This window comes from Calorimonas adulescens, from assembly GCF_008274215.1.
Lineage (GTDB): Bacteria > Bacillota > Thermoanaerobacteria > Thermoanaerobacterales > UBA4877 > Calorimonas > Calorimonas adulescens.
In genome coordinates this window covers 1-57671 of sequence record NZ_VTPS01000006.1, presented here as the reverse complement: position 1 = coordinate 57671, position 57671 = coordinate 1, and the positions used below count along the sequence as shown (strand labels likewise).

At 43.0% G+C, this 57671-nt stretch carries 49 protein-coding genes and 1 pseudogene (1 of these 50 running past the window's edge); 5 read left to right on the top strand and 45 right to left on the bottom strand.

Going from position 1 to position 57671, the window contains the following annotated elements; translation table 11 throughout:
* Positions 1-345 carry the 5' portion of a cyclase family protein gene (locus tag FWJ32_RS05240; protein WP_149544924.1) on the bottom strand. Its footprint begins 273 nt before the window's first position, so only the first 345 of its 618 coding nucleotides appear in the window; the start codon lies at positions 343-345; its stop codon lies off the left edge, out of view.
* 277 nt (positions 346-622) lie between these two features.
* Here FWJ32_RS05240 and FWJ32_RS05235 point away from each other — a divergent pair, with 277 nt between their 5' ends.
* The 3 genes from FWJ32_RS05235 (at position 623) to FWJ32_RS05225 (ending at position 3311) form a co-directional block, all read left to right on the top strand.
* Entirely contained in the window at positions 623-1882 is a 1260-nt protein-coding gene (locus tag FWJ32_RS05235) for a dihydroorotase (protein WP_149544923.1), read from the top strand.
* A gap of 96 nt (positions 1883-1978) precedes the next feature.
* Complete coding sequence (locus FWJ32_RS05230) at positions 1979-2401, top strand: hypothetical protein (protein WP_203227587.1); 423 nt, start codon at positions 1979-1981, stop codon at positions 2399-2401.
* A gap of 4 nt (positions 2402-2405) precedes the next feature.
* Positions 2406-3311, top strand: a complete 906-nt coding sequence (locus FWJ32_RS05225; protein WP_149544922.1) for a dihydroorotate dehydrogenase — start codon at positions 2406-2408, stop codon at positions 3309-3311.
* 245 nt (positions 3312-3556) lie between these two features.
* Here FWJ32_RS05225 and FWJ32_RS13300 read toward each other — a convergent pair whose 3' ends face one another.
* The 24 genes and pseudogenes from FWJ32_RS13300 to brxF all read right to left on the bottom strand — a co-directional run bounded on the left by FWJ32_RS13300 (position 3557) and on the right by brxF (position 37487).
* Positions 3557-3706, bottom strand: coding sequence for a PIN domain-containing protein (locus FWJ32_RS13300; protein ID WP_162523519.1), 150 nt, complete (start codon positions 3704-3706; stop codon positions 3557-3559).
* Positions 3707-3775: 69 nt separating this feature from the next.
* Entirely contained in the window at positions 3776-3856 is an 81-nt protein-coding gene (locus FWJ32_RS13580; RefSeq protein WP_238988800.1) for a hypothetical protein, read from the bottom strand.
* A gap of 469 nt (positions 3857-4325) precedes the next feature.
* Complete coding sequence (locus FWJ32_RS05215; protein ID WP_149544921.1) at positions 4326-5000, bottom strand: Crp/Fnr family transcriptional regulator; 675 nt, start codon at positions 4998-5000, stop codon at positions 4326-4328.
* Positions 5001-5444: 444 nt separating this feature from the next.
* A complete protein-coding gene (locus FWJ32_RS05210) occupies positions 5445-7088 on the bottom strand; it encodes a peptide ABC transporter substrate-binding protein (RefSeq protein WP_149544920.1) in 1644 nt (547 codons plus the stop codon).
* A 77-nt stretch (positions 7089-7165) separates the two neighbouring features.
* Entirely contained in the window at positions 7166-10357 is a 3192-nt protein-coding gene (locus FWJ32_RS05205; RefSeq protein ID WP_149544919.1) for a M14 family metallopeptidase, read from the bottom strand.
* 168 nt (positions 10358-10525) lie between these two features.
* Positions 10526-11461, bottom strand: coding sequence for a 5-oxoprolinase subunit C family protein (locus FWJ32_RS05200; RefSeq protein ID WP_149544918.1), 936 nt, complete (start codon positions 11459-11461; stop codon positions 10526-10528).
* Complete coding sequence (gene pxpB, locus FWJ32_RS05195) at positions 11458-12192, bottom strand: 5-oxoprolinase subunit PxpB (protein ID WP_149544917.1); 735 nt, start codon at positions 12190-12192, stop codon at positions 11458-11460. Before pxpB ends, FWJ32_RS05200 begins: the two co-directional genes overlap by 4 nt.
* Positions 12193-12225: 33 nt before the next feature.
* Positions 12226-12999, bottom strand: coding sequence for a LamB/YcsF family protein (locus FWJ32_RS05190; protein WP_149544916.1), 774 nt, complete (start codon positions 12997-12999; stop codon positions 12226-12228).
* Positions 13000-13079: 80 nt separating this feature from the next.
* On the bottom strand, positions 13080-13703 hold the full coding sequence (gene pcp / locus FWJ32_RS05185; RefSeq protein ID WP_149544915.1) for a pyroglutamyl-peptidase I: 624 nt from the start codon (positions 13701-13703) through the stop codon (positions 13080-13082).
* Between the two features lie 21 nt (positions 13704-13724).
* The gene (locus FWJ32_RS05180; RefSeq protein ID WP_149544914.1) at positions 13725-14651 is read right to left on the bottom strand and encodes a DUF979 domain-containing protein; all 927 of its coding nucleotides are present in this window, start codon (positions 14649-14651) and stop codon (positions 13725-13727) included.
* Complete coding sequence (locus tag FWJ32_RS05175) at positions 14626-15330, bottom strand: DUF969 domain-containing protein (RefSeq protein WP_149544913.1); 705 nt, start codon at positions 15328-15330, stop codon at positions 14626-14628. Before FWJ32_RS05175 ends, FWJ32_RS05180 begins: the two co-directional genes overlap by 26 nt.
* Positions 15331-15512: 182 nt before the next feature.
* Entirely contained in the window at positions 15513-15677 is a 165-nt protein-coding gene (locus FWJ32_RS13295; protein WP_162523518.1) for a hypothetical protein, read from the bottom strand.
* A 167-nt stretch (positions 15678-15844) separates the two neighbouring features.
* The gene (gene phnD, locus FWJ32_RS05170) at positions 15845-17803 is read right to left on the bottom strand and encodes a phosphate/phosphite/phosphonate ABC transporter substrate-binding protein (RefSeq protein ID WP_149544912.1); all 1959 of its coding nucleotides are present in this window, start codon (positions 17801-17803) and stop codon (positions 15845-15847) included.
* A gap of 325 nt (positions 17804-18128) precedes the next feature.
* Entirely contained in the window at positions 18129-19247 is a 1119-nt protein-coding gene (locus FWJ32_RS05165; RefSeq protein WP_149544911.1) for a radical SAM protein, read from the bottom strand.
* A 4-nt stretch (positions 19248-19251) separates the two neighbouring features.
* Complete coding sequence (gene aroH / locus FWJ32_RS05160; RefSeq protein ID WP_203227586.1) at positions 19252-19611, bottom strand: chorismate mutase; 360 nt, start codon at positions 19609-19611, stop codon at positions 19252-19254.
* A gap of 35 nt (positions 19612-19646) precedes the next feature.
* Positions 19647-20570, bottom strand: coding sequence for a DNA-methyltransferase (locus FWJ32_RS05155; RefSeq protein WP_149544909.1), 924 nt, complete (start codon positions 20568-20570; stop codon positions 19647-19649).
* 153 nt (positions 20571-20723) lie between these two features.
* Positions 20724-21593 (bottom strand): annotated as a pseudogene (locus FWJ32_RS05150) (ISLre2 family transposase).
* 210 nt (positions 21594-21803) lie between these two features.
* Positions 21804-22517, bottom strand: coding sequence for a hypothetical protein (locus FWJ32_RS05145; protein WP_149544908.1), 714 nt, complete (start codon positions 22515-22517; stop codon positions 21804-21806).
* Positions 22518-22519: 2 nt separating this feature from the next.
* Positions 22520-24373 carry a BREX-3 system phosphatase PglZ gene (pglZ, locus tag FWJ32_RS05140; protein ID WP_162523517.1) on the bottom strand — a complete coding sequence of 618 codons (1854 nt, stop codon included), beginning with the start codon at positions 24371-24373 and terminating at the stop codon, positions 22520-22522.
* Positions 24374-24378: 5 nt separating this feature from the next.
* On the bottom strand, positions 24379-27129 hold the full coding sequence (locus tag FWJ32_RS05135) for a DEAD/DEAH box helicase (RefSeq protein ID WP_162523516.1): 2751 nt from the start codon (positions 27127-27129) through the stop codon (positions 24379-24381).
* A 13-nt stretch (positions 27130-27142) separates the two neighbouring features.
* Positions 27143-30751: a DUF6079 family protein gene (locus FWJ32_RS05130; RefSeq protein WP_149544905.1), complete on the bottom strand. Its 3609-nt coding sequence runs from the start codon at positions 30749-30751 to the stop codon at positions 27143-27145.
* An 18-nt stretch (positions 30752-30769) separates the two neighbouring features.
* Positions 30770-33337: a DNA methyltransferase gene (locus FWJ32_RS05125; protein ID WP_149544904.1), complete on the bottom strand. Its 2568-nt coding sequence runs from the start codon at positions 33335-33337 to the stop codon at positions 30770-30772.
* Between the two features lie 14 nt (positions 33338-33351).
* Entirely contained in the window at positions 33352-37011 is a 3660-nt protein-coding gene (locus FWJ32_RS05120) for a DUF6079 family protein (RefSeq protein WP_149544903.1), read from the bottom strand.
* Positions 37008-37487 (bottom strand): BREX-3 system P-loop-containing protein BrxF, encoded by a 480-nt coding sequence (gene brxF, locus FWJ32_RS05115; RefSeq protein WP_149544902.1) that lies wholly within the window; start codon positions 37485-37487, stop codon positions 37008-37010. The genes FWJ32_RS05120 and brxF overlap by 4 nt, the downstream gene beginning before the upstream one ends.
* A 322-nt stretch (positions 37488-37809) precedes the next feature.
* On the opposite strand from brxF, the gene FWJ32_RS05110 reads away from it, so the two are divergent.
* The gene (locus FWJ32_RS05110) at positions 37810-38217 is read left to right on the top strand and encodes a hypothetical protein (protein WP_149544901.1); all 408 of its coding nucleotides are present in this window, start codon (positions 37810-37812) and stop codon (positions 38215-38217) included.
* Here the strand turns inward: FWJ32_RS05110 and FWJ32_RS05105 are convergent.
* The 4 genes from FWJ32_RS05105 to FWJ32_RS05090 form a co-directional block, all read right to left on the bottom strand.
* Positions 38214-38483: a DUF2442 domain-containing protein gene (locus FWJ32_RS05105; RefSeq protein WP_149544900.1), complete on the bottom strand. Its 270-nt coding sequence runs from the start codon at positions 38481-38483 to the stop codon at positions 38214-38216. The two genes, FWJ32_RS05110 and FWJ32_RS05105, sit on opposite strands and share 4 nt — an antisense overlap.
* Positions 38467-38700, bottom strand: a complete 234-nt coding sequence (locus tag FWJ32_RS05100; RefSeq protein ID WP_149544899.1) for a DUF4160 domain-containing protein — start codon at positions 38698-38700, stop codon at positions 38467-38469. Before FWJ32_RS05100 ends, FWJ32_RS05105 begins: the two co-directional genes overlap by 17 nt.
* Positions 38701-39140: 440 nt before the next feature.
* Positions 39141-39557: an RAMP superfamily CRISPR-associated protein gene (locus tag FWJ32_RS05095; RefSeq protein WP_149544898.1), complete on the bottom strand. Its 417-nt coding sequence runs from the start codon at positions 39555-39557 to the stop codon at positions 39141-39143.
* Positions 39558-39563: 6 nt separating this feature from the next.
* Positions 39564-39797 (bottom strand): RAMP superfamily CRISPR-associated protein, encoded by a 234-nt coding sequence (locus FWJ32_RS05090; RefSeq protein WP_162523515.1) that lies wholly within the window; start codon positions 39795-39797, stop codon positions 39564-39566.
* 212 nt (positions 39798-40009) lie between these two features.
* Between FWJ32_RS05090 and FWJ32_RS05085 the strand changes: the two genes are divergently transcribed.
* Entirely contained in the window at positions 40010-40954 is a 945-nt protein-coding gene (locus FWJ32_RS05085; RefSeq protein WP_149544896.1) for a DNA adenine methylase, read from the top strand.
* Between the two features lie 46 nt (positions 40955-41000).
* Here the strand turns inward: FWJ32_RS05085 and FWJ32_RS05080 are convergent, their stop codons facing one another.
* The 16 genes from FWJ32_RS05080 to FWJ32_RS05010 all read right to left on the bottom strand — a co-directional run.
* On the bottom strand, positions 41001-43280 hold the full coding sequence (locus FWJ32_RS05080; RefSeq protein WP_149544895.1) for a glycoside hydrolase family 31 protein: 2280 nt from the start codon (positions 43278-43280) through the stop codon (positions 41001-41003).
* Between the two features lie 17 nt (positions 43281-43297).
* Positions 43298-44338, bottom strand: coding sequence for a LacI family DNA-binding transcriptional regulator (locus tag FWJ32_RS05075; protein WP_162523514.1), 1041 nt, complete (start codon positions 44336-44338; stop codon positions 43298-43300).
* A 76-nt stretch (positions 44339-44414) separates the two neighbouring features.
* Positions 44415-44627, bottom strand: a complete 213-nt coding sequence (locus tag FWJ32_RS05070) for a hypothetical protein (protein ID WP_149544893.1) — start codon at positions 44625-44627, stop codon at positions 44415-44417.
* Complete coding sequence (locus FWJ32_RS05065; protein WP_203227585.1) at positions 44606-44767, bottom strand: alpha-amylase family glycosyl hydrolase; 162 nt, start codon at positions 44765-44767, stop codon at positions 44606-44608. Before FWJ32_RS05065 ends, FWJ32_RS05070 begins: the two co-directional genes overlap by 22 nt.
* 116 nt (positions 44768-44883) lie before the next feature.
* Positions 44884-46635 (bottom strand): alpha-glycosidase, encoded by a 1752-nt coding sequence (locus FWJ32_RS05060; protein WP_149544891.1) that lies wholly within the window; start codon positions 46633-46635, stop codon positions 44884-44886.
* Between the two features lie 10 nt (positions 46636-46645).
* Complete coding sequence (locus FWJ32_RS05055; RefSeq protein ID WP_149544890.1) at positions 46646-47527, bottom strand: sugar ABC transporter permease; 882 nt, start codon at positions 47525-47527, stop codon at positions 46646-46648.
* Positions 47528-48445 (bottom strand): carbohydrate ABC transporter permease, encoded by a 918-nt coding sequence (locus FWJ32_RS05050; RefSeq protein WP_149544982.1) that lies wholly within the window; start codon positions 48443-48445, stop codon positions 47528-47530.
* A 21-nt stretch (positions 48446-48466) separates the two neighbouring features.
* Entirely contained in the window at positions 48467-49708 is a 1242-nt protein-coding gene (locus tag FWJ32_RS05045) for a sugar ABC transporter substrate-binding protein (protein WP_149544889.1), read from the bottom strand.
* A gap of 317 nt (positions 49709-50025) precedes the next feature.
* Positions 50026-50121 (bottom strand): hypothetical protein, encoded by a 96-nt coding sequence (locus tag FWJ32_RS05040; RefSeq protein WP_149544981.1) that lies wholly within the window; start codon positions 50119-50121, stop codon positions 50026-50028.
* A gap of 125 nt (positions 50122-50246) precedes the next feature.
* Positions 50247-51455 carry an MFS transporter gene (locus tag FWJ32_RS05035; protein ID WP_420837938.1) on the bottom strand — a complete coding sequence of 403 codons (1209 nt, stop codon included), beginning with the start codon at positions 51453-51455 and terminating at the stop codon, positions 50247-50249.
* 296 nt (positions 51456-51751) lie between these two features.
* A complete protein-coding gene (locus FWJ32_RS05030) occupies positions 51752-53404 on the bottom strand; it encodes a peptide ABC transporter substrate-binding protein (RefSeq protein WP_149544887.1) in 1653 nt (550 codons plus the stop codon).
* A gap of 216 nt (positions 53405-53620) precedes the next feature.
* The gene (locus tag FWJ32_RS13290) at positions 53621-53779 is read right to left on the bottom strand and encodes a hypothetical protein (RefSeq protein ID WP_162523513.1); all 159 of its coding nucleotides are present in this window, start codon (positions 53777-53779) and stop codon (positions 53621-53623) included.
* A gap of 12 nt (positions 53780-53791) precedes the next feature.
* Positions 53792-54757: an ABC transporter ATP-binding protein gene (locus FWJ32_RS05025; protein ID WP_149544886.1), complete on the bottom strand. Its 966-nt coding sequence runs from the start codon at positions 54755-54757 to the stop codon at positions 53792-53794.
* Positions 54757-55731 (bottom strand): ABC transporter ATP-binding protein, encoded by a 975-nt coding sequence (locus FWJ32_RS05020; protein ID WP_149544885.1) that lies wholly within the window; start codon positions 55729-55731, stop codon positions 54757-54759. The genes FWJ32_RS05025 and FWJ32_RS05020 overlap by 1 nt, the downstream gene beginning before the upstream one ends.
* 12 nt (positions 55732-55743) lie before the next feature.
* On the bottom strand, positions 55744-56661 hold the full coding sequence (gene opp4C, locus FWJ32_RS05015) for an oligopeptide ABC transporter permease (RefSeq protein ID WP_149544884.1): 918 nt from the start codon (positions 56659-56661) through the stop codon (positions 55744-55746).
* Between the two features lie 18 nt (positions 56662-56679).
* On the bottom strand, positions 56680-57671 hold a 992-nt coding region (locus tag FWJ32_RS05010), incomplete at its 5' end, for an ABC transporter permease subunit (protein ID WP_338028691.1).

The window sequence follows — 57671 nt, the reverse complement described above, 5'->3', positions numbered from 1 at the left end:
TTCATTAAAAGAGTTTTTGGTCTTCAGGAGTATAAACTCACCACCTTTGATGTCCTTATCGACAAGGTCCACCCTCTTTACAGAATCATCGAGATAGGTAAGGTCTACAACCCTGCACTCTGTCACAACCTGATAAAGGTCCAGCTTGTCTATGCTCTCCCCGCCTTCTATCATGTGCATGGGGGCATCCACGTGGGTACCTGTATGCATCTCTAAGTGTATCTTGGACTCCCTGGCCCCCTCCGGATAATCCCTGGTGACCTCCAGAGCAGGCCTTTTTTCTTCCTTATCCTTGTAGACCATCATATCATGATGTATCGGCATTGAAATATCATGTATCTTCATATCTCATCCCTCCGCCTCTATTATCTCATTTGTAACTCCATTGAGCAAATAAAATAGACTTGTATACTTAACATAAACCCTGTATATTTATATGCAGGGGTTATATCATAGGGGTGAGAAGGTATGATAACCGTAAGTAATGCCATGAATCTAAGTGGTCTAATAAGGCTAAGGTGGTAACCGGAGAGGGCAGCTTATAAAATGCACTGGTCTTTGCCTCAGAGTTTGTCTCGCTCCATGGGTAATATACATGTTTTTTTTTAAGGGAGGAATTCTTATGCTATTAATAAAGGGTGGCAGATTAATAGACCCGCTCTCCGGCACTGATGATGTCCTGGATATACTTATAGATGGGGAAAATGTGGTCAAGATAGATAAGGGAATCGAAGGGGATTGTCAGGTCATTGACGCCAATGGGCTCATAGTCTCCCCGGGCTTTATGGACATACACAGCCACTTTAGAGACCCCGGCCAGACACACAAGGAGGACATATATACCGGTGCAAAGGCAGCGGCAGCAGGCGGTTATACCACTGTGATATGCATGGCAAATACCAGTCCAGTTGTGGATAATGTAGATACACTGAACCGTATTGTTGATAGAGCTAAAAGTGCTGATATTGAGGTAATGCAGGTGGCAGCCATAACTAAAGGCCTTAGAGGAGAAGAACTTACTGATTTTAAGGCGCTTATAGAGGCTGGTGCGGTAGGCTTTTCTGATGATGGAAGGGGAATATTGAACCCCAGGATAGCCTTAGAAGCTATGGAGGCAGCTAAAGACCTGAATGTTGTCCTCTCATTTCATGAGGAAGATATCAGGCTTATAGAAAATCCAGGTGTTAACTACGGACCTGCTGCAGAAAAGCTTGGACTCAAGGGGGCAAGGAGAGAAGCTGAGGAGGTACTTGTAGCCAGGGATGCTATACTCGCTTTAAATACAGGGGCAAGGATACACATACAGCATGTAAGCTCCGCCCTTTCTGTAGATATAATAAGGTGGGCCAAAGGTATGGGGGCACATATCACCGCAGAGGCTACCCCACATCACTTTAGCCTTACTGAAGATGCTGTGGGAGAACTTTGCACATATGCCAAGATGAACCCTCCCTTGAGGACAGAAAATGACAGGCTCGCTATAATAGGCGGCTTAAAAGACGGTACAATAGATGCCATAGCCACAGACCATGCCCCGCATACCACGGAGGAGAAGGATGCTCCTTTTGCCACGGCCCCCAGCGGTATTATAGGGCTGGAGACTGCATTGGCCGTTGGAATGACATACCTGGTAAGGCCAGGCCGCCTTTCTATAAATGAACTGCTGTCAAGGCTTACAATAGGCCCGGCCAGGATTTACTCCTTAGACAGAGGGTATATAAAAGAGGGCCACAGGGCGGATATAGCCATATTTGACCCAGATGAGGTGTGGCAGGTAAATGGCTTTCATTCCAGGTCTGCCAACTCCCCCTTTACTGGTGCCAGTCTTGTCGGTAAAGTAAAAACGACAATATACAAAGGGAAGATTATATATGAAGGCTGATATCTTATATAACAAACATGCAGCCAATGGCTATAATCTGACTGGACTAATGGTTTACAATACAGATGAGTATATATAGATTCTTATGTTGCACCGATGCAGAACAAATTCAAAAAGAACATTGATAGTTTAACCGCTCAAAAACTAGCTGAAAGAGCATTGAATGCAGTTGAAAGAATGATATTCGGAAATGCAAAGCAAGTATGTTTTAAAAAATATGGTGAAGATATTTCACTGGAAGGCAAGACAAACACCTCTGGAATAAGATACAAAGACGGATATATAGAATGGAATAATCTTAAAATACCAGTTGTTATAAAACCAAATGATGAATATGCGCAGATAGCAATTCAAAGTAAAGTTAAATATTGCAGGATATTTCGTCAATATGTCAAGAATAAATACAAGAATTATGTACAACTAATTTTAGAAGGCATGCCTTATCTGTCCTGTAAAGACCAGATCAGGCTACAAAAGGGTATGCACAAAGACGGGCCATGCTTTGATGTAAGGAGGTGATAATATGAACACATCGGTTGAAATTTCAGGTATGAGGCTCAAAAATCCTGTAATGAATGCATCGGGCACATTTAACCCTGCTGACTATGAAGAATATATAGACATAGGAAGGCTGGGTGCTGTGGTAGCCAAAAGTGTTACTCTAAACCCAAGGCATGGCAACCCACCTCCCAGGATAGTGGAGACAGCCTGCGGGGCCATAAACTCCGTAGGCATACAGAATGACGGGGCAGAAAACTTCATAGCAGAAAAGCTCCCCTCTATGAGAAAATTTAATGTCCCATTAATAGCCAGCATAGCCGGCCTTACAGTGGAGGAATACGGTCTTGTAACAGATATAATGGAAAATGGTGAGGGAATAGCGGGGTATGAGGTAAATATATCCTGTCCTAACATCGAGGCCGGCGGGAAGGCTTTTGGCATGTTTGAGGAATATACCTACAAGGTTACAAGGACAGTCAAGGATAGAGCCACAAGGCCCGTAATAGTAAAGCTCTCTCCCAATGTTGCAGATATTGTAAAAATTGCAAAGGCCGCAACAGATGGTGGAGCCGATGCCCTGACCATAGCCAATACTTATCTCGCCTTAGCCGTTGACATAGACACCGGCAAACCTCTCCTGGGGAATGTCTTGGGTGGGCTCTCTGGCCCGGCTATAAAACCCATAACATTGAGACTTGTATATGAGGTAAGGAAAGCCTTAGATATACCAATAATAGCCTCAGGCGGCATAGCTACATACAGGGATGCCCTTGAATACCTTATGGTCGGTGCAGATGCTGTGCAGGTAGGCCTTATGAACTTCAATAAGCCTGACATAATGATAGACATAATCGATGGCATAGAAAAGTTTCTTGAGGCAAAGAGGATAGAAGACATAAATGATTTTATCGGAAGCCTTGAGGTTTAAAGGGTTTCTTTTATGTGTGAGCTATTCACAGCTTAAAGAATGAGTGTATGAACAGAGACAGTAGAACTTGCTACCAGAACCATTGGCATAGAGCCTGGCCGAGTAGCTAAGACACTATCCTTTAAAATATAAGGATAGATGCATACTCGATCCAGGCCATCTAATGCAAAAATCTCATTTATGTTGGTTCTATATTTCAATCTCCTTGATATTTTAAAAGTCCCTCTATAGAATCAAAATGTTTATCAAGAGTAAAGACATAAAGATGGCCCTATTATAACTGCTCTGTCTTCATCAATTAGCCGGTCCACCTCTTCGGCAATATTACCTTTACCCCTAAAATATTCTATCCATATGGACGAGTCTATCAATACCCTACCGTCCAAATCTTTCATCATCCAAACCCCTCATTTTTTCTATATCTCCAAGATCAATATCAAATTTGATTTTACCTTTAAGGCTCTTTAACCGTGCGATTTTTTAAACCTTACTGCATTCTTCAAAGCTTCTTCCACTGCTTTTGACCTGTTTTTTATAGAATAAATGCTCTCAACTTCTTTAATAACATCGTCAGAAATGCTTAATGTGGTTCTCAGGTTGCATCACTCCTTTTATATTTATTCTGCATCATCTTTTGATGAATATCAATCATATGCTATTTTGCCACAGATAAAGATAAAATATTTTTTTGGGATAATAATAACTCCCGATGCACATTGTATAGCCATCAAGAGATATCACAATTAACTTATCCTTTTATATGTTATTTTTAATCTAACATGGCCGGCCAGCACAATAATACTGGCTGCACCCATAGCAGTTGGCATGTCTGCAATAAACTCTATGATAGTTGTATCCACTCTGTTATTCAGGCTTCCTGTAGGCGTTCTTCATAAATCTTATCCTCATTACTATGCTAATATCCATGATTACAGAAAGACCAAATGAAGTAAAAATTGATAAGATATTCGACTGTCTTGAAAAAACAGATCAAGGGCCTCAAATGTTAGGCCCTTAGTCTATAAGTTTTTCTACTGTAAGATTGGCCCAGCTTTTTAACTGCTCCGGGCTCTTTATTGTTATCATTTTGTTTTTTACCTCCAGTATGCCAAGACGGCTAAACTCCTCCATAACCTTTGTCACACTGACCCTGCTTGCTCCTACCATCCTGGATATGTCATTCTGGCTTAATTTTATACCTATTGTTATGCCCCTATCATCTTTTTCTCCATACCTGTCCATAAGCATAAGAAGATACGTTGCAACCCGGCCGTAGACGTTCTCAAAGCTTAGGTCGATGATGTCCATTATAAGCCAGCGAAACTTTTGGGAAAGCAGCTTTATTACAGCGAGGTACAGCCCGTTATCCCTGTTCAAAAGCTCTGCAAACTCAGCTTTTGGTATCTTCTTTATCACAGAATCATCCATAGTCTCGCTGATGACAAGGTTTTGCTTCTCTTCAAACAGAGTTACCTCGCCGAATATGTCCCCATCATCCATTATCAATATTACCCTTTCTTTACCGGTGTTGTCATGAATGATATGGGCAACCTTTCCCTTGATAATAAAGTATATATATTCGCCAGGTTCTTCGTCCATATGTATTATTTCGCCCTTTTTATAGACCCTGTCCCACCCTGCTGTCTTAAATGCTTCCCTAAAATAATCCTTGGGATTTATATCAAACATAGGAACCTCCAATGAATAACCTGTAATCTATGATATTAATAAGAAACATATGCAGTTACCTTATATATATTTTAGCATATTTTCTTCTAATTTTTCTTTTTTATTTATTAAAATTAAACTGGTTGTTCCCTCTGTCTCATTAATTACTACCTATAAGAGTTCGTAGAGACTCTATTTAGAGCATATCCAGTGATATTATTCTTTGATTGTATTTTGCTGGGAAATAAAAAGAATTATACATAATCCTCAATAATGTGTCATTAAAAAAGTATGATATGGTCTACCCCGCTGCTGGGTCAAAAAACTCCATGATAAAAATATCCCCCGATGAACTCCAAAAAATCACCGGGGGAATATGGGTAGATGTATGTGAATAGGCCAGCTTTGAGATAATAACATCCCCTGATGAGCATTGTATTGCTATCAGGGGATGTTACAATTAACTTATTCCTTGTAGGCTCGCTTCAGTATTACATAACCTGCTAAAGGTGTAATCTGGAAGTCCTTCAGGTTTGGCTGATAGGCAACCGTCTTTGTATAGAAATATATGGGCGCCACCGGCATCTCGCTCATCAGTATATCCTCAGCCTTATGGAGAGCCTCCATTCTAGCCTTCTGGTCTGCTGTGGACTTTGCAACCTTTATCAGTTCATCAAACTCCTTATTGCTCCATTTTGCATCATTGTTAACACTGCCAGTGGTAAAGAGCTCAAGCATAGCTATTGGATCCCTGTATTCCGACATCCATCCAGCCCTCGCCATATCATAGTTGCCCTGCTGTCTGTCGTCGAGATAGACACTCCATTCCTCATTGACCAATTCAACGTCAACTCCAAGGCCCTCTTTCCACATATTTTGCAGTGCCTCACCTATCTGTTTATGTGCCTCAGATGTATTGTACAGATATTTCACCTTAGGGAATCCCTTGCCATCCGGATATCCAGCCTCTGCAAGAAGCTTCCTGGCCTCCTCAAGATTTGCTTTTTCAGTGTCATAGTAGTTTCCGCCCACTTCTCTAAAGTCCTTCGTCGGGTCAGCGTCAGGATAGCCAAAGGGTGCGAATGCACCTGCCGGTATCTGTCCGCCCTTTGCAACATTATTAATTATTGAGCTTCTGTCTATGGCCAAGCTGAAGGCTTTCCTCACCCTTGGATCGTCAAAGGGTGGTTTCTTCGTGTTGAAAAGCACATAATAGGTACCTATGGTTGGATATATCTTCAGTTTGCCCTCACTCTGCAGTCTATTTATCTCCTGTGTAGGAACAAGGTCTGCTATATCCAGTTCACCTGATTCAAATGAAGAAAGAACAGTATTAGCATCAACCATAAGGGTAAATACCAGCTTAGATGGTTTAACCGATGCTGCATCCCAATAGTTTTCATTCTTTTCAAAGGTATATGAGTCATTCATAGTCCACCCTGTCATTTTAAATGGGCCATTGCCTATATACAGTTCGGGTTTTGTAGACCAGCCCTCAGGGTCCTGTTCAACCATATCTTTTCTCTGCGGCACAAACTGAGGCAGTGAAAGCAGTGTGATAAAGTATGGTGTCGGATTCTCCAAGGTTACAACCAGTGTCTTGTCATCTTGTGCCTTAACGCCTACGTCGTCAGCACTTGCCTTTCCTTCGTTGTATGCCCTGCCATTTTTAATGTAGTAGAGGTCATAGGCAAAGGGCGCACCTGTGGCGGGGTCCAATACCCTCTTCCATGCATACTCAAAATCTCCAGCGGTTACAGGTTTACCGTCAGACCATTTTGCATCCCTCAAATGGAATGTCCAGGTAAGCCCGTCATCTGAAACATCCCACTTTTCTGCTATTCCAGGTTCAGGGTTGGAGTCCTTATCCAGTCTTACAAGTCCTTCAAATACGTTGTAGATGACATTAAATCCAACAACCTCATTGCATTTTGCAGGGTCTATGCTGCCGGGCTGTGCACCAAGGTTATAGGTTATGGTCTGACCCTCTGCAGGTGTCTCCTGTGCAGTCTTCTGCGTTTCTTCACCCTTCTTTGTGGGTGTAGTACCGCACCCGGCCACTGCAGAGAGGCTCAGGATGAGTACCAGTAATAATGCAATTTTTTTCATCAGATTTTCCCCCTTCAATTGTTGGTTTAGGTGTAAGAAGGCACGGTTCTTACAGTGGATTAACTATTTATTTTATTTTACATCCTTACAGACTGTATATGACCTCTCCCCCACCCCCTTTCAATGAGTTCATTCATACAAGCTACAACAGCATTGAATGTGGCAAGGTGGACCATGATACAATTCTCCAGGTGTTCACCCTGTGCCACCTCATCTATGACCTCGGAGGTCATGTCTATATATGTGATGTATGGAAAGACCTCGCCTATGTGGGTCATGGAGTTAACGGGTATCTCAAAGAAGAGCCCATCTTCCGGGTCCTGTCCAACTATATCCCTCATCCATTCCCCCATATATCTGTTGTATGTCTTTAAGAGGTCTTCATTCCTTAATTTAATCCATGGAATATCAAGCAGAGATTCCTTTATATGCCTTTTAATGTTTTCTTTTATATATCTGTCCTTTTTATCGCAGGATGCCGGCACCCAGAAGTAATAGTATATAAAGCTGCGCGGTAACCAAAACCCCCTGAATGCCGGCGGCACATAACCTGAGAATGGCTGATCCCACTCATGGCTTGGCACCCCGTGGGCATCCAAAAACAGTACTGGCAGCGTCTTTTCAACTACATGGGGCAGGGCACGGGCCTCGCTTTCAGGGCACTTCCAGTACTTATGTCCAAACTCTACGCCACGGGCGTTGTATCTTGCCGGATGGTGCTTCCATTTTGGATGCTCGGATATAAGCCCATTCAGGAATGCAGAGCCATCCACATTCTCTTCAGGTATTATAGCCAGGTTTATATTCCTCAGCTTGTCCATTTCCTTTAAAGTGTTTTCTATCAGCATAAATGCGGCATTGGTGCTGGAGACCTCATTGGCATGGTGCCTGCAGTTTATGAGCAGGGTGGGTTTTATGAAAAACCATTTGTTCTCAGAGACAATTTCAGTTGAGAGCGGGGAATGCATATATACCGCATATACGCACCTGCCCATCAATGATGTAGCAGCAAGCTCTGTCCTCAGGCCAGGCCCCTGCAGGTTTAACACCATCGCTACATATTCGTCATACCCTATGACCCCATCATTCAGACGGGATGCATGGAGCAGTATTTTTTTTGGCAGATTTGCAATTCCATTTCCATTAGCAGATAAAACCTCTACATCTGTACCTCTCTCCCTTACCTTTATCTCAAAGCCATCACCGTCATACCCTTTAATCCTCAGGTTTATAAATCCTACGGATGGTTCTATCCCAATAATCGACATACTGCTGTCCTTAGCATCATTTCCCTGGAGTATCCTGTAGGAAACTGTAAATTCAGGCGAGCCATAGCCTGAGTGTATAATCGGCCTTATGAGGCCGGGTATTATTCTTTTCCCCGTTCTGCCCTCAGCCATCCTCATGAAGTCCAGCGTAACAAAATACAGGTCTTCTTCCAAAGCCTCCAGTGTGGATATTCTATCCTCGTCAAAGGGCAGGTTTTCATCAATGTCGCTCATGCGGACATCAAAATCAATCCCGTCAAATCTCACCCCATCGCTGTCATCTTTTTCTATGACATCCAGCATCTCACTGAGAAACTCCTGGTAATGCTCCCATACCCTCAGGCTGTCAGGCATAATTTCTATTGAAATGGCCGCCTTCCCGTTTATAGCCACCTTTAAAAAGCCTGTTTCAGGGGCTACCATGGGAGTGTCAGGGAAACACCCCATGTACCTCATCTGATGGACTGCAGCATCATAGGAATCAGACATTATGATGTTTGAGTCCATGTCATATATGCAAATACCATAGGTGTGTTCGCTATCCGGTTGAAAACAGATAGCATCCCTTGATATGGAAAGTTCAGAAGCAATGAGTTTATCCACCGGGTAGAGTTCAAGGAGCCATCTTATGGGTAGTTCCATGAAGCTTATACTGCCCTTTGATAGAATGTTCATGTCAGGCACCCTGGAGTCATTCTTTAAAAGCTCATTTTCCTCCATCTTGAATGTTATCACCACCCTGGAGATCTGGCCCCTGTACTTTAATGCGGCAGGTATCACCTTCTCCTTTATCCAGTAATACCCCTGCTTATATGAGGAGAGTATATCCACATTTATCTGCCCGGCCTTCGGTGATAGCAGCCCTGTTATTTCGTCTTTCAGCCTCTCCCTTACCACCTCCTCCTCACTTAGGGCACAGAGCACATTTACCCTGTCGCCCCTATTGAGAACGGGAATCACCTTTTCCCTCATTATCCTCCTTACCTCATCCACTTCCCACTCAAGCTTCTTCGAGACACAGCCCTCGGATTTTATCGCATCATCCCTTGCAGCATACCTCTCTGCCATGTCCTTTATGCTTGCAAGAGAATATATCCTTTTCTCGTCGATATATGGGTAGGTATTGAGAAAATAATCTGCTGCTGCCTTAAGGTCATGACGGTTTACATATATAAAGCCAAACCCTGAATCATCCAAAACAAGGCTTATTCCCCTCTCACTGCCGTTATACAGCTTTGAAGGACCTATGACAATGGGACAGTGATAGTCCGTAAGGCTCAAGGCCTGGCCTTCATATATGCACAGTGGAAATACCATCTCTACGCTCTCTATTCCTATTTTAAGGGCAATCTTTCCTATCTCCTCTATTTCTGAATCCATGATATCCTGAGGAATGATAATGGTAGCAGCTGTTTGAGGTAAATAACCCCCTCTCATGCGTTGGTACATACCATTAAAGCTGAAAAGGTCCGAGAGATCTATTGGCTTGGCTCTTTTCTCTCTACGGGGCGCTTTGACATTTAAGTCATCTACTGGAATATAGACCCTGTTATCGCTTCCGCTTAGTGTAACCTCCATGGCCCTGTCGTAAAATATAATGCCTGTGATATCCCTGCAGCAGGAAACCTTCAAGTTTCCTGTACCCATGTCTCCGGGTATGTAAGGAAACTTCTGGAAGATATATCTTTCAAGCAGACCTCCACCCTTTTCCCCGACGATTATCCTCACAGCATCCCCTTCTAAGAAAATACCTGACCTTCCACCATCTTCTATGATAAAGCCCCTCTTCGGCCCTCCATCGTATATCCTGATAATTGGGTCTCTGTCATATCCAAGGGACTCCCTGCCTATCATGGCGGCAAGATTTACAGCTATGAGTTTTCCTGCACCGCTCAATCCCTCTTTTATCCAGATGTTCCCATCAAAGGTATCCCTTACACCATCGCCATCGTTATCAAGCATCAATCCTAACACTTCAAATATTTCAATGAGGCTTCGCATAGAAAGTTCCCTTCATTTCATTGATTCATCTGGCTAAACTTATAATGTGCCTTATTATAGCACAGTCAGCATGCCTTGTCTGCAAAGTACTTTACACTTTGAGTAAATATTCATGGACAATATCTAAATTTTGTCCATGGTAGAAATACAGCGATATTATGCTGTCACTTAGCTATGTTCCACATACCATCTTATTATTTCAAACTGTTCCTTGTAGTGCCTGTATGTCCAATAGGCATCCCCTAAAGAAATGCTTTTAAAATGTATGACATCGCCCGGCCTGGCCTGCGCCACCCTGGGTATATCTGCAGTGATGACCGTAGCTATCTTTGTATATCCCCCTGTTGTCTGTCTATCCACAAGCATTATTATAGGTTGGCCATCTCCCGGAACCTGTACCGCCCCTAATGGCACACCGTCAGATACCACATCGGCCCCTTTAGCATGCTCTATTGGTTTCCCCTTAAGCCTGTAGCCCATCCTGTCCGAGCTTTGCGTCACCTCATAGGGGCTATTTAAGAAGGTATATATACCTTCCTTCGTAAAATAGTCATCCTGAGGCCCCATTACCACTCTCACTGTCACATCTCTTTCATAACGTGGTATATATATGCGCTCAAGCTGTCTGCCATATGCAAAAAGGTTTCCTTCACCTGTCTTTAAGGTGTCTCCATCCTTCAGATTTCTCCCCTCAAGGCCGCCTATTTTCCCCTTTATATAGGTTGACCTGCTGCCCATGACAGGCGACACGTCTATGCCACCGCTGAAGGATATATAACCAAAGCAGCCTGATATAACGCCGCCCAGCTCGAGTATATCACCCGGCCTGGCCCTGTATGAGTGCCAGTTGTAAATCTTCACTCCATTTAAGGTGGTATTAAAATATCCCCCTGTAATGGCAAATACCGTATCCTCTTCAAACTCAATGGTGGGACCCATAAGCATACACTCTAATGAGGCCTCTACATCGTCATTTCCTACCAGTATATTGCCAATCCTGTAAGAATACTGGTCACATGCCCCAGAGGTTGGCATACCGTAAGCCTGATACCCAAACCTGCCCATGTCTTGTACGGATGTGATTCCGGCTTTTAGGATCTTCATCCTGCCCCACCTCTTAATACCTCAGGATAATAGGTGCCACTTTCCACACCCTTCTTTATCTCGTCAAACTCCTCCACTGTTACCGGCCTGAACCTTATGTAGTCACCTATCCTGAGGATCACTGGTATATCCCTATGTGGGTCATACAGCTTAACCGGTGTAAGGCCTATAACCCTCCAGCCACCAGGGCTATCTACTGTATATATGCCGGTCTGTCTGCCTGCTATGCCTACCGAGCCTGCTGGAATCCACTCCCGTGGCGTCTCAAGTCTCGGCACCTGTATCCGTTCATCTATCCCTCCAAGATAAGGAAAGCCAGGCGCAAATCCAAGCATATATATAAGATAATCCATGGATGTGTGTATATCTATGACCTCTTCTTCAGTCAGACCCGTGTACCTGGCTACAAATTGCAGGTCGGGCCCCACCTCGCCGCCATAGAGCACAGGTATTATAACTGTGTCCCCTTTTTCTACACTTTTTATATCAAGTCTGCCATATATCTTTTTAAGCCTGTCTACTGTCTCATTGAAGTCTGTCACGAAAGGGTCGTAATATATAAGTATAGACCTGTAGCTGGGTATTGTCTCGATAATGCCTTTAACTCCCACTTCCTCAATGAGCTCTATCATGCCTTTTATACAGGCATTACATCCTTCCTCTATATCGTCGCCCAGTTCCATAAGCAGAGCCTGGTCTCCTACAGGCATAAACCTGGGTTCATTATACATGCTCTCCCCCCTATGAACAACATGTTTCCCTTTTTATAGATGCAATCGGGAGAGCGGCACAACATTAATGCCATTTTTCTCCAGCCCTTCCCGGATTTTTTTTACCAATCTCAGAGCCTTTGGGTTATCCCCATGGACACATATGGAATCAACCTTAAGGCTTATACTCCTTCCGGTTATGGTCTCTACCCTGCCCTCTTCTACCGCTTCTATGACCCTCTCTAATGCCAGCTCTTCATCCTCTATGGTTGAGCCCGGTATGCCTCTTGATACAAGAGTGCCGTCATCATTGTATGCCCTGTCGGCAAAAAACTCACTTGCGGCCTTAATGCCAGCATCTCTTGCGGCTTCTATCATCTGGCTGCCTGCCATGGCAAGAATTATGAGGTCTTTATCTACCTCCGATATTGCCTCTGCTATTGCTTTGGCCAGGCCATAGTCAGTGACTGCCATGTTGTACATAGCACCATGGGCCTTCACATGCTGCAGCTTTACACCTTTAGAAACAGCAAAGGCATAGAGTGCCCCTATCTGATACTTGACGTAGGCCTTTACCTCCTCCGGTGTTACATTCAATTCTCTCCTGCCAAAGCCCATGATATCAGGATAACCGGGATGGGCACCTATGGCTACCATATTTTTTACAGCCATTTCTACAGTCTTTTCCATTACCAGCGGATCACCTGCATGGTACCCACAGGCAATGTTGGCAGATGTGACATAATTTAATACCTCACGGTCCATGCCTATCCTATATACCCCAAAGCTCTCACCAACATCGCTGTTTAGATCTACAGAAAACGTCACAGTAACCACCCACCGTCAGTATAAATATATGGTATGGGGAGGACATACCGATACAGTATACCCCCACCGGGATCGTAACCTTATTGTCTGATGTATTCAGCAACTGTATCTATAGCTATCTCAAGCCCCTTTACTATAGTGTCTAAAGACATGCTCGGCCTTGGAGGCTTTGCCCCTGCAGCCTGTTCCAGTATAAAGGGGATGTGGATAAATCCATTCAATATCTTGAGGTTATTGGTATGGATATAGCTGGATACGCCATAGAAGACCTCGTTGCAGCAGTATGTACCCGCCGTATATGATACAGACGACGGCACTACGTTTTCCACCATATTGTCAACAATTTTTTCTACAGGAATTGTAGCAAAATATGCCGCCGGCCCGTCTTCTACAACAGGCGCATACCTTAGCTGATTGCCCTCATTGTCAGGTATCCTGTAGTCTTTGACATTTATGGCAACCTTCTCTACGCTTATTTCCATCCTGCCTCCGGCCTGGCCGACATTTATGACAGCCACCGGAGAGTACTCCTCAATGAGTTTTACTGTTTCGTCAATGCACTTTTTTGTCACAACAGGTATAACCCCTGTAACCACCTCCAGTCCACTGATTGTTTTACCTGCAAGCTCTTTCACAGCCAGCTCTGATGGGTTTACCTTCTCTCCCCCAAACGGCTCAAAACCTGTCAATAAAATCTTAGACATATAAATAATCCCCCTTAAACTTTAAAACAGCACAATGTATCCAAATATGAGTATGCTAATCCACATCAAAACTGCTACAGGAATCTGTTTTTTAATAACACCAAACGTATCCTTCATATTTAAAAGGGCAACCGGGACAATGTTAAAATTGGCCGCCATGGGTGTAACCAGAGTGCCGCAATACCCCGCCAGCATACCCAGGACACCCAGTATGGCCGGGTCAGCACTGTGCATCTGCACCACCAGTGGTATCCCTATACCAGTAGTTATTACGGCAAAGGCAGCAAAGGCGTTGCCCATAATTATGGTAAAAATAGACATGCCAAGGAAATACGCAATTAACGTGGCAAGTGGAATGTTTACAGGGATAACAGATGAGATGAGTCCTGCCACCACTGTGCCTACGCCTGCAGCATTAAATACAGCGCCCAGAGCAGCCAGCAGCTGTGGAAGTGTTGCAGCTGTACTTATAGAGTCTACCAGCCTTCTTGACTCCTCCATGGTGCCGGAAAAGCCTTCTCGAAGCATAATCATAGCCACAATAATGGCAGCTATTGAGGCTAAGGCCAGGCCTACCAGTGCCCCCAGTTTTGTAAACTGAGCAACCACAAAGGTTACAATCGGGATGATTAATATCGGCATAAAGAGAGAATTTCCTCTTCTCTCCGCTTCTTTTTCTCTCTCATGAGGAGTAGGCTCTTTATAAGAACCAAGCCTGACCATCTTTCCGCCAGAGAGAACAGCCATTACAATCAGGAAAATACCAACGATAAAATTGGGCAGGTGAACTATGGGTGCCATAAATGTGAGCCCAAAAAGTGTCCAAAAGAGAGCTGTGGTATATCTTGCCGGGTTATTTTTGTCCATGCAGGTATATATGGATATGACTATCAGCAGCAGCCCCGTTAAAAAGTACATATAATCAAGATTTAGAAGGTTTTGCAGCATTTCCCTTCACCCCTTCCATCCTCTTTTCTATTTTCTTGTCAAAGAAATAATACTGGATAACACCATATATTACAGCCATTATGCCTACCGGTATCGCATATCTGGACATGACCATAAGGTCAACAGAAATGCCTGCCTCTTTAAAAACACCCTGGATAAGCAAAAGCCCACTGGCTGCAATAAATATATTCTGTCCATAGAAATTACCGTAGTTCTCTGAAGACGCCGCAAGACCCATCACATCTTCATATAAGTCCTCAGGCAGCTCATCTACACCGTACTTAGCTTTAATAGCCCCTTCAGCCATCGGTGCTATTAAAGGACGAATAAACTGCGGGTGTCCGCCCAGTCTCAGTCCCAATCCTGCAATTATTGTCCTTAAAACAAGATATATAGACATTACTCGCCCTGCCGTAGCCGCCCTGATGGAGCCAATAAGCCTTGCAGCTTGTTCCTTCAGGCCGTGCTTTTCGGCCAGGCCTATTGCTGGTAAAGTCAACACAAAGAGAGACATCGACCTGTTGTCCACAAAAGCTTTTCCCATTGTATCCAGTATAGACATTATATCCATTCCAGATATGAGTCCCGTTAGAATACCTGCAACCAGCACTGTAAGCAGTGTATCTACCCTGAATATAAAACCAACTATGATGATTAAGATGCCGATGAGTTTAATCATTTATACACACTCCCTTCCTAATTATAAATTGCTGATATTATAAACAATAAATAATTTTGCTTCTATAAAGTATTAATCATAAAAAATGATAAATAGTTTACAAAAAAGGCCGACCGACACAAGTAAAATGCCATTGCGTCGTCAGCCAGTATAAACATCATAAAAACATCGGCACATCAGTTTTATAAGTACACAGCAGGCCTTCTGTCCTTAAAGACAGTTATATCCCTTCTCACCTTATCCACCAGACCTATGTCTATATCCACAGTCTTGATGTCCTCAGCCTCACCAAGCTCACAGACAATCTCGCCCCATGGGCTTACCTCGGGCTGTACCTTTATTACCACTAGATTGGAAGTTACTCCCGGATTGTTCTTGAAATAGGGTATGCCGGGTAATTATTATACCATAGCTGGTTGCCAGTGCAAAAAGTACTTTACATCATTACCATATCTATAACCACTGCTACAAGCAGGGAACGCAATCGGTAGTGTAACCACAGTGCAAGCCACCCTCATGCTATAGCTCTTATTACATCATATGTGCTGTCATTGCTTTCTACAAATCCCTGTACCGGACTTTCAATTCCACTGAAATCATTAAATCCTACAAAGGCCTTTTGCAACTTTAATACAGTATCCTCAGGCATATTCGGGCTTACTGCTATGGCGTCTTTAGGTATATCCTCGGTCTGTGCAATTATCTCAAGTTCATTTACAGGCAAGCCATTGGCAGCAGCCATATCTATAGCTTCATTGTATGTAGCTCCTGCGTCTATTTCACCCGAAAGGACAGCTTTAATTACATTATCATGGCTTCCCATAAAAGAGGTTTTGCTGAAAATCGTATCTGGATCAATGCCATTTGTTTTAAGTATATGTCTTGCGTATATATACCCTGATGCACTCTCAGGATCTACATAACCAAAGTGCTTATTTTTTAAATCAGCAATTGAGTGTATACCGCTTGACTTTTTAGCTATTATATAGCCATTATATGCAAACCTGCCATTTACCTTAGGCGTAACTATAGGTTTTACGCCGCTTTTTTCGTGTGCATTTACATATGCAAAGGGTGAAAACCATCCAATATCTATAACGCCCCTCTTTATTCCATCATTTAATGCATCATAATCTTTAACTATTATGGTCCTGGCCTTGTAACCCACACCCATACAGACCCTTTCAAGTATTGGCACATACATCCTCTTTATATTTTCGGGAGATGTGAAAGGATTGATCCCAAAAATAATTTCTTTGTCTGTCTTCAGCATTGCAATCATAGTTTGCAGGGTTGAAGCTGTATCGCACAGTTTGTTACTAAACTTCAGCATCTCATCATTTTTGCTGCTTTGAACATCAACCTTTTTAATTAAATTCATTGTTATATTATAGGTGTCTTCGACAGCTTTCGCTATAGCCTCAGCAGCCTGTTCTATTTCAGTGGCTGCGTTCATCTGTGTAAGAGACATCTCTGTAAGGTCCGTAAGAGAATTTGTAATATTTTCTACTACGTTTTCTATCTGTATGATAACATCTGTAGACACTGAGGCAGCCGATTCGACGTCTTTGAGCTTCTCCATACATGTCTTCATTGCGTCATTTGAATTTGTTATTTTCTCAGATATTTCATCAGTAATTTCTTCTATCTCAAAAATAGATTTTTTTGTCTCATCAGCAAGTTTTTTAATCTCCTGTGCCACTACCGCAAAACCTTTTCCAGCCTCTCCAACCCTTGCCGCCTCAATAGATGCATTCAGCGCTAATAAGTTTGTCTGTTTTGATATGGTATCTATATATTCCACAATCTTATATATCTTTTGGGAAGAATTCTGGAGCTCTAAATTGTTGTCCGAGGCATCCTTTATGACGCGGGTGAGGTCCATTAAGAGGCCACCTATACTGTCTAATGTCTTTTTATCCTGCTTTAACATGCTTGTGGATTCGGATGATTGACCCTCAATCTTTAAAATCCCATTTTTCAATCTTTCTGATATTGTAACGAGCTCACTGATGTTCGCAGTTATCTCCTCAGTACTTGCTGCATTCTGTTGGCTGAATTCTTCTATGTCATAGAAAATCTTTGCTATCTGTTCAAACATCTTTATATTGTCTTTAGACAGCCATGCGAGCTGCTGTGTGTCAAATCCCATTGTCTCAGAGATAGAAAGCAGACTCTCGTAAACGTTTTCATCAAGCCTTGATGTAAGCCTTCTTGAAGCGTTTTGGTTTGATTTAGTGGTTATATCCTCTGCTGGTAGTGACCTTGAATATGTATCCATTGCCTTATTGCTGCCATCATATCCATTTAAGTTGACCTTGAAATAATTTCTTATTAGTAGATAGAAGATCAATGAGTTTCCTATTGTAGACAGGATAGTAAAAAGTATCCTGCTGACAGGAAGAAAAAACAAAATTACCTGCCACAATATTACACTGCAAAGGCCTATTATAAATAATTTTTTAAGCGTCACTTTATTTCCCCCATTCCCAATATTGTTGTTCCAGTGTAAAGTCTCAGGTATATCATAAATTCACGCAAAAGAATAATAAATCTGAATAAATATATAACTTAGACCTTTTATGCTTCTTTAATTATAAGTCCGCTGCGGGAGCGACGTCAATATGGTCATATTTCCCAAGGTCTTCAGTAAAAATGTAGAAATTTAGTGGTTATTATTGCGGCTATTTTGCGAAAGATGTGTGGGATGTGGTAAAGATATTTATATTTTACAGATGCAGTTACTTGGTTTAACTATATCTAATAAGATACAACTGAAGGCTCTCTGAAGACGGCGCCTATATAAAGGACAATTGTTTGGGTTTATTCTCTTCTGTGAAACTTTTGCCATTTATAGTTATAAACGGCCTGGCCCTTTTTAAAACTGTCCCGGTACCTTTAAGTTCATCTATGCTATGATATGGATCTTTTACCCTGCGTTCTAATATCCTCTTCGCTGATACAGGTCCAATCCCCGGCACCAACAAAAGCAGATTATAGTCTGCCGTGTTTATCTCCACAGGATAGATCTCAGGATGATTTAAAGCAAAGACATACTTCGGGTCTTTATCCATGGGCAGGTTTCCGTCTTTCTCATAGCTCAGGTCTTCTGGCTTAAACCCATACTGGCTGAAGAGGAAATCCACCTGGTACAATCTGTACTCTCTCATAAGTGGGGTAGGCTCTTTCCCTTCCATAGGCGTGCCCTCTACAGGGCGAAATGCACTAAAATATACCCTGGCAAGGTTGAATTCCCTCTTTAGTCTGTATGCCTCGTCTACTATCTCCCTGTCGCTCTCTCCTGCGGCCCCCACAATGAACTGGGTAGTCTGCGATACACGAATTCCCTTATCTTTAAGCCTTTTAATCTCACTCATGCCGTTTAATATCTCCCCAAACCTCTTGGCCCTTGTCAGTCTTTCCATATATCTTTCCGATGGCACCTCTATATTCAGGGAGAGACGATTTGCCACCTTTGAAGCCTCCTCTATGGCAGCTCGGGAAGCGCCCGGCATGACCTTCATGTGTATATAGCCTTTGAAGTTATATCTTGTCCTCAATATCTTTGCAGTATCTATAAGTGAGGACATGTCGCTGTCAGGATTTTTATCAATAGCAGAGCTTAAAAACAGGCCTTGAATGGAGTGCCTTCTCCTCACCTCCATAAACACCTTTGCCAGTTCCTCCGGGGTAAAGGATGTCCTCTCCGTGTTATTTTCAAACCGGTTTACACAGTAGGCACAGTCTCTATGACATTTATTTGTAAGCAGCACCTTAAATATGGAGCATATGCCATCTGGCGTATGCACCCTGTATATACCATTCTTTATGTAGTCGTCCTCATTTGGCCTACCGCAGCCGCACATGTCGTACTTGGAGGCCTGGCCAAGTATCTTCAGTTTTTCAAAGGAATCCATTCTATCACTTCCCCACCTTATCCGGCCTTAAAGCTTCAGCCTCTCTCAGATATACAAATCTCATCTCATCCTGCCTTTTATCAGTATTAACCAGCATAAGCGCCCTTATGCAGTGGTGTAGGTCACCGGGCTTTGCCATCTCCTGCACATCTAAGAGGGCCACATTATTAAGGCCAAGTTTCCTGGCGCAGGAAGCAGGAAAGACAGCATCAATGTCTGAAGTTACCGAGTATATTATGCACGCAACATCTTCCGGGGCAACATCGTTTTCTTCCATCATGGCTGATGTGAGCTCCATTACAGCCTCCTCTATGGAAGCGGCTGTATTCTCACAGGTAGTCGCACCGCGGATACCTCTGACCATACGCTCATCTCCCATTAACCTCATTCAGCAAACTATTATAAAGTATGCTGACTATTTTCAAAAGAAATTTGTTTATAGTATGCATTAATCCTTTTATTGGCCAGTTCAACATACTCTGGGACTATCTCATATCCTATGTACTTTCTCCCATCTCTTAAAGCAGCCAGACATGTAGTACCGCTACCACAAAATGGGTCTAAGACAACATCACCTTTAAATGTATAGAGTTGTATTAATCTATGTGGCAATTCTTCAGGAAATGGAGCCGGATGTCCAATACTTTTGGCAGACACTGCAGGAAAAGTCCATACACTTTTGGTCCACTCTAAAAAATCTTCTTTGCTTATTGTGCTTTCTTTACCACTACTTTTTCTTGAAAAAGATTCTTTTGAAAAAACTAAGATATATTCGTGAATATCTCTCAAAACAGGATTTGCTGCAGAAAGCCAGCTCCCCCACGCTGTTGAAGGGCTTGCACTTGATGCCTTATTCCATATTATTTCGCCTCTCATAAAAAAGCCAATGTCAATCATATCTTCAATTATAAAAGAGTGTAATGGGATATAGGGTTTCCTGCCTAAGTTTGCAATGTTAATGCATGCTCTTCCGCCGGTGACTAATTTTTTATAAGTTTCCTTAAAAACTTTCTTTAATAATTCTCTGTATTCTTTTAGTAATAAATCTTCATCATATTCTTTTTTTACATTATATGGTGGCGATGTAACCATTAAATGCACACTGCTGTCGGGAATATCATCCATTATTTCACTTGATTTACAGTATATCTTATTTACTTTGTCTGTTGGAATAGTATTTTCTATATATTTAACTTTGTCAGGGAGTTTTAATTCACTATATAAGTTGCTGTTGTAAAATTCTGACGAATCATGATTAATTCTTCCTGGTGTTCCGAAAGAACTTGTTCGGGTTCCGCTTCTATTATATTTTCGATTATCCATTCTCTTACTTCCTTACTAAATCTAAAAATCTTTCAGCCTTTTTTCGTATGTAGGTTCTCTAAATCTCTCATTAACAGTTGCCCCTTAAAACGTTATAGAGGGCTTTCTTGGAAATGGTTATACCTTATGTATCTAATATACATATTAATATCATTACTCATTATTGTAAAGCTTGTAACCTAACTTTGTCCGTGTCTGCAAGTGATAGGGATCCAGTCTATATTCTGCTCCCGAAAAGTATTCTAATCCTCCTTTTGGCCATTCTGCTCCGTCCCCTCCTATATACACTTTCCCTATTTTGTCTAATTTCTATTTGTTACCTACTTTCGCGTATACTTCTTCCCACATGCTCCCTCCTTCTGCTAAACCGCTTACTACTAGTTTGTTCTTTAGTCTATATCTTCCCTGCGACTCTTCTTCTTTCCCTTCATAGATTACAAAGTGCTTTATTTCTCCTTTCTTCTTATCTGACCTCTGCAGTCTTATTACTACCTCGTCTCTTTCTATATAAAGCTTTGCCGTTTCTTCTTTTCCCTCTGCTATCTCTCCATATTCAAACACAGCTTCTTTCTCTTCTTCGCTTTCCTTCTTTATTTCATCTCCCACTTCTTGCACTGCCTTCCATATTGTCATTGCGCTAATGTGAGGGAAAAGATAGCTTAATATTTCTGCTGTCTTCCCAAAAGTCATTTCTGTAGCTAGTTTTGTCGCTATTTCCCTTATCCCCGGTGTTATTCTGGCTCCTGTCGGAATCCCTAATAGTTCATCTAAAAGAAATTTCATCTCACCTGTCTCTTTGTTCCTGTATAATCTTCTCCTATATGTGAATTCCCCAAAAATGCTTATTACCTGCTTCGCTCTAAATCCTATTACTTCCCACACTCTTTTGTCTCGGTTCTCCATTAACTTTCTGTCCATCTCTTCTGCTGCCCACTCAAGAAGTTGTCTTGATACTTTTTGTGTAAGTTCATGTATCCCTCTCTCCAGCTCATAAAAGTCTTTACTCTCCCTTATTATTTTCATTAAACCTTGAGCAAAAAGCAGGATTATACCCACTATGTGTCGAATATCTAATAAAATATCAGACCTCACCTTCCTTTGTTTTGATTTTTGGTTTTTCCCCGGTGAGGTCTTTTTTCTACATTCATACCTCATTTTCCTGCTTCGTTACCTACTGAAATTTTACACTATCAAAATTTTTTTAGAAACAATTTGAGCGCCCCATCTGGAGCGCTACTTCATTACAACAAATGTCTGATTGTCGAACCTGTTTAGCGTCAAAACGTTTGAACCGTTTATCTCATGGGTGGCCAGATTCATTTTAAATGGGAAGAGTGGATATTGTTCTTCTATGGTATCATACTGCAGTGTCTTCCTATTGGTGGCAAGCATATAAGAGTTGATAAGAAACAGTTTATGTTCCGGGTTGTCAACTACAATGCACTTCCCTCTTTTATATTCGCCGGCCTTTTTATCACGGGATATTACCCCAAAATCTGACATTGTAACCAGAGAATATCTTACTACACGCTCCACAGTGCTTCTTTCGCCCCATAGTTCGTATATCCTCTTTTTTACTGATGATGCGTTAAAACTATCATGTAAGTAAAGAAACCTGCCAATAGTTGAGGATATGTCGGTAAAAATAGGAAAAGCTACCATTAAAGCTCCCCAGTGTAATATTATTTTTTGCTCTGAATCTGAACCGTCATATAATTCAATTCCCTTATTTATAAACGATCTATATTCATCAGGGACATCAACCCATGTATCCATCAACATACCGGTACATTTTGAGAGAGATACTCTTCCCTTTATCTTATAAGTAAGATACTCCTTAACTAATTTACGTGTGGTTTCTAAATCTTTGGTATTCTCATATATCTCCACAGTAGAATTTAACCATTCTAATTTCAAAGCCCTGCTAAAACCCACTTTTTTAATCATATTCAAGCATCCTTTCTCAAGTGCACAAATGGTACAATTACTTCTTCAATGGATATTCCTCCATGTCCAACAACAGGTTGATCACTCCGTGCATATGCTCCATTGCCCTCCATGACATAGAATACATAACCCTGCGGCAAGCCATACCCGGGCCAACGTATTTCATGGTGCCCTGAATCATTTCCGCTGTCACTAACTCTATTATAAACTCTAACCCTCTCTCCGTCTATATCAGGGACATACCCTCCACGTTCCATACCTGTCCCTACAGCAGCCACATTACCATGGTCTGAGGTTAAATATACGTCAAAGCTCTTTTCCATTAATTCTCTTATAAACCTCTCTAAACGGCCATTCTTCATCCACAGCCTCAAATTTTCATGAAGCCCATCTATAGATAATTTTGAAGAATGTGCCAGATTATCTACAGCGTCTATCACAACCCCTATTATATCTGCATCATAATTTAGCGATTCAAGCTTATCCGGTACGTCAATAAACTTATAATAGGCTATGTCTGTATGCCCAAAGCCTGCCTCACTCCAAAATCTCGCCCATTCTTTGCCCTCAGGATATGTGCTGAAGTCCTGGCCTATAAAATTCATTGGTATCTGCCCTGAAAATATAGCCCTCCTGGAAATCGGTGTAATGGTTGGTATCCAGGCAAAGCATTTGCCATCATGAAATCGCATCTCCTTGTCTTTAAAGCATGACTCTATTACCGTCCAATCACTAAGTGACATACCGTCCATGACTATCAATGCAATCTTATTGTGGTATGCCCTGCTTTTCAAATACCAGGGTATATGATGTACCATGACAGGACCTGAAACATATGAGAGATAGGGCAAACTACCATACCGCTTTAAAAGCCAGTCTGCAAATTTTGTCTCAACATCATCCCTTACCCTTTCAAATTCACTGGCAACCCCTGTATCTATATTGCCATCATGTCTTATCATTGACACTTCAGCCCACAGACCGGCAATATCAAACCAATCCTTATAGGATCTTGCATCAGCAAGCAACGACTCAAGCCTCCTGGTTATATCCAGCATCCTTTTGGCAAGGGTCTTTGCCCTGTCCACATATACCCCTGCTGCCATCCATGATGAGATACCATCCATATTTTCTACCTCTAAAGGCCTTAAATACCCATCGGTAAATAGATTGTCCATGTATAATTTCAGCCTGTCAAAGTCAATTGATTCTTCACCGCTTACAAATTTAGCCCACTGGTTCTGAAGATACTCCATAAGCCCTGTTTTGTCACTGATATATTCCGGATCAATATTGATTCTTTGTTTCCTTATAATATATTCAATCATATCCGGAGGCAACATTTTATCCTGATACATAAGGTTAAGCAAAGCAGAAATCAAATCCTCAACACCCTTTATCTTATCTATGCTCAGGTTAAATACCTCAGAGATAATAAAGTCCAATGTTTCGTCTGCGGTCATCTTTCCCCCGTTATATCTGGAATACACATCATAAAGCAACGTTAATAGAGAGGGATTTAACGATCTTATAACTCTACTGTCAAGAAGCGGAAAAATCCTGCTTAACTCCATATCGACAAGGCTGCCCTTGCTTAACACATCATATGGAATACCCCTATTATTACTGCATATAACCATGAACACTTTATCCAGAGTGCCGTTATCCCTGCGCTGCCTGTAATCCCTTTCATATTCGTATCTGAATAGGTCAGGGTCATTAAAATAATGTACATCTATACTGCCATCAAAAAGCTCTGACACTGTAACCTCCGAGAAAAAGCCATCGGGGTCATGTATTATTATGATCTGGCCTTTTCTCGACGAAATCCCGTTGAGCAGTTCCTCATAAAACATATCCATCACTCCATGTAGAGGATACACAATGGGTACAGCGAGGGTATAATATTCCTTGATTTTGCAAATTTATCTTCCCATGCCTTTTTCTCTTTTTCTAACTCATTCAGTCTATGTCTCTTAACCGTTTCAAGGCCCACCCTCCCTATCATTTCCTTCTTCAAGGTAAAGGCATATTCCATGCGTTTCCTCTCTTCATCCCTATTCTTTATATATGCATCTCTAATTTCATAAAACATGCTTGAGGCATACTCACTTACCCTTTTGTATAATTCCCCATAAACCCCATCCTCAATTTCCTTCATACCATCATATGTTATGTGAGCATCAGTAGATACAAGCCTGTCCCAGATGGCCTCTGCAGACGGGAGTCTCATCTTCCCCTCATTATTTATAAAGAAAGGAAAAATCTTCACATCATTGGGGCTATCATTTAATGTTATCTGCCATAAAGACCAATAGCCCTCCTCATTGGCCAGGCCATCAATCTTTATCTTCGGTACAGCCTGCCCTTCAGGATATACAGGCAGTTCTTGTATCATCTTTTTAACATACTCATGATTTAGTGTTATAGCATTTGCACCATTCCCTGAAGGGTCAAAAGTAACCCCTTTATATCTTCTGACCCCATCAATGGTTATGTCAAAACCATTTTTGCCCTCTTTTACTGTTCCTCCATTATAAAGCACATAATTTATAAACATCGTCCTCAACAGTTCATATATTTCTCCGTATTTAATGTTTTTCAATATATCTATGCTGAGTTCTTTTTCATCGCTGAGGATATCATTAAACTCCTTAATATATTTAGATCTGCTCTTCACATTTTCAATATACCTATCCACATAATACTCTATATCCTCAGGACTCATAACAGAATTCATGACCATCTCCATTGCTTCCTCTTCCGACAGAGCAGAATCGAGTATATCTGACATCTTGTCCACACCAAACTCTTCCATAATTACTCTGAGTTTGTCTTCCAGTATCTTTCTCACCCTGCATTCCACAGTATCCTGAATCATAAGGTTTATCGCTATGACATCCCTTGTCTGCCCTATCCTATCTACCCTGCCTATCCTTTGTTCTATCTTCATCGGATTCCAGGGCATATCGTAGTTTATAACTATGTGGCAAAACTGCAGATTCAGTCCCTCTCCACCGGCATCTGTGGATATCAGTATGTCACAGTCTCCAGCAAAATCTTCAAGAGAACTGATCCTTTCATTGATACCCATTTTACCGTTTATGAGGGCTACCTTATGCCCGTGACTCATAAGGTAGTCGCATATATATCCCTGTGTGGCAACAAACTCCGTAAATATAAGTATCTTCTCATCGTTTCCAAATCTCAGTTTTAAACTGTTGATCTCCTCTACAAGCCATTCCAGCTTTACATCTATAAACTGACGCTCAGCCTGTTTAGCAAGGTTTATAAGCCTCTCCAGCTCCTTTATCTCCTTTTTTGTGTTATATGAACCTATGGATATAACATTATCTAAGACTTCCTGGGCATCCATATCGATAAGTTCTTCCTCATTTAGTCCCGCCTGATTAGAAGCCTCATCCTTTAAAACTGATAGTCTTTTTTCAAGGCTTACCCTTATAGCCCTGGTGCTGCTGGTGACCATCCTCTGCATAAGGGTCATCAGAAACCCCAAAAATACCTTTTTTTCTTTCTTAGCAATGCAGTACCCTTCAGAGGCATACTTTGTAACCTCTTTATATAGGTTTGACTGTTCCTCATGTCTTGGGCCCCAGGCTATTTCCCTCATGAAGGTCTCCCTCTTTTTAAATAGAAGTGCACCACTGCCATCTATTGCCTTTCTTTTTTCGGTGCGAATCACATAGGGAGAGACCTGTTCCTTCGTAAGTGCCTTTGCATTGGGAAATGCCTCACTGTCTAAGAGCTTCATTACTCTCCAGAAGGGTTCACTCTTCCCCTGATGAGGTGTGGCAGTCAGGAGAAGTAAATGTGTGGCAGAATTGGCCAGGCCCTCCCCCAGGTCATGTCTCGCCACCGCCTCGCTGCTTCCACCCAGCCTGTGCGCCTCATCCACAATCACCATATCCCATCCCGCCTCAATCAGGTCATTAAAGCGCAATCTGTTGTATTCATCGATCTCTTCCTGTGTCCAGCCCTGTCTCCTTTTAATGGGCTTTATAGCATCCATGGAGCATATGACCTTATCAAACTCTGTCCATATGTTACTGTCATTATAGATATGCTTCAGCGAAGTCAGGTCCTCTGACCTGACAATGTGAAAATCCTCGTTAAATTTTAGCCGCATCTCTTCCTTCCATTGCAGAGTTAAACTGGAGGGAGTGACGATTAGCACCCTCTTTACAAGCCCTCTCATCTCCATCTCTGTCATTATAAGCCCAGCCTCTATAGTCTTCCCCAGTCCCACCTCATCAGCAAGTAGAAACCTTATCCTATTCGAGCTTATTGCCCTCACTAAGGCATATATCTGATGGGGCAGGGGAATAATATTGCTGCCAATCGGCGAAAGGATGCTCTGTCTTGCTATCAATTCCTTGAGCTTTGCCCCGGCAAGGATATACCTTATCCTGTGTTCATCATAAACATAACCCTCATTTATATCCCCAACTCCGTCAGCCGGCAGGGTGTATATCCTCCCTGATGTTGGGTCATACACTAAGCAGTTTGTTGTATTCCAAAGCTCATATCTCTCTACAGCTTTAACCGGTTTATTATTCCACCTATCAAAGACCCAATGTACATTTTCTCCCATAACAATCATCCTATCATTTAATCACAAGTTTAACCTTTTTATTGCCTACAATTGAATCCACATATCCTATGAGATAATTTTTTAGCTCATCGGCTGTAAATATTTTTCTTTTTGCCCTTATATCCTTAAATATATCCTCAAGACCCACTTCTATAATCTCCGAATTGTCCAGCAGCTCATTTATGATATTAACAATTTTCAAATTCATTTCGTCGGGCAGCTTTTTATTCTCTATGATACTTTTTATAATCTTCTTATCATCCTCCTGCAGATATTGGGTCCTGCTCAGCACCATAGGGTCTTCAAGGGTATCGACAATCAGGCTGGCACAGTCATCATAATCCTTTTTCAGTTCATTTATAATATTTTCCAGTGTATTTGCATCTACATATTCTCTGGAAACTGGTTTAAATTTGCAATATGGGCAGAGGGGATTGCCCTGCATATCTCCCTCGTCAAGTTCCTGGCACACCTTTATGGAAGCAGCACTGTTTATTAAATCATTATAGTTTGCTAATGGCAACTTAAGGTTTATAGACCTGAGCATATCTATCTGTTTCTTATATGTGCTATTCAATATCTCTGTCCGCAGTCTCTCCAAGTTTTTATCTGCCCTGCATCTATTGTGTATGTCTATATAAGCGTGTATATATCTTGATTTCAAATCATCCAGCTTCCTCAGTACATCATCTATGGTTTCCTCATTTAATAGCCCCGGTTCCTTTACCCTATACATCAAATCTTTCTTTATAGCTTCAAATTCACTTTTCCAGATCTCGTCATCATACCATTTTTCTACTTCCATGAGATATCCATTGTATGACCTTGTAACCTCTTTTAACAGTTTAAGGCTCTTAAGCCTGTCTATAATGGCTTTCATCTCATAGATATGTCCCTCATCACCCTCATAAACCTTCATATTTCGCAATCTGATAGGGGTATTGTATTCTTTATAGTAGTCCAGTATCTTGTTGAATTGCTTGAGCTCATCCTTATACTTATTTACATCCTCACCAGTAAGCACAGCAAGGTCAAAGACCCTCAAATCCTCTGATAAAGCTGACAGGCAGGTATTGATATCCTTTTTTAATGTATTTATCCCATCAATAAATGACTTTACCGACCTCTCATCAAATACACATTCGCCTTCGCCGCCAACTGCTCTGTAAATCCTTTCAATCTCCTCTGCAGATGGTTTTTCCATTTTACGATATCCTGAAAATAAAGTAATCTCTGACACATTATATCGGCTTAAACCTGATATATTCAGGAGATTTATCTCGTCCTTTTGCAGCTTTAGTACAGCTTCGCCGCAGTAGACTAAGGAAAGCAGGACAACTGCCACCCATTCTGTCTCCAGTCTAAAACGCCTATCCAGATCAAAGCCGTCAATTATATCTTCTCTTGCTATACCATCCGGTTTATCATTCAATAATCCCAGAAAATATCCAGCATATTTAGAGTCATGAATGTTGACTTCCGTACCATCCCACAGCTCCAAAGACTCCAGTATCTTTTTCCCCAGTTCATTCCTCTTTCCTGATAAAAAGTTAATTGCGGCCCTGAAGACCTCATTTCTGTTTTTATTGGTGATGACGGTATTAAACCTTGGATAATCCGGCAGTATTGTCGCCATATAGTCATACAGGCCCATGTTTATGCATTCATCTATGATCTCTTTGAAACTCATTTTATCATTCTGCCTATCGATTTTGATCTTTTTACCTCCATACCTTACGTCAAAGGCATTTCTCATATGTATATCAAGCCATTCATTCAGGCCTCTGGCATATTTCCTGCACTTTTCATCATAGATCTGCTTGATATCATCTGTGGCAAGTTGGTACAGATATCTGGCAGCCGAATAGTGTTTGAGGTCGTTTTCAAATTTCTCATCATAGTTTCTCATGATAAAATAGAGATAGTTATCCCTTATCTGATCAGGTTCTATATCATTATATGGCCCCACAAACAGGGCGCACAGCATATCTCCTAAGGGGCTGTTTTCTTCAGGGAGTCCAAATTTGATATAGACTCCTCTTTCGATATTCTTCTCTTTCCAGATGAGGCTATAACTCCACAGCAGGTGAGCATCCGCTATTTTGCTCGATTCAGCCAGTTCCAATTTATTGAGCAATATCTCATAAAAGTATCTGTTGAGTGCATCGTTGCTTATTACATCCACAGCCTCATCAATCTTTGCGTCATAATCAATGTCCCTCTTCAGGTCCAGATAATATTCCTCTTTTTCCCTGTTGAACATTATAAACTGGGACCTTGTTGCCTTCATAAGCTCCGTAATGCACTGATTGACAGACTCCTTAAGGGCATCTCGTTTAAGTTCATGAATGGCAGGGAAAAGATTGAGCCCATCAATGAGTCCATTCAAGGAAACCCCTCTATCGCTGTCTGTGTCTCCACCTACCAGCCTATACACGCTCAATGCATTTATAATCCTGTATATAACCTTCTTTTTATCCTCATCTATAGATGACTCTGAAATAATCCTGTGCAGGTCAGCATATCTTTCCATTACACGGTTTATGCCCGGATCTGCTGTAGCAGAGGGAGTCTTTAGTATATACTCCCAGTACCCATCATAAGAGATTATACCCGGTCCATTCCCGATATCCTTATCCAACCTGTCTCTCATGATCACAGACACAGCCTTTAATACCTCTCTGTTGCTGGATGTTAAAACCTGGCCCACCATATCAAAGAATGCTGGGTGAATCGGGTACAGGTCTATATACCTTTCCAGGTTTTCTGACATTCCGGTATAGAGTTTGCAGTACCGCCATATATGCTCCCTTATCTTTTTTCGCTGTTCCTCATTTTTCTTCAAAAGCCTTTTTGACACCACATTGGCTATGTCCTCATTGGTTATAATGAACTGGTCAAACCTGTCTGCCACTCTTCTTACAGAATCAGCAAGGAAGTGAAAAGATGGGTTATCAAAAAGCGGCTCCTGTATCCCGGTGATAAATCTGATGTCCGAGATACCGCAAAGTTCACCCATTTCCCTCAGGTAGTTAAGGTCCAGTATTACCTCATTTTCCTTTTTGCCCCTTATAAAGTCCAGAAGCTCATCCACCACAATGAGATAGCCTTTTTCAGGATAATGCTTCTTAAAGAGAGACATCATCTCCAAGGTGCACTGCTTATTGTTTGGTATACTATCCATCGGTGGGAATCTATATGTTATGCCTCTCTTGAGCAGATCCTTTTCTATCTCTTTTGTCACGGCATCCCTGAGCGATATGAGTGAAGCCCCCAACTCTATCCTGAGTACCTCAAACCTGCCTGCAATCCTGTCCATGTATTCCCTTAGCTTTTCATCTTTCAGATGCTCGAGCAGTCCCTTATGTTCTGCTATGGAGGATACGACAGACATGAGGTGAGACTTACCTGAACCATAATTTCCCACCACAAATATACCCTTTCTGCCAGCGCCATCAAGATTAAGGTTTGAGATTATAAGCCTATCTATATTGCTCGTCATTTTCTCCGATGTCACATAACTTTCTACCATGCCTGCAGCCTTATCCATGTTCGACGAGGCGTCGCTCAGGCTTATCACAGTTTCTATGGGCTCAAATTCCATTAATTCACGATACTTCATAAATATCCCCCTAATATATCACTGCCCCAACCTCGTGAGGGCATTATCATAATACATCATGATGACATCGTCCTCTTCCAGTATGTCGGATGGCAGCCTGTCCCCTATATCAGCTATGGTCTTGTAGTCTTTATCTCCCCAACACTTCTTAAATCCGGCCCTTATGGCCTCACTCCTGAATTCTTTTAGCCTGCCCCTGCTGTTTTTATACTCCTCGAACTGTTTTAGCAGTGTCTTTTCTCTAAGTCTTTCCAGATCTGACTTCTTGTTTGGATCGGGTATATACCATCTACCCTCTTCATCCTTGAGAAAGTTTTCTTCAAGAATCTCTGAAAGCTCAGGCATACTCTCATGCCTTGCCTGGTGGAATGCCTTCAGGAATTTCGGCTCTATATCCTGATACGTCTGAGAGCTTTTGCTCAGTTCCCACAAAAGCCACTGGATGGCTGTCTTCTCATCAGAGACTAAGAATGAAAACTGATCTGACATATTTTCCATCATCCGCCTTCGGTCATAAATGCTCACCTGAGTGGGAAGGAAATACATCCCGTCTCTTTCTATAAAGTGTTTTTCAAGCCCGGCGTAAAAGTCTGCGGCACCCATGGGTATGGCCAGGCCATGCATCACATGGAACTTTATCATGCTGTCGTAGAGAAGCTGTGGAGTCCTCTCCTTTACGATATCTATCTCTCCCTTGTCAGTTTCGACAACAACCGGGAGCTTCTCCAGGTGCTGCCTTACATAATCCCATACAGCCTCCTCCGTGCCTGCCTTATTCAAGAATCCCTCTACAAATGATGCCCTGGGCTTGTATGCCGAGATAATCATGTCCTTTTTCATGGCAGTGGTTGTCGTAACCTGATTAAAACTCCCCTGCTTTTTATCCAGAGACCTCACATCCGCAATAACAAAACCCGCCTTGAGTATGGCTTGCTGTATGGCGTTCCAGACGCTGTTTTTGCTATTGTGAAACTCCACGGTCATCCATCTGCCCGGCTTCAATACCCTGTACATCTCAGCAAAGCACTTTTCCATGAGCTCCTGGTACTCATGCAGCCCCTTACCCTGCACTCTGTTTATGATGGCCTCTTGTTTATTGTTGGTAAAGACCTTAAGCCATGCCTCCCAGAGGAAGTTGAGTTCCGAATACATAAGGTTATCGCCAAATGGAGGAACAGTGAATATATAGTCTATGGAATTAGATGGGATAGTGGTATTAAAACATGCTTGTGTAAATATACAATTATGAAAATTATTTTTTTTACTTACATTTAAACATGAAATAATTAAATCTTTCCGATGATTTACATGATGAAACACTGAATTTTCTTTAACCAGTGAAGGTATGTACAAAGTTCCTGAAACCTTACCACCGCCTCCCCTGTCAAATAAATATCTATTTAGTACAGAAGTTCTTTCTTGAGAGGAATTTAGTAACCATATTAATTTAGAAATTATATTATCATCATTAATCTGTTTAGCTTTCTCATACAGTGCACTCAATACCCATAAATTCCTCTTTGTATAAAAATGGTGCACATGGGTTATGCCTATTCTCAGAGGTTCTCCTGTTTTATCTCCTTTCGGTATTTTATCCGTCGGATACCAGTATGGTATATCCATGCCCTCTATCCTGTCTATGAGCTCTAAGTCATAGGCATCGGGTTTTTTCTCATATCTCCTGCCCATGGCTGTGTAGTTTATGAGGACAGGCACCTGCTTTGCCTGCCTCACCGTCTCGCCTATGGCCTTATCATAGTATGTCCTCCAGGCCCTCTCCATCTTTCCCTTGGATAATGACGCCCCGCAGTGAGGACACTCAAACTCGTCCAAGACTTTGCCGCTCTCCTTGTCTACCGCTGCATCCCAGAAGACTACCTCCTCACTGCAGCTCGGACAGACAAAAACATCCGACCACACGGTGTAGTTTATCCTGCCCTTTATGGGCATGCCTTTTACGTCATTTTGAATCTCGCCATCTATTGTGTGATAGGTTTCATACATCCAGCCGCACTCTTTTTCTACCTCATCCAGTATCCTCTTGGCCTCTTTCTCAAACTCCGCAGCATTTACTGGACTGTTGTAGTTATAGGCTATGAATGTGGCAGCAGGAGAAAGGTCGCACAGGATAGCCCTCCTGGCACCCCACTTCACCTCTTCTCCCCTCGCCTTCATCTCGTTTTCTACCTTCAGCTTAAATTCAGGATCTGGATTGCCGCACGTCTGGGCAGCTACCCCCGTCATGCCTGTGCCGCAAAACCCGTCAAATACAATATCCCCCGGCTCTGTGTAGTGTAGTATGTACCTCATTATGGCCTTATGCGGTACCTTGGTGTGGTACGAATGGGCATTGTATATGGGGTCGTTCTTGCCCTCAGATATATCAGCAGTGAATGGCTCCCTGTGATAGCTGTCATTTTCCTCATCATAGGGACGGCCATACCTCTCAATAAACTCGTCTATAAATGGATTGGGGCAGGCTGTATAGTAAGGAGGGTCTGAGATGGCTATGATGTCCTCATCCCTCCCTATGGGAAAACCCTCTATATGCCTTACCTTGTCCAGCACTTCTTTTGTCAGCTCCATCGGATATCCTCCCGTCATTCTATGATAATCCTGATTTTTTCCTTGTTCTTTCCCCTGGTCTTACTCTTTATATATTCATCAAATCTTCTATACATCTCATCCATAGTGTATGGAGTACCATTGCCCTTAAGCGTGCTTATCAGGTCATCTGTTGATATTTTCACCCCGTCAAGGCCCTCTAAAAGCGTCTCTATGGTACTTACAAACTGATAATCAATCCTGTCAGGTAGCTCCCTGCTTCTTTTAAAGTCCTCGATGATTTTCCTCTGTTCAGGGTTTAAAAGCTGCAAATCGTCTTTCAATGCCGGGTCCTCAATATTATCCAGTATGACATCTTTCCACTGGTATAGAAGCCCTGACATTTCCTCTTCTATTTTGTCCAGCTCTCCATATACCAAGATATTTTCCTGCTGTGGATTAAAGCCGCAGTGATGGCATACAGGGCTTTTCTCCATGTCCTGCTTGGTAAGACTGTAGCATGTCTGCAATTTTGACAATTTGTCAAGTAGCTCCAAATATTTAGACCTGCTTACCACCTTAATATTTTTGAGGGCATCCAGTTTTGACTTAATCTCGCCATTCATTATTTTCTTTTTTCTGTTATCATCATTTACATCCAGCCTGTATTTTTTGTGGTTATCCATATACCAGTCAATGTATCGCTCTATGGCAGACTGCAGTTTTTTCTTATAGGAGGCTATAAAACTCGAATCCAATTTCGCAGCGTTTTTAACTGCCTCTTTGAGCTCACCCTTAAGGTTATTGACTTCATCCTCCAAATCCTTATCCCCAATATATGCTTCTGCCTGCATGAGATAGGATGTCATACTGTCTATCTCATCCTTAAAAGCCTTTAGCTTTTCTATCTTTTCTATTATCTTTACATATTCCTTGTAGCCGTCAAGCTCGGCTTCTTGATATCTGAAATTCTTCAATTTAGCCGGTGTGTTAAACTTCTTAAGGCCGTCCAGGAAATTTGATAGCTTTTTCATATCCTCCTTATAGTCAATCATGTCCTTGTCGTCTATAAACGGTATGCCCCAGGCTGAGATACCGGCTGACAGGATTTTCTGTGCCTCAATGACCCTGTTCGTCAGAGCATCAGCACTGGATAAAACGGAGTTTACCGTGTCGCTGGTATTCCAGTAATTGGCCTGGCCTGGAGGCAAACCCAGGAACTCCATGAGTTTCCTTATGGCAGCTATGGGAGGGCCCTCCGGCCTCTTAATATATGCAAAGTTTACAAGATTAAATGGATTCATCTTAGCCAGCTCATCCATACCGGCAGCATCATAATCCTTTCCTGATATCGATACTACAATGTCTCCACTGTATACAAGGGCAGCCATGGCAACAAATACCCACTCCGCCTCAAGCCTGTATGCAGTGTCGTAATAATAGCCGTTTATCTCTGTAAGGATATCCTTCCTGTTGAGGACCCTGCCGGGTTCAAGGGTATTTAGCTTTTCCAGTATACTCCTGGCATACCTTGACTTGCCCGGTCTCACCTCGTCCCCATCTAAGAGCTCAAGGGCCTCAAGGACCCTGCGTCCATTGTCGCTATGTCTGCCGTTAAGGTAGTCTAAGGCATCCTTAAACGCCTTCTCACGGTTTTCCTTGGTTATTATGGTTTTAAATGAAGGATATTCCGGTGCAACAGACCTGAACCATGTGGATAGGAGGTTTGAAGCCGCCCTGTCGATATAGTCTTTAAACTCCTTAAGTCCATAGCTGCCTTTTATAACCTCAGATAAATCATAATTCACTCCCCTGTATATCACCTCAAATGCACTGCTAACATTTTTTGTAAGCCAATTTACCATGTCTTTCATATGCTGCTCAGCCTTGGCATTATATATCTTTTTGTCATCGGCAGAAGATCTGCTGGCCCGGCTTATGGATGCTGCGTATAGTTTTATATGCCATTCAAACTCCTTATCCATCCTTTTTAATACAAAGAATACCTCATCCTCTTTATCCTCTTTAAAGTAGCCTCCGCCCTCATAGGGACTAATGAAGTAAATATAAAAGTCATGGGGAGGCTGTGCAGTCGGTCTATCCGCCGGGGTGCCGAGGAAGAGGTAGCCCTCCCGCATCACTTTTTTCTCGTCCCACAGCAGGTCATACTCCCATATCTTCATGCCACGTACATATTCCGATTTATCCCACTTCATAACCTTTAATATGGCATCATAATAAGAATCTGTAAGGTCGTCTTCCTCTAAGATATCGGCCTCTTTTTCTATCTCCGCATCATAGTCTATGTCCTTTTTGATATCGAGATAATACTGCCCGTTGTCCTGATTATGGCCGATAAACCGACCGCTTACCGTCTTTATTATATCTTTCAAGCTGGTCTCCACTGTAGTAAGAAGAAAATCATCTGTCAGCTCCGGTACATGGGTATAAAGGCAGAGGTCGTCCCTCATCTGCTTTGCCGTAAGACCTATAGGGCTCGTGTAATCATCTGTGGTGAGGCGATATACACAGATGGCATGAATTATTCTTAACGCCAGAGGCTTTGTACTCTTCTTGGGAAAAGAGTGGTCTATGATATCCTCCAGTCTGCCTCCCTTGTCTATAACATCCCGCACACCGGGAATGGTCCTCAATTCTTTTTCCTCCTTCAGATGACTCCAATAGGCGTCAAAGGATATCAGGTCTGGCTCTTCATCCCCTATCTCTTTATCAATAATCTTCTTTATATCCCTTGAAACAGTCTTTAATATCTCCCTCTTTTCCACCACCAGTATCTTTTCAAAGACATCTATGTACATCGGGTGTATGGGGAAAAGCTCTACGTATCTGTCCATCCTGCTGGACATATCCTCATAGAGATGGCTGAATTTCTCAAGGTGTCTTCTTATCCATTTCTTCTGTTTATCATCCTTTTTCAAGAGCCTATTTGATATGACATAGGATATGTCTTCACGGGTAATAAACAACTGTTTAAACCTATCCATAACCCTCTTGATAGCCTGTGCCATCCTCTGAAAAGATGGAACATCATAAAGGGCCTCCTGTATCCCTGCTATAACCCTTATGCGGCTCAGGCTGGCCACCTCGCCCAGTTCTCTTAAAAAGCCCAGGCTCTTTATCATTTCATGTTCCTTCTGTCCTCTCAAATAATCGAGGAGTTCGTCTACCACAATCAGGTAGCCGCAGTCGGGATATTTATCCTGAAACAGTGACATCATTTCCATAAGGCTTTCTTTGTTGTTGGCTATGGTACTGGCAGAGGGAAATCTGTACTCTATCCCCAGAGACTTAAGGTGTTCCTCTATTTTGTTTAGTATTATATCTCTGAGGGGCGTCTCAACACCTCCGATCTCTATCCTCAATACCTTAAACCTACCTGCAATGGCAGCCGCATCATTTACAAACCTCTGGTTGTCAACCAGTGCTAAAAGATCCTCGTGTTCTGCTATTGAGGAGATGACAGACATAAGATGGGACTTGCCCGTACCATAGTTGCCCACTATAAATACCCCTTTGTTATCCTGTGGGATATCAAAGCGCAGGTTTTGAATTACTATCGTTGATATCATATCTGCCATTTTATCGGACATGACATAGGTCTTTATAAGAGACTTCGCCTTTTCTTTGTCATCGGCGCTCTTTAATTGGGTTACCGTCTCTATGGGTTCAAAATGGATGAGTTCGCTGTATTTCATTGGATTTGTCTCCTCTCTAAGTCTAATATGGGTACCTCAATGCCATTCTTGCCGTATGTCTTGTATTCCGGATGGCCGTACTCGGCATATATGAGTTTGTCGTTTTCAAATCGGCCAGGCCAGGCCGCAACAATCTTTCTGTATCTGCTCTCATGCTTCAAAAGGCTCAAGGGATTTAACTTGAGGTGTGGGGCAAAGAGCAGCTCAATATTATCTATCAGGAGCGGTTCCTTCTCTATGCTGTTTAATATCTCCCTGAGACAGTCTGTGGCCTTATATGCCCTCTCCTCTATAGGATACTCCAGGAGCTTCTCGGATAGGGCCAGGCCCAGGTTGACATATGTCCCACACTGGTCAGCAATGGATTTCAAAATGTCCGTCTTTCCAGAGCCGCCTGCGCCTACAATGAGTATCAACCGATAATACGAGTTATCCAGATTGTTCAATAGCCCCATTATTTTTTCTTCAATATCCAAATCAAACCATCCCCTTATATTTTAAACCACCATTCTGTCACGGTGTGTCATGTATCCATCAAAAGACGTGATTATTAGTTTAATATTTCTACAAATTATATAAAATTCCTTCATCTTTTTAAAAGAAGTAGATAATTAAAAGCCCCCATAGCTGGGGACTTTTAATCTTAGAGGGTTACTCACTCTTATATATTCTCATATGGCTGTGTTTCCACTACTGCATAGCCATCATTTTCTCAACAATTTGAACCCTCATTACCTACCTACATGCTTAATATCACTTGTATCAAATTTTAGTGAACATTTAAGGTACATAAAATCCATGGGATTTGAATATGTCATGGCTTACAAGGTCTGCTCTTCAGGCAAGGCAGTTAATGGACTATGGAAGATAGAAGAAAGCTTCAGGGTATTAAAATCCAACTTTGAAGCAAGGCCTATATTTGTATTGACAAAATCAAGTATTGAAGGCCACTTCGTTCTTTGCTACCTGGCGCTGGTAATACAAAGATACTTAGAATATATATTACAGCAAAAGAATGTAAAGATATCTACAGAAAGAATCCATGAGGCATTAAAAAGTGCAAACCTCATCATAATTACTAAGATAAAAAGCGATAAAGAATACTATTTAAAAAGCAAATCAAATAAAGACTATGAAATGATAAGACAAGCACTATGGCTGCCCAATATTCCTCAATACGGAAAAGTAAAAACTGAACTCTTTTAATTGATAGACCTATATACTGCTCCCCTCCCTCGGATAATACCTTCAATCGAGATATCTTCATCAAGTTTTTCCCATCGTATTCCTATTCCACCACCAATCAAACGCCAATCAGCTTTTTCTTCGGGAGTCGCTTTCTTGAGCTTGGGAAACCACTCTAAAGGGACCCCCATTTCACGGCCATCACTTAGCAAAATATATAATTTGTCGTCATCAAACCAAACATCAACAGCTACTGCTTTGAAAATATCGTTATTCAAAATACTCATCCCATTCCCTCCTCAGCATATATAAATTTTTTTCAATTATTTTGCTTATTTCGGATAATTCAAATGCTTTAAATCCATAAGATTCGGCTAAGGTCACACGATCAAGCCAAAATTTTGCATATTTATTATCTGACTCCACATGTATGTGTGGAGGTTCTACTCCTTCATTACTAAAAAAGAAAAATCTATATTTCCCTTCTCTATACACAGTTGGCATGAATAAATACCTCTCTTTAAATATTCTTACTTTGTCTGGTTGCATATATTTACGCTTAAGCTATGTTATTCAATTAATATTCATAACCTCTCCTTTTAATATTTTAACAATATTAAATTGCATTGTAAATTACAAATATACATTATTTGCTGTGTCAAAAATAATGTTATGACAAGTTATCAAAAGTAATCCAATAGATGTGATATATAAAATGGTATGAGGCTTATTTCATTTTCCTTAAACGTTATTCCTGATAGTATCTCCGCATAAAAGGCAATATCCCTTTTCTTGCCTATGCCGACAGGTACACACATTTATATACGGCGTCGCTCTGACTGTTTTCTACTATGGCAAACTCTATATTCAGTTCATCTTTTATAATATATCAACGGCACGGCATCTATAATAAAGGTACGGCAAAACCTTTCTGTCTTTGAATTTCAGGACTTTCTTGCGTCTTCAACTGTACTCTCGCTGATCCATAATCTACCGACTGTACGATCCTTCCTTTCTTCGCGTGGGGAACCAAATATTCCATCCACAATGTCCTGGCTTGCGCCTATAGTATTGATTATCCTATATGCTCTGGCTCTAAGAGCGCTGGCCAAACTTGTACCGCTGATTATAGGTACATACTTATTATTTCCAAAAGAATGTATATGAACCGAATCAGGAGTATTTTCATCCATAGATTGGCCCTTGATCAGCACAGAACCATTTATTTTAAATGTCGCCTTTAATATAAATTCATCCGTATATTCATTCATCATATTTATTGAAGCGGCTATACTGTCTATACCCTCAGGATTATTCTTATCCCTTTCCAGCCAACATATAAGGCCATCCGGTTTACTCATGTCATACTAGTATACACTCCAGTTTTCTGCATGACATCTGCCAAAACCCCTCCTTTTTCTTTTACCGATGGGGATTTCCCCTGATTCTAAAGCACTGAGGGCCGCCACAAAATACTCAGTTATATTAGCAGAAAGGCCTTTTTCTAATACCATATATTCAAATGAGAGTGTGAACCTAGTGCCAGCCGGTAAAAGTTCCATATCGAATTTCCCTTCATCAATGACCGTCCTGGTTTTCAAAGATATGGCCGCACTATCGCACAGTTCAATATCTGCTTATATAAAATTCCTCCATTTTTTTAAAAGAATGTGACACGTTGTTGATAATAAATAAATTGAGCGCCCTCCAGTAGGGCGCACTATCATCACAGGTTACAGTATATAATACCCCGCTCATTTCTGAAATTATGGTATAATAAAAATAATTAAGGGACATATGGGGGTATGCACCAATGGAAGCTATAGTGAATTTAAGAACTGATATACCGGCCAGGCCTTTCGTAAAATGGGCTGGTGGGAAGAGTCAGCTGCTTACTACATTTCTGAAATTTTATCCAGAAGAGTTAGTCAACGGAAATGTTAAGAGATATGTAGAACCATTTGTCGGCAGTGGTGCCGTTTTATTTGATATTATGCAAAAATACAACATAGAAGAAGCATACATATTTGATATAAATAAGGACCTTATAAACTCATACAATGCTGTCAAATATTGTGTTGACGAGCTGATATATAAACTCAAAATGCTCGAGGCAGAATATTTAAAAAGCACCTTTGAAGAACGTGAAAAAATGTATTATAAGATAAGGTCTGTTTATAACTTGACCCCAATAGAGGAGGCCAGGCCAGACATCGAAAAGGCAGCATTATTCATTTTTCTAAACAGAACATGCTACAACGGGCTATACAGGGTAAACCAGCAGGGACTTTTCAACGTACCAGCAGGACGTTATAAAAAACCCACGATATGCGATGAGGATAATTTGTATGCAGCCCATGCTTTGCTGCAAAGAGTTAAAATCTTCGAGGCTGATTACAGGGAAAGTATAAAATACGTCGAAAACAATACTTTTGTCTACCTTGACCCACCCTACAGGCCTCTTAATGATACATCAAACTTTACATCATATAATAAATCTGATTTTGATGATCGAGAGCAAATAGCACTTGCAGAATTTTTTGAAAGACTTGATGAAAGAGGCGCTAAGATTATGCTCAGCAACTCCGACCCCAAAAACGAAAACCCAAATGACGAATTCTTTGATGAACTTTACAGAAACTATTATATCCACCGAATACAGGCCAAACGTATGATAAATTCCAATAGCAGCCGCAGAGGTTCTATAAATGAAATACTTGTCACAAACTATAAAGCCTTATTTGTATTTAGGAAATGATTTAATATAAACCAAAAAATTAAGCGCCCCATCTGGAGCGCTAAAGCTATATTGTCATATCTACTATTACATCTCCGTCTCTGGCAACCGGCTCAGCGGCCTGGCCGTTTACCCGGACCTTTTCGATATTCTTTTCTCCTCTTAATACAACCTGGAACTGCCTCTGGCCTTCGCTATACCCATAATATAGCTTTTCTACCTTTATGTCAGCAGCCTCTGCACCTTTGCTGTAGCTTATCCTGTAGAGGTTATACTCTCCATTCATGTAGTTTAATGTATGGCAGTCGTCCTCGTAGTAAACATATTCGCCCGACATAGCGCCGGGGAAGATGTGAAACTCCGTAACCATGCCGTCTGATGTACTTTTCATTGGCCTGGCCATCGGGAGGACCGCCCCAGCCTTTATAAAGATAGGCATCCTATCCAGCGGGGCATCTACAAGGTAGTACCTGCCTCCCTGATACTCCTCTCCTGTCCACCAGGCAATCCACCTGCCTTCCGGAAGGTAAACCTCCTTGACCCTCTTACCGGGTTCGTAGACCGGTGCAACCAGTATGCTCTCACCCAGCATGAATTCATCAAATACCTCAGCACACATCTCGTCGCCAGGATATTCCATTATAAGCGGCCTCATGACCGGTATGCCGGTGGTGTTAGCCTCATAGAACAGGTTATACATGTATGGCAGAAGTCTGTATCGCAGCTTTATGAACTCTCTGGTTATATCCTCGGCCCTCCTGCCAAAGGCCCACGGTTCCTGGTCCTTAGACTCTAAGCCATTGTGGTTTCTGCAGAAGGGATAAAATACACCCAGCTGTGTCCATCTTATAAGCAGCTCTTCGCTGCAGTCGTCAGTAAAGCCGCCTATATCGGCACCACAGAAGGGCTCACCCGAAAGACCTATATTTAAAAGCATGGGCATGGACATCTTCAGATGTTCCCAGTAGCTCCTGTTGTCCCCTGTCCATACGGCCGCATACCTCTGTATCCCTGAGAATGCCGCCCTGGTGAGGATGAAGGGCCTCTCATTAGGCCTGAATCTCAAGAGGGCGTCCTTTGTCGCCATAGCCATATTGAGGGCATATACATTGTGAAACTCTTCATGCCTGATGGGTTTGCCATTATTCTGGTGTACCATATCCTCGGGCATTGTCCTGGTGGGTGTGTCCATTACTGCGGGCTCGTTCATGTCGTTCCATATGCCCGCTATGCCCATTTCGATAAACTCCTTATGGTTGTCACCCCACCACCTCTTCACATCGTCCCTGGAAAAGTCGGGCAGGCAGGTGAGGCCAGGCCATACCTTGCCGGTAAAGGGCAGGCCGTTTTTGTCAGTCACAAAATAGTGGTTTTTAAGCCCTTCAACAAATACACTGTAAGATCCGTCTGCCTTGAGCCCGGGGTCTATGATGGTGACCACCTTAAAGCCCATTTCCTTGAGCTCGTCTATCATGGCCTTGGGGTCAGGAAACCTCTCCTTATCAAAGGTAAACACCCTGAATCCATTCATATAGTGTATGTCAAGATAAATGACATCGGCCGGTATATCCTTCTCTCTGAATGACTTCGCCAGCTCCACAACCCTATCCTGCGGGTAATAGCTGTATTTACTCTGCTGGTAGCCCAGTGCCCAGAGCGGCGGCATATCCATCCTGCCTGTCACTTCTGTGTAGCCCTTTACCACGTCCTTTATATCCCTTCCATATATGAAGAAAAAACTCATGGGGCCATGCTCTGCCCCAAACCTCACCCTCTCAGGGTCGGTTTTGCCCATGTCAAAATATGTCCTGAATGTGTTGTCAAAATAGATGCCATAGCAGCCACTCCTATTAAACCCTATATAAAAGGGAAAGCTCTCATACATGGCATCAGTGCCTTCGGTATGTGTATCATAACAGTCTGTATTCCACATTGTGTACCTGTAGCCCTTCTTGTCCAGAAAACCTGTCTTTTCACCCAGACCATAGAAGTGTTCCCCTTCCCTTATATTCAGAGAACACGACCTGTCATCGTCCACAAGATTAAGATCCATACCTTTAAGTAAAAGCCCCTTGCCATCATTTATCTCCATAATGCTGTCCTCTATGGACACCCTGAGCCTGAATGAGGCTGTATAAATATCAATGTACCCGTCATTCTCCTCAACCTGAAGCTCGGCATTCTGTCTATTCATCACCACTGCCTGGCTGTGGCCCGGTCTTTCTCCCCTTGAGGCAGCAATATTTACTATATCATTGCTCAAAATGTCAATATAGATACTAAAGCTTTCTCCATTGAGCACCACACTGTTTTCAGTCCAATCGTATGAGACAATCTTCCCAAGCATTAAACAAGCCTCCTCAACTATTCTGCCTTTAAAGCCGTACTGGACTCCCTCACTATAAGCTCCGAAGGAAAGACTATATGGTAGGAGGGTATATCCCCGTCATTTATCCTCTCTATGAGCATTTCTGCCGCCCGTACACCCATATCGAATATCTCAACGCTCATTGTGGTGAGGGACGGCCTGGCCACCCTGCCTATGGGGCTGTCGTTTACACCCACCACAGCCACATCATCGGGTACCGTTATGCCCTGTTCTTTAAGCCTCATTATAGCTCCTAAGGCAATGCTGTCGTCAGCCGCAAATATGGCATCGGGCATCCTGCCGGATTTAATAAAATGCTCTGCCGCCTGAATCCCACCATCCTCTGTAAAGGTGACATTAATCAGAAACTCATCCCTAATTTCCCTGCCATACATATGCATGGCTTTCCTGTAGCCGCAAAACCTGTCATAGGAAACCACCAGGTCCCTGGGGCCGTTTACCATGGCAATGTCCTTTCTCCCATTCAATATGAGGTGTTCAGTAGCCATATATCCCACCTGCACATTGTCGTTGTCCACCCAGAGGACGGGATCTACTTCCTGGTATTCCCTGTCAATGGGCCTGCCTATGAGGACAAAGGGCAGGTTTTCCTCTATAAGCCTTGAAATCAGACGATCCCCAATCCTGGAACTGGTGAGTATGACCCCATCAACCCTCCTGCTTTTTAACATCTGAAGGGTGGTCCTTCCCTCCGACTCTGCATCAGAGGCCATCTCCAGCATGAGGTGGTAGCCCTCCCTTTCCAGGACAGTGCCTATGCCCCTTATGACCTCTGGAAAGAATGGATTGGCAAATGCCTGTTCTGTCGGCCTGGATATAACAAGGCCAATGGTACGGCTGGAGCTCATGGCTAAACTGCGTGCAATGGCGTTTGGGTGGTAGCCCAGCTCCTTTATAGCCATTCTTACCCTTTCCTTTGTCTCCTCGCTTATCAGCGGGCTCTCAGCCAGCACCCTGGATACTGTAGAGGGATTTACCCCTGCCCGTGCCGCCACATCCTTTATGGTTACCGCCATCTTAAACACCTCACATATGTACATGCAAATTACCTGTCACTATATTCTAACTACAGATATATTCAAAGTGATGTCGCTATGGGAACCATACGGAGAGTTTATCCTTTAAGGTGATCCCATCTTTTATACCTGCATCCTCAGGCAGGATAAAAATCTTATCTATCATTTTATCAGTATTATTTATAAATACAAGGGCATATTTATCCTCATACTTCCTTATAAACCCTACGACCTCATCGTCCTCAAGGGGCATATATTCCCCGTATCTTATGGCCTTGCTGCCTTCCATATGGCAGTAGCCCCCAAACCCTTTATATAGTCCAGTTTGTCAATGAGCCCCTGCAGGTCTCCCCCGTGGTATGCCTTGGGGTCAGCCGGGTTTATGTCTATATCATTGGCCCTGTCACCGTCGTATAACCTGTTTGTCATAACAAAATATATCACCTGGCTCTTTCAGTCTGTCTTTCTGGCAGGGGTGCATCCAGCAGATACCAGTGCTATGATGAGTATGAGTGCTAATAGGAGTGCTAAATATCTTTGCCTTTTTAACATGCCCCTGCCTCCCTCATTTTTTCATAGTCACGTTCTGTAAGGAGAATGGCTGCTGAATACGGCTTTAAGTCTATGGATAGATACCTCCCCAATCCATAGCTTTTCCTGCTCAGGATGTCCACTGTCCTGTGTATGGTAAAGTTATCCAGCCTTAATGATATATCTTCATCACTGTTATTTATCACAACCCCTATACCGTCATTGATATATGCATACACATTCCCCTCAGTATGCCATGTCCTGTAGTCGCCATCAGAAAGATGCGGAAATATCCTGCGCAGTTTTATGAGCTGTCTATATAAATTTAAGAGCTTGTTGTCCTGTCCCTCCTCATCCCATATGAATGTCCTGCGGCAGTCAGGGTCATCGCCGCCCTCCATGCCTATCTCATCCCCATAGTAGATCATGGGGAGGCCTGGGTATGTCATCTGAAACACCGCTGCTAAGGCTGCCCTTCTCCTGTCGCTGCAGAGGGTCAGAACCCTCGCTGTATCGTGGCTCCCGAGGAGGTTTACAAGGCCAGGCCAGATATTGGAGGAGTGGGCCATACGAAGTCCCGCCACTCTCTCATCAAACCCCACCGCATCAATCTCTCCTCTGGCAAAGAAATCCAGTACTGCCTCTCTCCATGGGTAGTTCATCACTGAGTCAAACTGGTCGCCCCTCAGCCATTCCAGGGAGTCATGCCACACCTCGCCTATAATAAAGGCGTCGGGCTTTATAGCCTTGACGCGCTTCCGGAATTCCCGCCAGAAGTCATGGTCTATCTCATTAGCCACATCCAGCCTCCATCCGTCTATGTCCACCTCCCTCACCCAGTGTTCCCCCACCTTAATCAGATACTCGCGCAACTCAGGGTTATGGGTCATGAGCTTGGGCATGGTATACACCCCACTGGCAAAAGTCTCATAATTGGGGTCTTTACCTGCTCTGACCGGGAAGCTGTGTATATTAAACCAGTCCTTATATGGCGATGAGGCTCCATGCTTTACTACATCCTGAAATGCAAAGAAGTCCTTCCCACAGTGGTTAAATACACCATCTAAAATTACCTTTATATCCCTCCGGTGGGCCTCTGACACCAGTCTTTTTAAGATGTCCCTGTCGCCAAAGGCCGGGTCTATGCTGTAGTAGTCTGCAGTGTCATACTTGTGGTTGGATGGAGATTTGAATATAGGTGTCAGGTATATTACACCAATGCCAAGGTCTGCAAGGTAGTCCAGCCTATCTATAATGCCCTTTAAATCCCCTCCAAAAAAGGAGTCAGCTTTCGGAGTCTCGCCCCACTTTAGACAGCCCTCGGGGTCGTTGTCCCTATCTCCATTGCAGAACCTATCAGGGAATATCTGGTACATGGTCCTTCCCCTTATCCATTCCGGCTCCGAAAAGAGGTCGGCTGGGCAGATATATGGGTATTGAAACAGCCCCTCTTTCGGCCTGGCCACACTGAACCCCTTCTCGGAATACCAGATGTCCTCCCTTCTGTCACTCAGGTGGAAGAAGTACCTTACCCTCTTTTCCTCAGTATACAATGTCACGGTATAATAGTCGAAGAGACTGTCAGAGGCCTCTTTTCTCATAAGGGTACTTACCTCACTCCCCGGCTCTGCATACCTATCGCCATAGAAGACCTCCGAAAAATATATGTCATCTTTAGCAGCTCTCAATACCAATCTAAGCTCATGCTCCCCTACGGGATATGCAAAAGGGAGCATAGTCCTGTGATATATAGCCTCTCTATTCATAACATGCACCTTAACCTTTCACTGCCCCGGCGGCCAGGCCTGCCTGCAGGTATCTCTGAAGAAGCATAAACACTATGGTTATGGGCAGTGAAGCCATGACAGCAGCTGCAGCAAAGAGTGTCCAGTGGGCGGCAAACTGGTTTAATATGAACCTCTGAAGGCCCAAAGCCACAGTGTAGCTTCCCGGGTCATGGATGACAGCGCTGGTAATGGCAAACTCACTGTACACACCTATGAAGCTGAAGAGGAATATGACTACCAGCATAGGTACAATAAGGGGCAGTATAATCCTGGTAAATATCTGCCAGTGTGTGGCACCGTCCACCTTGGCTGCCTCATCCAGTTCCCTGGGTATGCTGTCAATATATCCCTTCAAAAGCCATATATTAAATGCGTTCCCGCCAGCCAGGACAAGCATAAGGGCATATATGCTATCCAGCATATTAATCCTGACCAGTATGCCGTATATGGCTGGTATGGCCATTATTGTAGGGAACATCTGCAGTATCAGCAATGTCATGAGGCCATATTTCCTTCCCTTAAACCTCATCCTGCTGAAGGCATATGCCGATGTGGTTGTCATGAAGAGCTGTATTATAGAAACCCCTGTGCAGAGTATCATGCTGTTTTTAATCCATATAAGGAAATCAGTATCATTTATGACCTCCACATAGTTGTCCAGGCTCACTTCCTTAGGGAGAAGGCTCCCTGTGAAAAACGCATCCCCGGGGCTCAATGAAGCCATTAAAACCCAGTATACAGGGAAGAGAACTGCTATAATCACAACCCAGATTATTATCCTGCTTATCCAGAGCAGCCTCCTGTCCTGCGGCTTTACTCTCTCTCTATGGGCCTCTCTCTTCATTGTAGCCATCACTACAGGTTCCTGCATTTAGTCCACCTCCTCAAAGGCATGGGTCATCCTCATATTTATATAGCTTAGTATGCCAACTATAAAGAAGATGATTATGCTCAGGGCTGCCCCAAGGTCATACCTGTTAAACTGCAGTGTCATCTTATATGAGGAAGTCAGGAGTATGTCTGTATAACCGGCAAACTGGGTGTCCAGCCTGGGCGGCATACCCTGCATGATGAGGTATGCTGTGCCGAAATTGTTAAAGTTATATGCAAAGGTCGAAATAAGGAGCGGCAGTGATGAAGGCATAAGCATGGGGATGGTTATCTTTGTGAGCTTTTGCCACCATGTAGCCCCATCTAAGTCTGCCACCTCATACATCTCCGGCGATATGGCCTGGAGCCCACCCAGACATACATTCATCATAAAGGGATAGCCCAGCCATACGTTGGCGATAATGATGCCTACCCTCGCCCAGAAAGGGTCTGTCATCCATGGCCTGGCCGAAATATTAAATATGCTGAGTATAAGGTTTATACCACCATATGTTTCATTCAAAAGCCCTGACCACGTCAAAACAGCAATAGCCCCTGGGAGTGCCCATGGTATTATAAGTATCGCCCTGTATATGTTTGTCTCCCACATGTTCCTGTTGTTCAGTAAGACAGCCAGTATCAGCCCTACCACATAACACAGGACCGTAGACACTATTGCAAAGACCAGTGTCCACGTAAACACTGACAAAAATATATTCTTGAACGGCCCTGTAAGTACATAGATAAAGTTCTTAAGCCCAACAAACTCATAGTTTTTAAAATGATTGAGATTAAAGTTGGTAAAAGCAATATAGACTGTATATAATATTGGAAAGAAGCTCAAAACAGTCATAGAAATAAGAGCCGGAGACAGATAGGCGTATGCCGTCCATCCGTCTCCCCTGTTTTTTCTTTTCATGATAATGTTCACCGGCCCTCTCTATTGCATTGTGGCAATTCCTTCTTTCATCTGCGCCACAATCTGGTCTGCCGCCTTGTCAGGAGCCAGTTTACCCGACGTGATCAGTGTCAGGTTGTTGTTGGCTGGTGTCCACATGGCCTGCACCTCAGGGACATTGGGCATCGGCTCTCCCTTTGAAGCGGAATCGGCAAACCCTTTTAATATCTCGTTGGACTGAACCTCACTGCTGTTTAATACAGAGTTTATCACAGGAATCCTGTTACCAGTCTCAAAGAGAGGTATAGGGGTGTTTTCTGCCAGATACTTCATAAGTTCCCACGCTGCGTCCTTGTTCTTGGAATTGGCATTTACAAAGGCCGCCTGCACACCAACGAAAGGTTTCATGTCACTGCCATTCTCCAGCTTTGGCAGAGGAGCCACAGCAAAGTTTACCCCAGCGTCCTTAAAGCTTTGCACATCCCATGGTCCGGAGATATACATGCCTATCTTCTTGCTCTGGAAGTTGCCCTTGGCTATATCGCCCTTTATATCTGCAGGCATGAATTTATACCTGTTTACCATGTCATATATTGCAGCAAACCCTTTCTTTGCGCCTTCATTATTAAGGCCAATGTCATTCACATCGTAGCTGCCGCCGTTATTCTTAAAAACATATCCGCCGTTTCCCGATATAAAAGCATAAGAGAAATAGAAGTTGTTTATGTCATACATGAACCCATACTTCTGTGCTACATTTACAAACTCATCCCATGTCTTTGGAGCCTCTTTTATCATATCGGTGTTGTAGAAAAGTGCATAGGACTCCATGGATAGCGGTATTGCATATTTCTTGCCATCGTAGCTTACCGCATCGATTGCCAGAGGTACATAATCGCTGTCGTTTATCACACCATCCGGTACGGGTTCCAATAACCCTGCCTTGTAGAATGTGCCCAGGTTGTCATGGGGAAGTCCAAACATGATATCTGGCCCTTTGCCGCTGTTGGCTGCTGTAGCAAAGGCCTGGAAGTCACTGTTATCTGTGAGCACCTTTACCTTGTTGCCGGTCTCAGAGGCCCACTTGTCTGCCACTTCCTGCACCTTCTTGACCTCGGTCTCTGTGAGGTGAGACCATACTGTAAGCTCTACACCCTTATTCCCTTCAACCGTTGTACTCTGATTGTCCTGCCCTGTGTTCTGCTGTGACTGGCTTGAACCACCACATGCAGCCATGGATACTGCTAAGACTGCAATCAACAAAACTGCTAAAAACCTTTTCATTTTACCCCTCCTAAAGGACTAAATTCAAATACATACAATATTTTATTGTCTTCAATACCCGAATCCCTTTTCTGGCGCCCCATCTCCTCTCTATTCAAGCGTTTGCATAAAATACATTGAGAAAGCGTTTACAAAATAAGTATAATTATAATGGAATCCAGCAATATTAAACATATCTATTATGCATACGCTTGCACTATATAATATTATTCTACATCGTTTTCAAAAATCCTGCAAGGGGATTAAAATTTATAAAAAAAATAAAAACCATACGGCTTGCAGGCACAACACCGTATGGTTTTTACATAGCTGTAGCTTCAGAAACCAGCTTCTTTGATTTTTTTTACATATCTTTGTGTTATAATATGTGGTCGTGTTATGGCGCTTCCTACAACCACTGCAAATGCCCCAATACCTTCTTATTACCTGCGGCAACATTAAGACTTATCTCTTTGCATAGTTCTTGTCTGGCCAGTTTAATGCCCTCTACATCAGGTAACCTCTTAATAGTAGAAACCTCGGATTTGTTAATATCATTTTACATACTGATACCTCTTTTTCTGCCTATTACGTACATTATAGTACACGTTACCAGGCCGATAATACCTGAGATAACGAATGTCATACCTGCCCCAAAATGTTCTGAAATGGTACCTGAATACATTGACCCTAAAGGGGCCACACCTACAAACACAAGGGTATAGACGCTCATCACCCTGCCCCTAAGATGGTCTTCTGAATTTATCTGGATTAATGTATTACATGTGGCTGTAAATGTTATCATAAAGTACCCTGTCAGTGCAATGAGAATCATGGCAAAATAAAAGTTTTGTGTCATGCCAAGAATTCCTTGAAATATGGATAATCCCACTGCCCCTAAAAATAGTAGCCTCATATGAGGACCGGATTTAGACCGCACGGCCAGGGATAACGCCCCTATAAGAGCGCCAACACCCATTGCTGACATTAAAAAACCATATTGAGATGCCTCCAGTCCCAGGTCTATTTTGGTGAATACAGGTACTAATATATTGAAGTTCATGGCAAATGTGCTTATGTAAAACATCAGGAGGATGGCAACATATATCCTCGGTGTTTGAAATATATATCTAACTCCCTCCAACATATCCTTGATGACTGAACTGCTTTCGTCAATAGTACGCTTTTCTTCCTTCACATCCATGAGTAGCAAGCTTACAATGACAGCTAAATATGATAGCCCATTTAACAAGAAACATATCCCTATACCCAGATAGCCTATCAGTATCCCGGCAACAGCCGGCCCCAGAATCCTGGCGAGATTGAATGCAGAAGAGTTCAATGCTATTGCATTTAAGAGGTCTTCTTTGCCTACCAGTTCTATCATCAGGGATTGTCTTGAAGGGTTATCTATGGTATTCATAAAACCAAGTATGGTGGCCAATACTGCCACATGCCAGTATTTTACTGTGCCCGTAAGTGTAAGATACGATAGGATAAATGCCAGTATCATGAGGCCTGTCTGTGCAAGGATCACCAGCTTGCGTTTGGGAAAGCGATCCACATATACCCCGATAAATAAAGAAAAGAGCATGACAGGTAGTGTCTGTAGAGTCGTGATAAGACCTAAAAGAAACGGAGAATTGGTTAACTGCAGTATTAACCAGGCCTGGCCAACATTCTGCATCCATGTGCCTATAAGAGAGATGCATTGTCCAAACCAGAAGAGCTTGAAGTTTCTGTGAGAAAGTGCAGGAAATAAGGACATATTATATATCACCTTTTCTAAATTCAGTCTACCTTGAAAATAGTAGCACTTTGAATTGTCCCAGTCAATATCGATATCTTCTGTAATTTAAGTTTGATATTTACAGCCATGAGGATATCAGATTATTTGCTGGTATGTGACATGGCATACACTTCAAATAACGTCAGATAAAGTATGATATAATTACCTTAACAAACAGTCAGGAGAGGATATGCCATGAGAGACAGGACTGATGTAATAATGCATAAAAAATTAAGGCCTCATCGGCCTTAATTTTTATAAATCCATTCAGCTGTTTAATTCTCCCAGTATGCGTTTCTGAACAGTACTACCCCATTATTGGGTAAAACTATATAGTCCTTGAGTCCCGGCTTTACCACATTCTGCTTTACGCTGTAGAATATTGGGGCTATAGGCATCTCTTCCATAATAATATCCTCTGCCTTATGGAGCGCCTCCATGCGTGCCCTTTGGTCCGTACTGGTCTTTGCTGTTTTAATCAGCTCATCATACTCTTTGTTGCTCCACCTCGGGTCGTTGTTGGGGCTGCCTGTAGTAAACAGCTCAAGCATGGCTATAGGGTCTACATATTCCGCCTGCCAGCCCATCCTCGTCATTTCATAGTTTCCACTTATTACGTCCTGAACAAATACCTGCCACTCTTCTGTCTTGAGTTCAACATCTATACCAAGGTTTTGCTTCCACATCTGTTGGAGTGCCTGTGCAATCTCTTTGTTGGTAGACCTGTCATTGAATATATAGGTGAGCTTCGGGAAACCCTTCCCATCAGGATATCCGGCCTCAGCCAGAAGTTTTTTTGCCGTCTCTACATCCGCCCTATCTACAGGGTAATAGTCTCCGCCCACCTCTCTAAAGTCTTTTCCCTGCTCTGCATCAGGAAACCCATATGCCACAAGGCCACCGGCAGCTTTCTCTCCTCCCTTGGTGATGTTTTCAACTATGGTCTTCCTGTCTATGGCAAGGCTCAGCGCCTTCCTCACCCTGGGGTCATCCAGCGGTTTTTTGGTGGTATTGAACTCTATCATGGTGGTGTTCATGGTTAAGACTGTATTCAGCAGGCCCTCGTCCCTGAGGTTTGGGATCTCCAGCGGCGGCACGATGTCTATATAGTCTACCTCACCGGATTTAAAGGCACTCAGGGCTGTGTTTTCATCAGTCATCAGTGTAAAGGTGAGATTTTCCAGTTTGACATTTTGAGCATCCCAGTAGTTTTCATTTTTCACAAATGTGAATGAGTCGTTATTTACCCATTCTGTCATTTTAAAGGGTCCATTTCCGATATATGTCTGAGGATTATTGGTCCAGTCCTCCGGATGTTCCTTGATAATGTCTTCCCTTACAGGGTATGATATTGGAAGGGAGACTATAGTAAGAAAATATAGTGTTGGGCTTTCCAGGGTTACCTGGAGGGTCTTGTCGTCTATAGCCTTCACTCCTACCTCTGAGGCATCAGCCTTTCCTTCATTGTATGCCTTAGCATTTTTAATATAATAAAGTTGATAGGCATACGGGCTTGCCGTATCAGGCGCCAGCGCTCTTTTCCACGAGTATTCAAAGTCTTTAGCTGTGACAGGTTTACCATCACTCCATTTGGCATCTCTCAGGTGGAATGTCCATGTAAGACCATCACCTGAAGTCTCCCATGACTCCGCCATGCCGGGTTCAGGATTGCCTTTCTTGTCGTATCTGGCCAGGCCCTCGAATACATTGTCAATTACAGTAAACCCATAAACCTCGTCACACGTAGCAGGGTCAATAGTCCTCGGCTGCGGCCCGAGATTGTAGACAAGGGATGTCTTAGCAGACTGCCCCTTGTCCTGGTTCTGTTCCTGCTGTGCCTCATTGCCTGCCGGCTGGCCAGAACAACCAGCCAGTGAAAACAGCAAAATAAAAATGGTCACTAAAGTGACTAATCTCTTATTGTTCATTTTCTCCTCCCCTAACTGCTTTTTGAATAGATTATAATATATATTGTATAATAATGCAAGCATGTGTTGACGAGATACTGTGCTGTTTTCCCCTTATAGAAAAATTATGAGCCACAAGAACCGTCCCCACCGATCGGTGAGAATAGAAAAGCCTGGCCGGTGATATTTAAGGTTTATCATGGCCAGGCCAATAATATTATGCTTACTGTTAAACGTTCATGTCTTAAGCCACACCTTCATAATCAGATACAATACCACTGCCATGCCAGCTACGGAAACCAACGCCATGGGCAGCAATATTTCAAGCTGTGCTATCATCAATGCCAGTATGTCCCTCCATTCCAGCTTAATATCCTTTTCATCCTCATCCTTCATCTTTACCACCGCCTATAGCAGATGGCAGGCAACAAAGTGCCCACTCCCTGCATCTTTGTATTCGGGTATTTCCTCACTGCACTTTTTCATCACAAAGGGGCAGCGGGTATGAAACTTGCATCCTGACGGAGGGTTGGAGGGGCTGGGTATGTCACCCTGCAGTATTATCCTCTCCCGCTTAATGGTCGGGTCCGGTACCGGCACTGCCGATAGGAGGGCTTTCGTGTATGGGTGCAGTGGATTTTCGTAAAGCTCCTTCTTATCTGCCATCTCAACCATAGAGCCAAGGTACATGACACCCACCCTGTGACTTATGTGCTTTACTACACTGAGGTCGTGGGAAATAAACAGGTAGGTAAAGCCATAGCTCTGCTGCAGGTCCATCAGAAGATTTACAATTTGTGCCTGAATGGATACGTCCAGTGCAGATACCGGCTCGTCGGCCACAATGAAGTCCGGGTCTAAAATCAATGCCCTCGCTATACCTATCCTCTGTCTCTGGCCTCCTGAAAACTCATGGGGATATCTCTTTATGTGATACGGGCTAAGACCGCACATCTCTAAGGCCCTTACCACTTTGTCCTGAAGTTCATTTCGATTAGCCATGTTGTGCTCCAAGAGAGCCTCGCCCACTATTTCTCCCACAGTCATCCTTGGATTTAGTGAGCTGTAAGGGTCCTGAAATATTATCTGCATTTTCGGCCTCAGCTTCCTGAGTTCTTCTCTCTTTAGCTTGAAGACATCCATTCCTTTAAAATATACCTCTCCAGCCGTCCTATCCTGCAGCCTTATTACTGTCCGTCCCAGTGTCGTCTTACCGCATCCCGACTCCCCGACAAGGCCAAGCGTCTCACCCTTGTTTATCTCAAAAGATACCCCGTCCACTGCCCTTACATAACCCACAGTATGTTGAAAGACACCTGCTGTTATTGGAAAATACTTCTTGAGGTTATTCACCTTGAGCAAAACCTCACCCATCATATCACCCCTTCATAGAGCCAGCATGCCGCTTTATGACCTTCACATACCTCTTTGAGCTCCGGCTGGCTTTCCCTGCAAATATCCATCGCATGGCTGCAGCGCGGGTGAAAATAGCATCCTGATGGCATGTGTAATGGGTTTGGCACCTGTCCGGGTATGGAGTTTAATCTGTCCTCATCTCTCATTATCACGGGTTTGGACTGCAAAAGTCCTATGGTATATGGGTGTTTGGCATTTTTAAAAAGCTCTACTACCTCAGCCTCCTCGACAATTTTCCCGGCATACATTACTATGACATAGTCGGCCATTTCCGCCACCACGCCAAGGTCATGGGTAATCAGCATGACTGAGGAACCAAGGTCATTTTTGAGATTCCTCATAAGCTCCAGTATCTGGGCCTGTATGGTGACATCCAGTGCCGTCGTAGGCTCATCCGCTATAAGGAGCTTGGGATTGCAGGAGATGGCCATGGCTATCATTGCCCTCTGCCTCATTCCACCGGATAGCTCATGGGGATATTCATCCACCACCTCATCTGCCCGTGGTATGCCCACAGTCTTAAGCATCTCTATGGCCTTTTTCCTTGCGTTTACCTTATCAAGGCCCTGATGGAGCATTATGGCCTCCTCTATCTGGTCGCCAATGGTAAATACCGGGTTTAGTGAGGTCATTGGCTCCTGAAATATGACAGATATACTGGCCCCTCTAATCTTGCGTATATCATCTTCTTTTAGTTCTATAAGGTTGACGCCGTCAAAAATGACCTCTCCAGATATTATCCTCCCAGGCGGATCAATCAGCTTTAAAATCGACATGGCCGTTATACTCTTGCCACAACCCGATTCGCCAACAATGCCCACTACCTCACTCTTTTTTATTTTAAAACTGACGCCATCAACAGCCTTAACCAATCCGTCCTCTGTGTAGAAATATGTCCTTAAATCGTGCACGGCTAACAGATCATCTGCCACAATACATCCCTCCTATCTCTTAAGCCTTGGGTCTAAGGCATCCCTGAGGCCGTCGCCAAAAAGATTAATTGCCATAACAGTCAGGAATATGCATATGCCGGGGGGTATCCAGAGCCACGGCTGCATCTGCAGGGTATAAAGGTCCCTCGCTACCTGCACCATCTGACCCCATGACGGGGTGGGCGGCGTTACACCCAGACCCAAAAAGCTCAATGACGATTCCGTGAGTATGGCACTGCCCAAATCCAGGGTGGCCGAAACTATAATAGAGGCATAGGTATTGGGCAGCAGGTGACGGAATATTTTCCTCCTGTCCCGTATGCCAAGGGCTTCTGCAGCCTGCATAAACTCCTGTTCCCTCAATGACAGTATCTGGCCTCTCACTATCCTGGCCAGGCCTGGCCAGGATAGGATTCCAATCAATATCATGACCACAAACATCCTGTACTGCGGAGGCACCTTCCAGTCTGACATCACCGCTGCAATGGTTATAAGGAGCGGTAAAAACGGGAATGACATAAATATATCCACAATACGCATTATCAAAGAATCAATAAGTCCACCGTAGTAACCCGCTATTCCACCCAGCACGCTACCTATGACCACACTTATGGCCACCGCAAGAAGGCCCACCGACAATGAGATTCTCCCGGCATAAAAGAGTCTGGTCATCACATCCCTCCCCACCTCATCTGTGCCCAGTGGATGCGCCAGGGATGGTGGTGATTGTATATTGGAAAGGTCCATCTGTTCCATTGTGTATGGAGATACAATGGGACCTACTACAGACATCAAAACCATAAATAGAAGTATATAAAGCCCCAGCATAGCCAGCTTATTTTTCTTAAGACGTCTCCAGGCCAGCTTCCACGGGCTCATTATGTCCTCTTCATTAAACTCCCTCACATCTTCAATTGGTTTTGCTTCCATATCTCATCATCTCCCTTCTCATTTCAACCTGATCCTCGGGTCAATCAGCGCATACGTAATGTCTGCTATCAGGTTGCCAAGGAGGGTAAGGAGGGCTAATATCAGGTTTATTCCCATCAGCAGGGGATAGTCCCTGTTGTTCACGGCCAAAAGTTCTATAGGTCCTATGCCAGGCCAGTTGAAGATGGACTCGGTAATTATAGCACCCGAAAACAGGCCGGGTAGCCACATGCCGAAGATGGTTATAACAGGTATCATAGCATTCCTCAAAGCATGTTTATATATCACAACCTTCTCCCTCAATCCCTTGGCCCTGGCCGTCTTTATATAGTCCTGCCTTATGACCTCCAGCATGGATGAACGGGTGTATCTCATGAGTCCGGCCACATTGCTAAGAGTCAGGACTATACATGGCAGGGCCATATGATAGAGTACATCTGCTGCTTTTTCAACACCTGCAGGGTTTGCCCCCGGAGTAATCATGCCTGACACAGGAAATAACTTCAGGTCTACAGCAAACCATTTGATAAGCAAAAGGCCAAAATAAAAGGAGGGGATGGATATGCCTATAAGGGCTACCACTGTAAAGAAATAGTCAAACCTTGAGTACTGCCTCGTGGCAGATATTACACCAATGGGTATTGAAATTATTACACTCAGGATAAAGGATACAAGGGAAAGAAGGAACGAGTTCCATATGTAAGTATTTATGACCCTTGTGACGGGCTGTTTAAAGTAGAATGAGTCCCCAAAATCACCCTTTAAGACCCCCCGTACCCAGTAGAAATACTGTATATATACAGGTTGGTCTAAATGAAGCTGATGCCTTAGTTCTTCTTTCATTTCCGCTGTCATATGCGGATTCATCATAGTCGAAAATATATCACCGGGTGCCAGTTGCAGTATAAAGAAAAGGAGTATGGATATACCTATGAGTATAGGTATCATCTGTATAAGTCTTCTTGTTATGTACTGTCTCATCATCTCACTCCTTTTTACAGTTGTGGGGG

What these genes read in the sequence shown, in the direction of transcription:
- FWJ32_RS05235 (WP_149544923.1), top strand. Translation starts at nt 623, where the DNA reads ATGCTATTAATAAAGGGTGGCAGATTAATAGACCCGCTCTCCGGCACT.
- FWJ32_RS05230 (WP_203227587.1), top strand. Translation starts at nt 1,979, where the DNA reads ATGCAGAACAAATTCAAAAAGAACATTGATAGTTTAACCGCTCAAAAA.
- FWJ32_RS05225 (WP_149544922.1), top strand. Translation starts at nt 2,406, where the DNA reads ATGAACACATCGGTTGAAATTTCAGGTATGAGGCTCAAAAATCCTGTA.
- FWJ32_RS13300 (WP_162523519.1), bottom strand. Translation starts at nt 3,706, where the DNA reads ATGAAAGATTTGGACGGTAGGGTATTGATAGACTCGTCCATATGGATA.
- FWJ32_RS05215 (WP_149544921.1), bottom strand. Translation starts at nt 5,000, where the DNA reads ATGTTTGATATAAATCCCAAGGATTATTTTAGGGAAGCATTTAAGACA.
- FWJ32_RS05210 (WP_149544920.1), bottom strand. Translation starts at nt 7,088, where the DNA reads ATGAAAAAAATTGCATTATTACTGGTACTCATCCTGAGCCTCTCTGCA.
- FWJ32_RS05205 (WP_149544919.1), bottom strand. Translation starts at nt 10,357, where the DNA reads ATGCGAAGCCTCATTGAAATATTTGAAGTGTTAGGATTGATGCTTGAT.
- FWJ32_RS05200 (WP_149544918.1), bottom strand. Translation starts at nt 11,461, where the DNA reads ATGAAGATCCTAAAAGCCGGAATCACATCCGTACAAGACATGGGCAGG.
- pxpB (WP_149544917.1), bottom strand. Translation starts at nt 12,192, where the DNA reads ATGTATAATGAACCCAGGTTTATGCCTGTAGGAGACCAGGCTCTGCTT.
- pcp (WP_149544915.1), bottom strand. Translation starts at nt 13,703, where the DNA reads ATGTCTAAGATTTTATTGACAGGTTTTGAGCCGTTTGGGGGAGAGAAG.
- FWJ32_RS05180 (WP_149544914.1), bottom strand. Translation starts at nt 14,651, where the DNA reads ATGCTGCAAAACCTTCTAAATCTTGATTATATGTACTTTTTAACGGGG.
- FWJ32_RS05175 (WP_149544913.1), bottom strand. Translation starts at nt 15,330, where the DNA reads ATGATTAAACTCATCGGCATCTTAATCATCATAGTTGGTTTTATATTC.
- FWJ32_RS05165 (WP_149544911.1), bottom strand. Translation starts at nt 19,247, where the DNA reads ATGGATTCCTTTGAAAAACTGAAGATACTTGGCCAGGCCTCCAAGTAC.
- aroH (WP_203227586.1), bottom strand. Translation starts at nt 19,611, where the DNA reads ATGGTCAGAGGTATCCGCGGTGCGACTACCTGTGAGAATACAGCCGCT.
- FWJ32_RS05155 (WP_149544909.1), bottom strand. Translation starts at nt 20,570, where the DNA reads ATGGATAATCGAAAATATAATAGAAGCGGAACCCGAACAAGTTCTTTC.
- FWJ32_RS05145 (WP_149544908.1), bottom strand. Translation starts at nt 22,517, where the DNA reads ATGATTAAAAAAGTGGGTTTTAGCAGGGCTTTGAAATTAGAATGGTTA.
- pglZ (WP_162523517.1), bottom strand. Translation starts at nt 24,373, where the DNA reads ATGTTTTATGAGGAACTGCTCAACGGGATTTCGTCGAGAAAAGGCCAG.
- FWJ32_RS05135 (WP_162523516.1), bottom strand. Translation starts at nt 27,129, where the DNA reads ATGGGAGAAAATGTACATTGGGTCTTTGATAGGTGGAATAATAAACCG.
- FWJ32_RS05130 (WP_149544905.1), bottom strand. Translation starts at nt 30,751, where the DNA reads ATGAAGTATCGTGAATTAATGGAATTTGAGCCCATAGAAACTGTGATA.
- FWJ32_RS05125 (WP_149544904.1), bottom strand. Translation starts at nt 33,337, where the DNA reads ATGGAGCTGACAAAAGAAGTGCTGGACAAGGTAAGGCATATAGAGGGT.
- FWJ32_RS05120 (WP_149544903.1), bottom strand. Translation starts at nt 37,011, where the DNA reads ATGAAATACAGCGAACTCATCCATTTTGAACCCATAGAGACGGTAACC.
- FWJ32_RS05110 (WP_149544901.1), top strand. Translation starts at nt 37,810, where the DNA reads ATGGGATTTGAATATGTCATGGCTTACAAGGTCTGCTCTTCAGGCAAG.
- FWJ32_RS05105 (WP_149544900.1), bottom strand. Translation starts at nt 38,483, where the DNA reads ATGAGTATTTTGAATAACGATATTTTCAAAGCAGTAGCTGTTGATGTT.
- FWJ32_RS05100 (WP_149544899.1), bottom strand. Translation starts at nt 38,700, where the DNA reads ATGCCAACTGTGTATAGAGAAGGGAAATATAGATTTTTCTTTTTTAGT.
- FWJ32_RS05095 (WP_149544898.1), bottom strand. Translation starts at nt 39,557, where the DNA reads ATGAGTAAACCGGATGGCCTTATATGTTGGCTGGAAAGGGATAAGAAT.
- FWJ32_RS05085 (WP_149544896.1), top strand. Translation starts at nt 40,010, where the DNA reads ATGGAAGCTATAGTGAATTTAAGAACTGATATACCGGCCAGGCCTTTC.
- FWJ32_RS05080 (WP_149544895.1), bottom strand. Translation starts at nt 43,280, where the DNA reads ATGCTTGGGAAGATTGTCTCATACGATTGGACTGAAAACAGTGTGGTG.
- FWJ32_RS05075 (WP_162523514.1), bottom strand. Translation starts at nt 44,338, where the DNA reads ATGGCGGTAACCATAAAGGATGTGGCGGCACGGGCAGGGGTAAATCCC.
- FWJ32_RS05070 (WP_149544893.1), bottom strand. Translation starts at nt 44,627, where the DNA reads ATGGAAGGCAGCAAGGCCATAAGATACGGGGAATATATGCCCCTTGAG.
- FWJ32_RS05065 (WP_203227585.1), bottom strand. Translation starts at nt 44,767, where the DNA reads ATGACAAACAGGTTATACGACGGTGACAGGGCCAATGATATAGACATA.
- FWJ32_RS05060 (WP_149544891.1), bottom strand. Translation starts at nt 46,635, where the DNA reads ATGAATAGAGAGGCTATATATCACAGGACTATGCTCCCTTTTGCATAT.
- FWJ32_RS05055 (WP_149544890.1), bottom strand. Translation starts at nt 47,527, where the DNA reads ATGCAGGAACCTGTAGTGATGGCTACAATGAAGAGAGAGGCCCATAGA.
- FWJ32_RS05050 (WP_149544982.1), bottom strand. Translation starts at nt 48,445, where the DNA reads ATGAAAAGAAAAAACAGGGGAGACGGATGGACGGCATACGCCTATCTG.
- FWJ32_RS05045 (WP_149544889.1), bottom strand. Translation starts at nt 49,708, where the DNA reads ATGAAAAGGTTTTTAGCAGTTTTGTTGATTGCAGTCTTAGCAGTATCC.
- FWJ32_RS05035 (WP_420837938.1), bottom strand. Translation starts at nt 51,455, where the DNA reads ATGTCCTTATTTCCTGCACTTTCTCACAGAAACTTCAAGCTCTTCTGG.
- FWJ32_RS05030 (WP_149544887.1), bottom strand. Translation starts at nt 53,404, where the DNA reads ATGAACAATAAGAGATTAGTCACTTTAGTGACCATTTTTATTTTGCTG.
- FWJ32_RS13290 (WP_162523513.1), bottom strand. Translation starts at nt 53,779, where the DNA reads ATGAAGGATGAGGATGAAAAGGATATTAAGCTGGAATGGAGGGACATA.
- FWJ32_RS05025 (WP_149544886.1), bottom strand. Translation starts at nt 54,757, where the DNA reads ATGGGTGAGGTTTTGCTCAAGGTGAATAACCTCAAGAAGTATTTTCCA.
- opp4C (WP_149544884.1), bottom strand. Translation starts at nt 56,661, where the DNA reads ATGGAAGCAAAACCAATTGAAGATGTGAGGGAGTTTAATGAAGAGGAC.